Origin of the sequence: Pseudomonas sp. LF-5, assembly GCF_037626295.1 — a bacterium.
Lineage (GTDB): Bacteria > Pseudomonadota > Gammaproteobacteria > Pseudomonadales > Pseudomonadaceae > Aquipseudomonas > Aquipseudomonas monsensis.
In genome coordinates, this window is the sequence record NZ_JARKMT010000001.1 from 965,730 (window position 1) to 1,022,724 (window position 56,995).

Sequence of the window (56,995 nt, forward strand, 5' to 3'; positions counted from 1 at the left end):
GGCATGTGGCCGAGGATCTGGTGCAAGCGACGTGCGTGCGGGCACTGGAGCGCTCGGCTCAGTACGTGGCCGGCACGCGCATGGATCGCTGGCTGCTGAGCATTCTGCATTCGATCTGGCTCAATGAAGTGCGCGCCCGTCGCGTGCGTCAAGGCGCGGGCCAGGTCGATGCCGACGGTCAACTGGCATTCGACGGTGAGTACGCCGCGCAGACCCACGTGATGGCGGCGCAAGTGATTCGTCGTGTCGACGCGTTGCCCGAAACCCAACGCGAGACGGTGTACCTGGCCTATGTCGAAGGCCTGTCCTACCGCGAAATCGCCGAAATTCTGCAGGTGCCGATCGGCACGGTGATGAGCCGACTGGCCACCGCCCGCCTGAAACTCGCCGAATACCCGCCCTTGCAAGCGGTGCCGAAATCCACCGAAGGAGACCGCTGATGAACACACCTTCGGATGAGCAACTGGTCGCTTACCTGGACGACGAACTCGACCGCGACCATCGCCAGCAACTCGACAACGCCATCGCCGAAGACCCATTGCTCAGTCTGCGTGTGCAGTGGCTCCAGCGCAGTAACCTGCCCTACAAAAAAGCCTATGACGAACTGGCGCAACAAGCGCCGCTGGATCGTCTGCAAGCCCGACTGGATGCCATTCCTGCGCCGGAGCGTCCGGGCTTGAGCCGGCGTTGGTTTATCGGTGGCGCCGCGGCGGCGCTGGTGGCCGGCGGCGTGCTGGCTGACCGGTTGTTTCTCGGTTGGCATGCCGCGCAATCAAACAACTGGCGCGCGTTGGTGGGCGATTACATGGCGCTGTATGTGCGGCAGACGCTCGATCATCTAGCGACGGATGACGCCACTCAACGGGTGCAATTGCGCGAGGTCGATGCGCGTCTTGGCCTGAACCTGTCACCCGCTGCGTTGAAGCTGCCGGCGGCCGAATTCAAACGGGCGCAAATGCTTGAGTATGACGGCGTGCCCATCGCGCAGATCGTTTACCTCGACGCGAAACATGGCCCGCTGGCCCTGTGTGTGACCCGTTCGAACAGCGGCAGTCAGCCGTTGGCGCATGAGCGTCGGCATGAAATGAATGTGGTGTATTGGACCGAGCGTGAGCATGCGTGGATGTTGATCGGGCGTAATCCAGCTGACGAGTTGGAACAACGCGCCATGTTGTTACGCTCGCACGCCTTGCAGGCGTAAATCCCTTGTGGGAGCGGGCTTGCCCGCGAAGGCGGCAGGTCAGTCGATAAAGATGTCGACCTTGCCGGCCGCTGCGCGGGCAATCGCGCGGCCTCAGGCGGCGGTGGGCAGCCACAGTCTGAAGCGCGCACCGCCCAGTGGCGAACCTTCAACCGTCAAGGTACCGCCCTGCGCTTCCAGCGCCCGGCGGCTGATCGCCAGGCCCAGGCCAAACCCGCCGGTAGCCCGATCACGGCTGCGATCCAGGCGATAGAATGGCTCGAAAATTCTTTCGCGCTCATCGTCGGGAATGCCGATGCCGTCGTCATCCACCCAGATCTCACACCCTTCGGCATTGACCTGCACGCCAACCTGAATGCGCTTCTCGCAGTACCGCATGGCATTGCGCAGCAGGTTCTGAATGGCCCGGGCAGTCAGGCGCGGATCCAGCGCGAAACGTTCCAGTTGCCCGTGCAACAACACGTCGATGACGATTTCCGGCGACTCCAGTTCTTCGTCGACACTGCCCAGAATGCTGTCGATGAACTCGTCCAGCGACACGTCGACCTGCTCCGGCAACTGCGCAGGGTTCTGCAAGCGGCTGTAGGAGAGCAATTCGAGCACCAGCTCATCGAGCTCGCGAATGTGCGCAACCAGGCCCTGCAAGCGCTCGCGACTGGTCGCCGGCAAGTCATCCGACAGCGCCAGCGCCAGGCCGAAATCCAGACGGGTCAGCGGCGTGCGCAGTTCGTGGGACACCGCGTTGAGCAAGTCGCGCTGCTGGTTGAGCAGGTTTTCGATGTCGCCGGCCATGGTGTCGAACACATTGGCGAGGCTGCCGATGTTGGAGCTCGGAGCGATTTTCGTGCGCTCGCTCAGATGGCCCTTACCGAAGCGTTCGGCGGTGCCTTTGAGACGTTCCAGATCACGCCAGTGCGGGCGCAGCCACATCAACAGGCAAGCCAGCAAGGTCGCGCCAATCAAGACGTTGATGCTCCAGTACAACAGATTGACGTCCATCGGGTCGGGCGGCACGACCATTTGCACGGCGGTGGTGTCATCCAGCGGCGCGACGGCCAGCGTGCGCCAGCCCCAATCGCCAATGCGCACCACGTTTTCGCCGCGACGCAGGCGCTGCTGTTCGATGGAGGTAAACCCGGCGTCGTCGATCCGGGCCAGGACGATGTGCAACGGCTGGAAGTCCTTGTCCATCGACGCCGCCAGCGCCGACCACTGATCGTGTGGCACCGCGTGAAACTGTCGGGTGATCAGCGATTGCAGCCCGCGCGAATAGTCGAGGTTGTAGGTGACGAAGCGCTCGCGGAAGGCCATGACCACCAGATCCGGCACCAGATAGATCGCGGCGCTGTAGGAGACGATTGTCACCAGATACAGGCGAAACAGGATGCGAAACATCAGCTCAGCATTCCCATTCGGAACGGCTGAACAGGTAGCCCTTGCCCCACACGGTCTTGATCTTGCGCGCTTCGCCGGCGTGATCGTCGAACTTGCGCCGCAGTTTGGAAATCGCCACGTCGACCGAACGGTCAGTGCCGTTGAATTCGATCCCGCGCAGACGTTGCAGGATCTGGTCGCGACTCAGCACCTCACCGGCATGCCGCGCCAGCACCACCAGCAAATTGTATTCGCCACTCGACAGCTCGACCGGCTGATCGCGCCAGGTCACGGTGCGCTCGGACAGGTCGATGCACAGATTGCCCATCAGAATGCGGTCGTTGGCAGTCAGCGGTTCGCCAAGGCTGCTGCGGCGCAGCAGGGTGCGCACCCGCGCCAGCAACACCCGGGGTTCGCATGGCTTGGTGACGTAATCGTCGGCGCCCATTTCCAGGCCCAGCACTTGATCGTGACTGTCATCGCGGGCGGTGAGCATGAGGATCGGCAGCGTCGCCGAATCGGCACGCAACAGGCGGCAGACTTGCAGGCCGTCGAGGCCCGGCAGCATCAGGTCGAGAATCACCAGATCCGGCGGGTTGACCCGCGCCCGCTCGCGCACATGGTCGCCACGGCCGATCACGCTGACGGAGTAGCCGTTGCGCTCCAGGTAGCTGGAAATCAGTTCGGCGAGGGCGGTGTCGTCTTCGACCAGGAGGATGTTGGGCATGGGGTGTTCCAGAAAAGTGCTGTGGCGACCGGAAGGGCCACTTCACGGGCAATCCCGCTCCCACAGTGTTATCGGGGTGCTCACAAAATCTGTGTCCACAACCAATCCCTTTGGGAACGCGCTTGTCCGCGATGGCGATTCAACTGTCGCAATAAATTTCAAGGCGTAAAGGATATACGCCCTCACCCGTCCCTGAGCAAAACCCTTACACAATTTCACACAGCGCCTACAAAGCTTCACCGCTAACCTCGGCGTCTGCCCGTAGGATGCGGACTTCAATATTGGGGGTTGTACATGTCGAAAAATCTGCTGGCCGGGCTCGGCCTGATCGCAATGGCGCTGACGCTGAGCGCCTGTGATTCATCCTCGAACGCCGAAGAACAGGCGCCGCCAGCGACCGTGCGCATCGAAACCATTGCAGCGCACCCCCTGTCGATCAGCAGCGAACTCAGCGGGCGGATTGCCGCGCCACGGATTGCCGAAGTGCGCGCCCGGGTCCCCGGTGTGGTGCTGCAACGCACATTCCGCGAAGGCAGCGATGTGAAAAAGGGCGATGTGCTGTTCCGTATCGACCCGGCCCCCTTCAAGGCTGACCTCGACAGCGCCGAAGCCGCACTGCGCAAGGCCGAGGCCAATGCATTCCAGGCGAAATTGCAGGAGCAGCGTTACGCCCAGTTGATCGACGACAAAGCCATCAGCGGTCAGGACTACGACAATGCCCGCGCCAATGCCCGGCAAACTGCCGCCGATGTTGCGGCCAACAAGGCCGCAGTGGAACGCGCAAAGCTGAACCTCGGCTATGCCACCGTCACCGCGCCGATTTCCGGGCGGGTCGGTCGGGCGCTGGTTACCGAAGGCGCGCTGGTCGGGCAGAACGAAACAACGCCCCTGGCGCTGATTCAGCAACTGAACCCGATTCATGCCGACGTTACCCAGTCGACTCGCGAGCTCAATGAACTGCGCCGGGCCTTCCGCTCCGGTCAGTTGCAGCAGGTCGGTCAGGACCAAGTCAAAGCCACATTGATTCAGGACGACGGCAGCCTGTATCCGTTGCCCGGCAAACTGTTGTTCGCCGACATCACGGTCGACCCGGGCACCGGTCAGATCATCCTGCGCAGCGAGTTCCCCAATCCGGACCTTGATCTGCTGCCCGGCAGTTTCGTCCGTGTGCGCCTGGAACAGGCAACGATCCAGCAGGGCATCACCGTGCCGCAACGTGCGGTGCAGCGTGACAGCGCCGGGATCGCGCAAGTGCTGACCGTCGACGAGCAAATGCGCGTGGCCCAGCAACCGGTGCAACTGGGTGCAGTGCAGAACGATCGCTGGATCGTCACCGGCGGCCTGAAGCCCGGTGACCACATTGTCATCGAAGGCCTGCAGCACGCCCGCCCCGGCGAAAAAGTGCAGATCGACGACACCCCTCTTCCACTTGCCCAGACCTCTGGTCAGTAAGCAGGACGCTTTTATATGCCGCAGTTCTTTATCGACCGCCCGGTATTCGCCTGGGTGGTCGCCCTGTTCATCCTGTTGGCCGGTGCGCTGGCCATTCCGCAATTGCCGGTGGCGCAATACCCCGACGTCGCGCCGCCACAGATCGAAATCTACGCCGTGTACCCGGGCGCTTCGGCGCAGACCGTCGACGAGAGCGTGGTCAGCCTGATCGAAGAGGAACTCAACGGTGCCGATCACCTGTTGTATTTCGAATCGCAGAGCAGCCTCGGCAGCGCAACGATCAAAGCCACCTTCCAGCCGGGCACCAACCCTGAACTGGCGCAGGTCGATGTGCAGAACCGCCTCAAGGTGGTGGAGTCGCGCCTGCCGCAAGCGGTGAACCAGCAGGGCTTGCAGGTGGAAAAAGTTTCCGCCGGTTTTCTGCTGCTGATTACCCTGACCTCCAGCGACGGCAAACTCGATGACGTGGCGCTCAGTGATTATCTGGCGCGCAACGTGATGAACGAGATCAAGCGTCTGGACGGCGTCGGCAAGGCCCAGTTGTATGGCGCCGAGCGGGCGATGCGTATCTGGATCGATCCGCAGAAACTCATCGGTTTCAACCTGACCCCGGCTGACGTCAACGCCGCCATCGTCGCGCAGAACGCACAAGTCTCGGCGGGCAGCATCGGCGACTTGCCCAATCCGTCCACTCAGGAAATCACCGCCACTATCCTGGTCAAAGGCCAGCTGTCGACGCCGGAAGAATTTGCCGACATCGTGCTCAAGGCCAACCCGGACGGCTCTACGGTGCGAGTCGGTGACGTCGCGCGAGTCGAGATCGGCAGTCAGGAATACCAGTTCGGTACGCGCCTCAATGGCAAGCCGTCCACGGCGGTGGGCGTGCAGCTGTCGCCGGGGGCCAACGCGCTGAACACCGCGACACTGGTGCGGGCGAAGATGGACGAGCTGTCGCGCTACTTCCCGGCCGGGGTCGAATACAAGATCCCGTACGACACCTCGCCGTTCGTCAAAGTCTCGATCACCAAAGTGGTTTACACCCTCGGCGAAGCGATGCTGCTGGTGTTTGCGGTGATGTTCCTGTTCCTGCAGAACATTCGCTACACGCTGATCCCGACGCTGGTGGTACCGGTTGCGCTGATGGGCACGTTCGCGACCATGCTGGCGCTGGGCTTCTCGATCAACGTGCTGACGATGTTCGGCATGGTCCTGGCCATCGGCATTCTCGTCGACGACGCCATCGTGGTGGTGGAGAACGTCGAACGGATCATGGCCACCGAAGGCCTGTCGCCCAAGGAAGCCACGCGCAAGGCGATGACACAGATTACCGGCGCGATCATCGGCATCACCCTGGTGCTGGTGGCCGTGTTTATTCCGATGGCGTTCATGCAGGGCTCGGTCGGGGTCATTTACCAGCAGTTCTCGCTGTCGATGGCCACGTCAATTCTGTTCTCGGCGTTCCTCGCGCTGACGCTGACACCGGCACTGTGCGCGACACTGCTCAAGCCCATCGCCAAAGGTGAGCATCACGAGAAAGCCGGATTCTTCGGCTGGTTCAACCGTCGCTTCGAACGCCTGACTGACCGCTATCAAAGCTGGGTTGGTTATGCGTTGAAGCGCAGCGGGCGCTTTCTGCTGATCTATGTCGTGCTGCTGGTGGGACTGGGCCTGTGCTTCATGCGTCTACCCTCCTCGTTCCTGCCGGTGGAAGATCAGGGTTACACCATCACCGACATTCAACTGCCACCGGGTGCGAGCAAGAACCGCACGGTGCAGGTGGTCGAACAGATCGAGGCGCACAACGCCGGGGAACCGGGCGTAGGTGACAGCACGGTGATTCTCGGCTTCAGCTTCTCCGGTAGCGGGCAGAACGCCGCACTGGCGTTCACCACCCTCAAGGACTGGTCGGAGCGTGGCCACGATGATTCGGCGGCCTCGATTGCCGATCGCGCCAACATCGCGCTGAGCCAGATCAAGGACGCCGTCGCGTTCGCTGTTCTTCCGCCACCGGTGGATGGTCTGGGTACATCGAGCGGTTTCGAGTTCCGCCTGCAGGATCGCGCCGGCCTTGGCCACGCAACGTTGATGCAGGCGCGCACTGAATTGCTCGCGGCCGCCGAGAAAAGTCCGGTGCTGATGAACGTGCGCGAGAGCGCACTGGCCGAAGCGCCGCAAGTCCAGCTGGAAGTGGATCGCCGGCAGGCCAATGCGTTGGGTGTGTCGTTCGCCGACATCGGCAACGTACTGTCGACGGCGGTGGGTTCCTCCTACGTCAATGACTTCCCCAACCAGGGCAGGATGCAACGGGTTGTGGTGCAGGCTGAAGGTGACCGCCGCAGCCAGGTCGACGACTTGCTGAAAATGCACGTGCGCAACAACGACGGCAAGATGGTGCCGCTGTCGGCGTTCGTGCAAGCGAAATGGACCCAGGGGCCTGCGCAGTTGACCCGTTACAACGGCTATCCGGCGATTGCGATTTCCGGCGAACCGGCCCCGGGGCACAGCACCGGTGAAGCCATGGCGGAAATCGAACGGCTGGTGGCCCAAGGGCCGAAAGGTCTGGGGCAGGAATGGACGGGATTGTCGTTGCAGGAGCGGTTATCCGGCAGTCAGGCGCCGATCCTGTTGGGGCTGTCGTTGCTGATCGTGTTCCTGTGCCTGGCGGCGTTGTATGAGAGCTGGTCGATTCCGACTTCGGTGTTGCTGGTGGTGCCGCTGGGTGTGCTCGGTGCTGTGCTGGCGGTGACCTTTCGCGGGATGCCCAACGATGTGTTCTTCAAGGTCGGGCTGATCACCATCATCGGTCTGTCGGCGAAAAACGCGATCCTGATCATTGAGTTCGCCAAGAGCCTTTATGACGAAGGTCACGACCTGATCGATGCAACGTTGCAGGCGGCTCGCTTGCGCCTGCGGCCGATTGTGATGACCTCGCTGGCATTCATCCTCGGCGTGGTGCCGCTGGCCATCGCCACCGGCGCCAGCTCGGCGAGCCAGCAAGCGATCGGCACCGGAGTGATCGGCGGGATGATCACCGCGACGCTGGCGGTGATCTTTGTGCCGGTGTTCTTCGTCGTTGTCATGAAGCTCGTGCAACGCTTTACCAAGCCCCACTGATCTTAATTGTGGGAGCGAGCTTGCTCGCGAAAGCGTCGTTACATTCAACGTTGATGTTGGATGACCGGACGCCTTCGCGACCAAGCTCGCTCCCACAGGGATCTTCATAAACTCGAGCCGGTGGTCATATCCTCCATCGCTGGGCTAAGGTGTCTGAACCACCCTGGCCCATCGAGTCCCCATGCGCTTCCTCGCCCGCACCCACCCTCGCCTGTCTGCCGCGGCCCTGTTCGGCCTCGCCACCGGTCTGCTGGCCCCCGCCGACTCCATCGTCAGCAAAATCCTCATTGGCTGGAACGCCGGCGTCTGGACTTACCTGATCCTGATGTTCTGGCTGACCGTGCGTGCCAAGGCCCCGGACGTCAAACGCATCGCCGACGTCGAAGACGAAAACGCCGGACTGGTGCTGTTGGTGGTGTGCATCGCCGCACTGGCGAGCCTTGCCACCATCACCTTCGAACTGGCGGGCAGCAAGGATCTGGAAACCAACCGCAAGCTCCTGCATTACGCCTTCACCGCCGTGACGGTGATCGGCTCATGGCTGCTGATCGGTGTGATCTTCTGCGTGCATTACGCGCGGTTGTATTACACCTGGGACGGCAAGGAGCCCGCCCTGCGTTTCGCCGAAGGGCTGACCACGCCCAACTATTGGGACTTCCTGTACTTCTCGTTCACCATTGGCGTGGCCGTGCAGACCGCGGATGTCGGGGTGGCATCGCGGGAGATGCGCAAGATCGTGCTGGCACAATCGCTGATCGGGTTTGTGTTCAATACGGCGATACTGGGATTCTCCATCAACATCGCCGCAGGACTGTTTGGCTGAACAACCTTCCAAAAAAATGCCCCGACACTGTCAGGGCATTTTCATTTCATCGAACCGATCAGAAGAAGTAGCTGACTCGCAGGCTACCACTCCAGTCCTGGCTCACGGTTGTGCCTTTGCTGCCGCCTACCTGACCGGAAACCTGCCAGGTACGCTGCGCCGGTGTCCACTTAAGACCGGCGCCATACTCCACAGAGCTGCTGGCACGATCATCATCGAAGCTGTCGTCGTTGATTTTGACCCGGTTGGCTTTGACAAACTCATGGTTAAACGCGGTCGACAGACTTGGCTCCAGCAGACTCCCGTTATCCAGCGTGATGACACGCCCGCCACGGGCACCGACTTTGCCCTGAACAGATCGCATGGTGTCGGCTTTGACTTGCAGGCCGTTGTCGAGCCTGTATTCCTCGCTTTGCGCAACGCCCGTCGAGATCTGCACCACCGGCTCGACAAAATAATCATCCTTGAGGCGAATATGTTTGCCGATTGCTGCAGAACCGCTCAGCCCCAGAGTTTTGTAGTCACCCTTGGTCCGGGTGCCGTCGCTCATGGTCACTTTGGCTTTGTTATCGAACTGATTGACTTTGGCCATGAGATTGACGAACACACCGCTGTCGACATCGAACGTGCTGCCGTAAACACCCGCGTTCACGCTGTCGACAATGGCGCTGGAGCCGTATTTCAGATCGATGTCCGTTCGACTCGTGCCGACAAATCCACCGAGCACCCATGCGCGCCCTGCAATATCGACGACCGTATCGGCGCCACCGGTGATACCGGTCTGGTTCTGGGTGTAACCGTCGCCATAAGCGTTGTCGACGTTGTACTGGTTACCGTAAGTGCGGACCCAGACGCTGTTGCTCAGTTTCACCGAACTGTCATCCATGGCACGTAACGAGGCCTCTGGGCGGATATTGAGACTGCGGTCACCCAACTGATCACTGAGCATGGCGGCCTCGGCATTCAGGACACTGCGAGCACTGCCCGCCAAGGCCAGAGCGGTGTTACTTGAAGTACTCACGGTTTCCTTGTCCGGGTTCAGGTACAGACCCTGACCTTCTTTGGCCAACCGGTACACGAACGTACCCGCGTCCACGGTTTCACGTCCTCCCAGCGAAAAACTCGCATCGCCTGCGGCGATATTGCCGACCTTCACGGCCTCGGCCGTGACAGGCGTTGTGCCGGTAGCAGCGATTAGCAGTTGATGCTGCCCACTGGCATTGCCGGTGACATTCAGGAAGTCCGTGTTGCCATTGCCCAGATCCGTGCCCATCACAAACGTACCGCGACCGGAGAGATTGCCGACATTCAATTGCTGGAACTGCTCGTTCGTGCCCATTTGCACGACACCGTCGCTCATGCCCAGTTGCTGCACGGTGCTGTCGCCGGTCATCACCCACCGCGCAGCATTGTTGATGGTCAGGTTGCCCGAGTTGTTGATCTGACCGGTGAGCAGCGAACCATTGTCCAGCAATACACTCCCGTTGGTAGCCGTGATGACGTCGCCAGTGAGGTTGCTGCCGTTGTTCAATACAAGGCTTGAGACGTTTTCGACGTTGCCCTTGATTGCCGAACGATTGTCCAGCTCTATACGGCCATTGGTGTCCGCCAACACATTGCCGGTCATTTGACTGCCATTGTTCAGCGACAGACCGACTATGTTTTCAACGTTGCCATTGAGAACGGCGTTATTGTTCAGGCTGACCTTTGAGGCTGTACCTGCAACGGACAGGACATCGCCATTGAGCGTGCTGCGGGAGTCCAGATTGACCTGGGTCACGTTCTGTAAATCACCTTCCAGCGCGGCGCCGTTCTGCATCAGTAGAGAAACCGAGCTGCCCGTATCGGCCACTACGTTGCCACTCAACTGGCTTGCATCAACGGTGAGATTTGCGGTGGAACGGTTGGTTGCTTGCAACAGGTTACCGTTGCCACCGATCAGCTCGCTGGTGCCAGAAACATTGATACTTGCAACTGTACCGGCGGCACCCGAAGAGCCAAGTACAATGGCTGATCCTGTTCCCCCCGACACGCGGGTGCTGTTCAACGTTACAGAGTTGGCATTGACACCGGTTAAATCCGTGTTGATTTGCAGGCCGTTCTTCTCCCCGGCCAGAACGCTGCCGTTGGCCGAAAGCGTTGCCCCACCAAGCCTCACACCATAACTGTCCGAACCGGTGCCTCGAACGGTGGAGTTCTCGACGTTCAATACGGCAAAACCCACTGCATCCGCACCATTCAGGCCGATGATCGTACTTCCGCCCTTGACCGTCGCGCTCGAAGACGCCGGGGTAGTGATATTGCGCCCCAGGAGAAGACCGAAACTATTGGTACTGACGATGGCGCTGTTGTCGATGATGGCGCTGCTGTCGATCAGTTGTATCGCCCCCCTGCCAGCCGAGCTGTTTACAGACGCTCCAGAGAGGTTTACCACTGAAGTATTGGCATCGATTCGGGCGCTTTGACCACCATTGAAAACGACGTTGGCATTTGATGACGAGATGGTCAGTGCCTGGGCATTATCAACAGTCAGTGTGCCCCCTTGGGACACCGCCCAAGCCTCCGGTACGGATGGGTTCGTGACGACTGCGCTCTCTCCTGGATTGAGCGTTCGACTGAAGGCCTCGCTGGAGGATAGAAATGCCACAGCAACCACTAATTTCTGGAACGTCACAGAGGACGTAGACTTAAAACAAAGGAACATGGGAAACCCCTTAAACTGCGCAACTACTGACATTGCTTTTTGGCAGTACTGAAAGCTCCCACCAAAAAAATGTTCCACACCTTAATAAGAAAGTCGAGACTTTTATGTAGGAAAAGTCCGTAACGAAAGAGGAATCATCCTTGTCGGCTGTAGCATCCTTACCGTGCCCTTACTGTTAATGCGGATAATCGCGAAAGAAACGTCCATGTTTCTCTCGCAACACCGATCAGCTAATACAGCAATTAAGGAGCAGGCGCAGCCGGAGCAGGTGTCAAATCGCAATAGTTAAAACTGTTACTGATATTGTCGATCCGTTTGATGACTGGTACAGACGATTGCTGTCCATTGATATCGGTCGTGTACCAATATTTGCCATAGGCTATTGCGCCCCTGACAGGTTGCGCCGATTTGAAAATCGCAGGACTGGCCACTGGCGCGACATCAGGAATACCCGCGGCTTTGATGACATAGTCTCTAGAGTCCTCAGTATCATCAATCAGAGTATTACCTAACGGGTCCGAGTAAGCCGCGAAATGGGCTGTAATCGTTTTACCTGGGGGTAAAAGCGGGTCTTTTGGAATCTGCAAACCTAGAACCATACTACTGGTTGGACTGATCATACCGTAACATTCAATGTAATCACGCACTGCCGGATTGCGGATCCGGATTGTAGGTAAAGGTAAAGGTATGGCCGCACCGGCAACTGCCACCGGTTGGTTACGGGAATTAATTACGTTTTTATCAACACCCGCTTTTTGAATAGTCCAGTAAGCATTTACCGACCCAATGGGCAATCTGGATATAATATCTGCGGAAATATCAACTTCGAATTCATCCACATCTACAAACGGATTGAACTCATCTATAAGCTGACCATTAATATAACACTTCGCCACCTCGGCCGAAGTGATAGGAGGCTGACCTAGCGCAAGGGTAACTTTAAATTTACCCGGACTGTTTCTGTCACCAGGTCGCAAGTCGTTAGGCGTATTCGAAGCACCTGTGACTACAGGCAACACCATGTCTTTGTTTGTAAGGTCCGGTAGATCCGGATTTGTTGGTCCCGCATGGTCGAATGCCAACGTGATGAGTTGAACCGGAGATTCAGCGTTTGGAATACCAGTTCGAACGATCTCATACCAGATATTGGCCATTTTAGGCTCAACGGCATCGTTAAATATTGTGGAGAGATCTGTGTATGTCAGATTAAACGTTAAATTGGTATTAGCCACCCACGGCTGGGCGGTAAGACTTACAGAGTTAGTTGCATCAGTGGCATCTTCAAGGGTAATGAAAATATTATCTCCCGGCTCTGCGTTAGTGATGAATGCGCTTTCAACGATAGCGGTTATACCGCCAGCAAAATCGTCCAGATAAAGTGCCGTGGTATAGTTCGGATCGGTTTTCGGTACCAGAGGACCTTTTGTTGAAACTGGAGGTTGTGCCAATGCCAGTGTCAGCACGTCACTTGCGGCAGACTCCCGACTGTCGTTGCCAGGTAAATCTGTCCATTGATACTGAATTTTGACGCGGCCATTTGGAAATTGACGTAACACGGTGTTGGCGATAGTAAATGCGCCGTTGACCGGCACTGCAGCATTCCACACCTCAACCCGCTGAGTGCCAGAAATCAACCAGGCGCGCAGATTATCGTCCAGCCGACGTAGCGGATAACCTACGTTCACGGTGAAATTCAGGTTGGCGTTAGCCGGGGCCGCCAACCAGGCTTCGTTAATTGTGCGTTGTGCATCCGAGGGTGTATTAACGAATGCGGGGGTTGGCGTTGGTACGGCGAGCGTGACAACGGTATTCCCATTCGAGTCTGATCTTTTTGAACCAAACGGTGCAGTCTGGTCGATAACAAACTCCAGTACATTAGAGGGCTCATTAACACCACCTGCCTCTTTGTAAAGTTGAAACATGATTTCATAAGTGGTCGGCTCTGCCGGTGTTGGGCGCTCTGGAAACAAGCTAGCTGGCAACCGAATTGGTATAGTCCCTACCGGCCGGGAAGAAACGTCGCCCAGTAAAATTTTTTCATCCCACAATGTCAGTGCCTGGCCCTTTACACCGTATTCCAGTTCCAGTTCATCCTTGTCGAACTCTTCTGCAGTGCGGGTAAAGTTTATCGTCACAAATCCGGTATCTAGCACGCTTTTAGCGATCAAACCATCTGCAAGTGTATCTATCGCAATATCAGCCAATGGATCAATATTCTTGACACCGTTGGAGTCAGGTCTTGGAGTCCTTGGTACGATTTTTATAGCCATTTTTCCATCTCCTTGTGTATTCAGGCCGAAAGGGCCGCTTTCGCCAGGTGTTACCCTGTCTATTTTCACCAAACCTTTTTGTGACTCACCGACCAGTCGCCCACCTTTGAACAACTGCCAGTAGGTAATGGCCGAATTATCATTAATAAGCAGCCGGACATTAGGCTCAAACGGAACGACATGTAGCCAATGTCCAGTCATGTGCTTTTGCTCCAACTCTATTTCCCAAACACCGTAAGTGCCCTGCACTGGTGGACCGCTTCCATTCAAACTTGGATGCCCTTGCCAATGTACTTTGGCTGTATCACCAACTTTCGCAGGGCCATTAGCTGTAGGTACCAAAACAGTCGCTCCCGAGGACAACGGCGGTACTGTCTTGTTACTCAAATAACCCCAAATCGTTGCATGGGGAAACGTCGGCTCATTCAGAACAAGAAGGGGCGTGTGATCTATCGTCAGTTTTCTTTCAGGTGATGGATCAGAAATGCCCCCGCTCGCCTTCCAAACCTGGTAGGACAAAAACGCAACGCCATCAGTTGCCAGGGCTGCGGGCGTCAAAGCGACATACAGGTAAGTTGATTGTGGTGGACTATAGAAATCCTCGTGGAGCCTTGTAACAGTGCCACCCTGATTCAGATCAACCCAAAGCTCGTCCATTGGCTGCGGGTCGGGCCAGTAAGGAATAATGATTCGAGTACCATTAAGTAAAATGTTGCGCGGCACATATCCGTCGAGATCACTATCATCAATACCCTCCACCGATAGCGGGCTCGCTAGAATCCCTATACTTCGTGCAGTCGCCTTCTTCGCCGTCATAATGTACTCGCCAGATCACTTGAATTACGCGCAAGGTTGGTCTTGCTTATGGGGGAATTAAGCGCCGAGATACGGGACTTGCCTACTGTCAGATCTGACAGGTAAAGATACCATTCGTCGGTTTTAAGCGGGCCATTGCCCATCGCCAAGTCAAATGGTCCTTGACGAAGACAGGCCGATTGATGTTTCCTGAAACCGGTTTCAGAAACTTACGCTGTAGCATCCAACAATAAGAAATCCACGCCATGACCGACTTCTCCACCGCCCAACGCAGCCGCGTGACCATGCTCGACGTCGCCGAACGCGCCGGGGTCTCCAAGGCCAGCGTCTCGCGCTTCATCGGCGATGACCGCGCCCTGCTCTCCGATGCCATTGCCCTGCGCATCGAGCAGGCCATCAGCGAACTCGGCTACCGCCCCAACCAAATGGCTCGCGGCCTGAAACGTGGGCGCACGCGCCTGATCGGCATGCTGGTCGCCGATATCCGTAACCCTTATTCGATTGCCGTGATGCACGGGGTGGAAACCGCTTGCCGGGCGCACGGCTATAGCCTGGTGGTGTGCAACACCGACCGCGATGACGAACAGGAACGCCAGCACCTGGCGCTGTTGCGCTCGTACAACATCGAAGGGCTGATCGTGAACACGCTGGGCCATCACCGTGACGAGTTGCATGAACTGCGTCGTGAGATGCCGCTGGTGCTGGTGGATCGCAAGGTCGACGGGCTGGACAGCGACATGGTCGGGCTGAATAACCCGCAAGCCGTGGAGATGGCGATCAGGCATTTGGAGCAGCGTGGATATCGGAATCTGGTACTGGTGACTGAACCGTATGACGGCACCAGTTCGCGGATCGAGCGGGTCAGCAGTTTTCAGGCACAGATCGCGCTGCACTCGAACCTGGCCGGGGCGGTGCTGGAAACCGGCGATGACCTGAGCACGCAACTTCAAACCTTTTTAAACACTCCCGGCGACGGCCCGAAAGCATTGTTTTGCGCCAATGGTGTGGCGGCGCTTGCTGCCACAACGGCATTGCGGGAGATGGGTGTGCGGTTGTTTGAGGATGTCGGGCTGATTGCCCTGGATGATCTGGATTGGTATCCGTTGGTGGGCAGCGGGATTACCGCGCTGGCTCAGCCGACGCAGGAGATCGGCGCGCGGGCGTTTGAGTGTCTGCTCAAGCGCTTGCGTGGGGATGATGAGGTGGCGCGGGTGGTGGATTTTGCGCCGGTGCTGGTTGAGCGTGGGTCGACCCGTGAGGTTGCTAGTGTTTGAGCTGACGCTATCGCTGGCAAGCCAGCTCCCACAGTGTTCGAGTCGTACACAAAGGCTTGGTACATCTCTAAACCTGTGGGAGCTGGCTTGCCAGCGATGAGGCCCAGAAGGACACCACAGAAACACCTGATATTTTTTTGAACAAAAATGAAACCGGTTTCAGAGGTCAATAACAATGAATAAACCCGCCGTTTCCATCAGTCTGTCTAGCTACGGTGCCGAGCTCGTGCGCCAGCGCGGGCAGGATTTTTTCATCGACGTGCTCGCCGCCGCCGGTGCCGATCGCATCGAATGGCGCGAAGAATTACTGACCCGCGAAGTGCCCGCGCAACTGAGCGCCGCCACTCAAGCGCAGGGCCTGCAAAGTATTTATTCCTCGCCCACTGAGCTGTGGCTCGCCGGCCAGTCGCGGCCCAATCCTGAGCTGATCAACGCGCTGCAAAACGCCGAAGCGTTCGGCTCGAAATGGCTGAAAGTCTCCCTCGGCTACTTCACAGACACCAACGATCTGCAAGCCCTGGCCGAACGCTTGAAGCTCAGCCCGGTGCAGTTGCTGGTCGAGAACGACCAGACCTTGCACGGCGGGCGCATCGAACCGTTTCAGCGTTTCTTCGCCGCCGTCGAGCAGCACAACTTGCCGATCAAAATGACCTTCGACATCGGCAACTGGCAGTGGCAGGACCAGTCCGCCGCGAATGCTGCGCGCCTGTTGGGCCGGCACGTCGGTTACGTGCATTGCAAAGCCGTTGCCCGCCGCCCGGACGGCAAACTGGTGGCGGTGCCGCCGACGGTCAGTGACCTGCATCTGTGGGAACAACTGTTGCGGCACATGGCCCAAGGCGTTATGCGCGCCGCCGAATACCCGTTGCAGGGAGACAACCTGGTGGCGTTGACCCGTGAACACGTCGCCGCCCTCGCCCACCTCGGCCAGTCCCGCCTGGAGCCTGCTCATGTCTGAGATCGATATTCTGTCGTTTGGCGAAACCATGGCGATGCTGGTCGCTGAGCAAACCGGTGAACTGGCAACCGTCGAACACTTTCACAAGCGCATCGCTGGCGCGGACAGCAACGTGGCCATCGGGTTGTCGCGGCTGGGCTTCAACGTCGCCTGGTTGAGTCGGGTCGGCAACGATTCCCTCGGCCGTTTTGTCGTCGAGACTCTGATCAGGGAAGGTCTGGATTGCAGCCATGTCGATGTCGATGTCGATAACCAGCATCCGACCGGTTTCCAGTTCAAGTCCCGTAACGATGATGGCAGCGATCCGCAGGTCGAGTATTTCCGCCGGGGATCGGCGGCCAGTCGCCTGTCGCCGCAATCCATCACCGACCGCTTGCTGAGCGCCCGCCATCTGCACGCCACCGGCATCCCGCCGGCGCTATCGGCCTCGACACGGGAGATGTCCTTTGAACTGATGACACGCATGCGCAATGCCGGGCGCAGCGTGTCGTTCGATCCCAATCTGCGTCCGAGCCTGTGGGCCAGCGAGCGCGAGATGATCGGCGAGATCAACCGCCTCGCCGCCCTCGCCCATTGGGTGCTGCCGGGTTTGAGTGAAGGTCGTTTGCTCACTGGTTTCGAAGACCCGGCGGACATTGCTGCGTTTTATCTCGATCAAGGTGCCGAAGCGGTGGCGATCAAGCTTGGGCCGCAAGGCGCTTATTACCGCACGCATCTGGCATCGGGGTTTGTCGCCGGTGTGCCGGTGGCGCATGTCGTCGACACGGTCGGTGCCGGTGACGGTTTTGCGGTGGGGATGATCAGTGCCCTGCTTGAGCACCAGAGTTTTGCCGAGGCGGTGCAGCGTGCGAACTGGATTGGCAGTCGGGCGGTGCAGAGTCGCGGGGATATGGAGGGCCTTCCAACCCGGGCTGAACTCTTCAGCGAATTTGAGGCCGCCATCGCTGGCAAGCCAGCTCCCACAAGGGTTGGTGGTGGCAATGCAATCTTTGACATACCCGAGATCCCTGTGGGAGCTGGCTTGCCAGCGATGAGGCCCTGACAGGCAACCGATTCATTGAACCTGCTGCGACAAAAACAACAAGCTCAGGAGCAAGACCCATGAAAACCGCAACCCTCGCCGCCCGCCGCTGGTGGTACATCATGCCGATTGTGTTCATCACCTACAGCCTGGCGTATCTGGATCGCGCCAACTACGGCTTCGCCGCCGCATCGGGCATGGCCGAAGACCTGATGATCACACCGGGCCTGTCATCGCTGCTCGGGGCGCTGTTCTTCCTCGGTTACTTTTTCTTCCAGGTGCCGGGTGCGATCTACGCGCAAAAACACAGCGTGAAGAAACTGATTTTCGTCAGCCTGATCCTTTGGGGCGGCCTCGCCACCCTGACCGGCGTGGTCTCCAACGCCTATTGGCTGATCGTCATCCGCTTCATGCTCGGCGTGGTCGAAGCGGCCGTGATGCCGGCGATGCTGGTGTACCTGTGCCACTGGTTCACCCGCGCCGAACGCTCTCGGGCCAACACGTTTCTGATCCTCGGCAACCCGGTGACGATGCTGTGGATGTCGGTGGTTTCGGGCTATCTGGTGCAGCATTTCAGCTGGCGCTGGATGTTCATCATCGAAGGCCTGCCGGCGGTGCTCTGGGCGTTTATCTGGTGGCGCCTGGCCGATGATCGCCCGGCCCAGGCCAAGTGGCTCAACGACCAGGAAAAACACGATCTGGAGAGTGCGCTGGCGGCTGAACAGGTCGGGATCAAAGCGGTGAAGAATTACGCCGAGGCATTCCGCTCGCCGAAGGTGATCGTCCTTGCGCTGCAGTTTTTCTGCTGGAGCATCGGCGTTTACGGCTTTGTGCTGTGGCTGCCGTCGATCCTCAAGGCCGGTGCGCAAATGGACATGATCGAAGCCGGTTGGCTGTCGGCGCTGCCGTACCTGGCGGCGGTGATCGGCATGCTCGTGGTGTCGTGGGGTTCGGACAAGTTGCAGAAGCGCAAACGCTTCGTCTGGCCGCCGCTGCTGATCGCGTCCATTGCGTTCTACGGCTCTTACGCACTGGGCGCTGAGCATTTCTGGTGGTCGTACACGCTGCTGGTGATTGCCGGCGCCTGCATGTACGCGCCGTACGGACCGTTTTTCGCCATCGTTCCGGAGATTCTGCCGGCCAACGTGGCGGGTGGTGCGATGGCGTTGATCAACAGCATGGGCGCGCTCGGTTCGTTCGGCGGTTCGTATCTGGTCGGCTACCTCAATAGCTCAACCGGTTCGCCCGGTGCGTCTTACCTGCTGATGAGCGGCGCGCTGATGTTATCGGTGGTGCTGACGATTTTTCTCAAGCCCGGCGCAAGCGATCGCGTCGTGGCCAAAGCCGCTGCCACGCGTCCCGTGCCGGCTCATTCCTGAAGAGATGCTTGCCATGAAAAAACACGTTGTGTTGTACAAGAAACTCTCGCCAGTGCTGATGGCGCGACTGCACGAACGGTTCGACGTGACGCTGATCGACAGCCTCGACAGCGACGGCCTGATGAAACTGCGCGACGCCCTGCCCGGCGCCCACGGTTTGCTTGGCGCCAGTCTGAAGCTGGATGCGGCACTACTCGATCTGGCACCGAAGCTGGAGGCGATTGCCAGCGTCTCGGTGGGCGTCGACAACTACGACATCGACTACCTGACGCGGCGCAAGATCCTGCTCAGCAACACGCCTGATGTGCTCACCGAAACCACCGCCGACACCGGTTTCGCGCTGATCCTCGCTGCTGCCCGGCGCGTAGTGGAACTGGCAAACATGGTGCGCAGCGGCCAGTGGCATCGCAATATCGGCCCGGCGCATTTCGGCACCGATGTGCATGGCAAGACCCTGGGCATCATCGGCATGGGCCGCATCGGTGAAGCGTTGGCCCAGCGTGGGCATTTCGGTTTTGGCATGCCGGTGATCTATCACAGCCAGTCGCGCAAACCGGCAGTCGAGGCGCGGTTTGATGCGCAATATCGCAGCCTTGAAGAGCTGCTCCAGCAGGCCGACTTCATTTGCCTGACCTTGCCGCTGACCGCGCAGACCGAAGGCTTGATTGGTGCTGAGGAGTTTGCGCTGATGCGTCCGCAAAGCATCTTCATTAACATTTCGCGGGGCAAAGTGGTGGATGAGGCGGCGATGATTGAAGCGCTGCGTCATCAGCGCATTCGTGCGGCGGGATTGGATGTGTTCGAGCGTGAGCCGTTGCAGCATGACTCGCCGTTGTTGCAACTGAATAATGTGGTGGCGACGCCGCACATGGGCTCGGCAACGCATGAGACGCGCGAAGCGATGGCGCGCTGTGCGGTGGAGAATCTGCTGGCGGCACTGGCTGGGGAAAAACCTGCGAATCTGGTGAATCCATCGGCTTGGCAGGGCTGAATTAATCGGTGGCTGTCATGCCGCCTTCGCGAGCAAGCTCGCTCCCACATTTGAAACGCATTCCCCTGTGGGAGCGAGCTTGCTCGCGAAGAGGCCGGTACAGGCAACACAAAACCATCAGGCACTGCGCGCCTGTAACAGCTGCGCCGCACACAGTGTAATCCGCGAGCAGGCGTCCGCCAGTTTGACCCGATCCACCACCAGCCCGATGCGAATATGCCCCGCTGCACTGGGCCCAAACGCCTCACCAGCCAGCACCGACACGCCGTAATTTTCCAGCAAGCGCTCGGCAAACGCTTGAGCGCCTAACCCGGTCTGGCGCACATCGACCATCACGAACATGCCGCCATCCGGGCGGATCGGTTGCAAACCCGGGCAGCCCTGCAGCCGCTCGCAGACCAGATCCCGGCGCAAGCGATACTCCTCGCGCATCTGCGCCACTTCCGGCAGGTCCGTTTCCAGCGCAACCTGCGCGGCTTTCTGCACGAATTCCGGCAAACCGAACAGCATGCTCAACGACAGATTCACCAAGTGTTCGGCCAACGCTTTTGGCCCGATCGACCAACCGATCCGCCACCCGGTCATGGCGTGGGATTTCGACAGGCTGTTGATGGTCGCCGTGCGCTCCGCCATACCCGGCAGACTCGCCGGGCTGATGTGCTCGCCTTCGTAGAGCAAATCGCTGTAGACCTCATCGCTGATCAGCCATAAGTCATGACGAATGCACAGCGCCGCCAGTTCCTGCCAGATCAGCAGTGACAGGCTCGCGCCGCAGGGGTTGTTGGGACTGTTGAGCAGCATCGCCCGGGTCTTGCCGGTGATGCGTGCAGCGACATCGGCGGGGTCAACGCGAAAGCCATTTTCCGGACGCACCGGCACCGGCACCACGGTCGCCCCGCAGGCGCCGAACACGCCTTCGTAGGTGACGTACATCGGCTCGGCGACAATCACCTCGTCCCCCGGATCCAGCAGGCATTGCGCCACTGAATACACCGCGCATTGCGCCCCCGGCAGCACGATCACGTGGTCGGCATCGACCGCCTGACCGCAGCGTCGCTGATGCCGCCGGGCAATCAGTTTGCGCAAGGCCAAGCGGCCGCGCACTTCCGCATAATGCGTATCGCCGGCCAGCAGACTGTCGATGGCACCGTGGACGATCGGCAGCGGTGTATCGAAATCCGGATCGCCCACACTCAGCAGCAGGACATCGACGCCCTCAGCGCGCAACTCCAGCGCTCGGTCGTGAATCTGCCAGGCCGCTGCGCCCTCCCCGGCGATTCGTTGAGTCAAGGCTGAATAGCGCATGCACGTCTCCTGTTTGCGCAATCTCCAGCCTTCACCCTATCTCAAATCACAAAACGCGCCACCATGGCGTTCAAATCCACCGCCAGACGCGACAGCTCATGGGTGGCGGCGCTGGTCTGGTTGGCCCCGGCAGCCGATTGCGTAGCCAGATCGCGGATATTGACCAGATTCCGGTCAACTTCGCGGGACACTTGCGCCTGTTCTTCGGAGGCGCTGGCGATCACCAGGTTGCGCTCGTTGATCTGATGAATCGACTGGGTGATCTGCTCAAGGGCGACGCCGGCGGCGCGGGCCATTTCCAGGGTGGTCTGGGTGCGCTGGTTGCTCTGCTGCATCGACGAAACCGCTTCACCGGTGCCGTTCTGGATGCCGGCGACCATTTTTTCGATTTCCTGAGTCGATTGCGCGGTGCGATGGGCCAGTGCGCGCACTTCGTCAGCCACCACCGCAAAACCACGACCCGCCTCACCGGCACGCGCCGCTTCGATAGCTGCGTTGAGCGCCAGCAGGTTGGTCTGTTCGGCGATGGCGCGGATCACGTCGAGCACTTTGCCGATGTCCCGACCCTGCGCCGCCAGGCCTTCGATCATTTGCGCGGTGCTCTGCACGTCGTGGGTCATGGTCTGAATCGCGTCGACGGTTTTCACCACTTGATCGCGGCCTTCACGGGCGGCCTGGGTCGACTGGTTCGAGGCCTCGGAGGTTGAGACGGCGTTACGTGCAACCTCTTCCACGGCGGCGGTCATCTCGTTGACGGCAGTGGCGGCCTGTTCGATTTCGTTGTTCTGCTGTTGCAGGCCACGGGAGGCTTCTTCGGTGACCGCGCTGAGCTCTTCGGCTGCGGCGCCCAGTTGGGTGGCGGAGCCGGCAATCTGCTCGATGGTCTTGCGCAGGTTGGTCTGCATCGTGGCCAGAGCCTGCAGCAGTTGCGTGGCTTCGTCCTTGCCGTCGATTTCGATGGCTTTGCTCAAATTGCCATCGGCAATGGTTTGCGCCACCAGCACCGCCCGGTTCAACGGCGTAACGATGCTGCGCGTCAGCAGCAATGCCAGCAATACCGTCGCCAACGCAGCAATCACCGCGACAATGATGATGCCGGTAATGGCGCTGTCGTAATACTCACCTGCCTGAGTGGAGGCGACTTTGGCACCCGCTGCGTTGATCGCGATCAGCTTGTTGAGCTGCTCGCCCATCCGGTCGGTGCCTTCCTTGATCTTTGTGTTAATCAGGGTACGCATCTCCTCGACCTTGTCCTGACGCGACAAGTCCATCATCTGGTTTTGCGCTTGCAGGTAATTGTCGAGCGTCGTCGCGAACGCCTGGTACAGGGCACGCTCCTCGGCTTCCGCAGGCAATGCCGCGTAGCTGGCCTGAGCACTGCGTACCTTATCCACCAACACGCCAATCCGCGTCTGCGCCTCTTGCAGGCCGGCCGGCTCGCGGTTGACCAGAATGCGGAACGACAGAATCCGCAGGCGCAACACGTTTTCCGTCACCACGCCAAGGTAGGTGACGCTGGGCAGTTGATTGGTATCCATGTCGATGGAGGCCTGGCGAATGATCGACATGCGATTGACGGCGAACACGCCAAGGACAATCACCAGCAAGGCGATAAAGGCAAAACCGAGGAAGGCACGGGGCGCGATTTTCAGATTACGCAAAGACATGGTTGGACTCTCGGATAGAGGTAGCTGCGAGCGTCCTTGCCGTCATCACCAGTCCTTGGAGCGGGACCGGTCTGGCGTCACGGTTCAAGGGAATCTGTGTGCGCCTGATCTCTGTATCGGCCAGGCTTTAGGAAGGTTTCATGTAAAACGGAACTATTTTTCAAGGTGTTACAGCGATGAAACACCGTGAGCGTTTGAGCAAAGTCGGTGGTGAGGGAGCTTGCTCCGGCTCGGCTGTGCAGCAGTCTTGGAATCATCGAACACGGTGGATCCGAAGGATTGACACCAAGAGGGTTGGGGCTGCTTCGCAGCCCGGCGCGGGCAAGCTCCCTCGCCACAGGTTAATCAATGCTGATCGGGCTGATTCTTGGCCATCTGCCAGACACGGGCGATGTCGGCCGCACGTTCACGCAGCAATCGCGGCGCTTCGGCGCAGGCCTGCTCAAGGGGCATCGGCCCGCTGGTAACGGCGAATGCGGCATCAATGCCGTGGCCGTAGAGTTCCTGATAGCCCTCGCCAAGAGTGCCGGCAATGACGATCACCGGAACCTGCTGCTGTTTGGCAATCCGCGCCACGCCAAACGGGGTTTTGCCGCGCAGGGTCTGCGCATCGAAACGGCCTTCGCCGGTGATCACCAGATCCGCGCCTTTCACCGCTTCGGCGAGGCCCACCAGTTCGGCGACCACTTCCACGCCGGCCCGAAATTGCGCGCCCAAAAACGCCTTGGCAGCAAATCCCAGACCACCGGCTGCACCGCTGCCCGGTTCATCTCGCACGTCTTTGCCCAAGGCGTGTGCACAGTGTTCGGCAAAATGGCCCAGCGCTTGATCCAGTTGCTGAACTTGGGCAGGCGATGCACCTTTTTGCGGGCCGAAAATCGCTGAAGCACCGTGCGGACCGCAGAGTGGATTGTTGACGTCTGCGGCGATGTCGAAGCGCACGTGGGCCAGACGCGGGTCCAGGTCACTCAGTTCCAGACGCGCCAATTGCGCCAGTGCCAGACCGCCCGGCACCAGCGACTGACCTTGCGCATCCAGCAGTTTCACCCCCAGCGCCTGCATCGCGCCGGCGCCGCCGTCGTTGGTCGCGCTGCCGCCAATCGCCAGAATCACTCGTTGCGCGCCAGCATCCAGCGCCGCACGGATCAACTCACCAGTGCCGAAGGTGCTGCTGATGCAGGCGTCACGTTGCCCCGGCGGCACCAATTGCAAACCGCTGGCCTCGGCCATCTCGATGATCGCGGTGTGGTTGTGCGGCAACCAGCCCCACGCCGCGTCCACCGGCACGCCCAGCGGGCCACGTACGCGGCTGCGGCGCCGTTCGCCTTCGCACGCGGCGAGAATCGAGTCGACCGTGCCTTCACCGCCATCGGCCATCGGGCATTTGACCAGCGTGGCTTGTGGCCAGACTTGCGCCAGGCCCAAAGCAATGGCCTCGGCGACGCCCTGGGCACTCAGGCTGTCCTTGAACGAATCGGGGGCGATGACGATCTTCATGCGAATTCTCCAGTTCCAATGCTCCTCATGCTGCCAGTCAGCCCGCACATTGACGCCTGTCCGCTGCACAAGCGCTGTGGGCGTTTATTGTTCATTTTCACAAAGGCCCTGGAATCGAGGCTGAATGTTCCTGCCCTATCGCTGGCAAGCCAGCTCCCACAGGGAACTTCAGTGACCATGAATTTTGTAACCACCGCAGAGACTGTGGGAGCTGGCTTGCCAGCGATGGCGGCAGCAAGAACAACTCATGCCGCAGGATCAGTCTGGGGCAGGAGTTGCACGCCGAGATACAACGCCAGCATCCCGTCCAGCCTTAACGGATCAACCCCACTCAACTCGGCAATCCGCTCCATCCGGTAACGCAAACTGTTGCGATGAATCCCCAGCGCATCCGCACACGCCTGGCTTTGCCCGTCGTGCTCGCACCAACTGCGCAACGTCGCCAGCAACTGGCCGTTGCCGTCCTTGGCGATGACCTTGCGCAACGGCTTGAGCAATTCATCCAGCGCATCGTCATTGCGATGCCGCCACAGCATCACCGGCAGCCGATAACGATTGAGCGTCAGCAAACGCGAGTGCGGCAGCACCTCTCGTCCATACGCCAGAAGATCGCCGACCCGCCGATAGCAACGGCGCAACCCGACCAGCCCATCCGCCTGCCCGCCCACGGCGATGCGCAAAATATTCCAGCCCAGGCCGTCGAGCTTTTCCAGCAAGCGGTCAGATTCGACGTTGTGGCTCGCCGGTCGACACCACAACAGCGACGACTTTGCCGAACTCACGCACCAGCTATCGGGATAACGTGAGGTCAGCCAGGCACTCAGGGCCTCGACGGTCTGCCCCGGGCCGTGCTCCATACCCAATTCGAACAGATACGGCACCCGGGTCAATTGCGGTTTGAGACCGAGTTGCTGCGCCTCGTCGATCAGGCGTGGCGAATCCCCCGCCTCGCTGAGCAACAGCGCCAGCAAGTCATCGCAACGCTGACGGCGCCATTGCTGTTCGGCCTGTTGATTGCGCTGGCCAACGAGCATTTCCGCGGTCATGCGCACCAGTTCGGCGTAAGTGCGCAACTGCTCCGGCTCGCCGGTGATGCCGAGCACGCCGATCAAGCGCTGATCGAGCAACAGCGGCAAATTGATGCCCGGCTGCACGCCTTTCAAATGCACGGCGGTCTGCGCGTCAATCTCTACCACCCGACCGTTGGCCAGCACCAATTGCGCACCTTCGTGACGGGTGTTGATCCGCTCCGGCTCGCCACTGCCAAGGATCAAGCCCTGGCTGTCCATGACGTTGACGTTGTAGGGCAAAATGGCCATGGCACGGTCGACGATGTCTTGGGCGAGGTCGTGATCGAGTTCGAACATAAGCGCTGGAATCCTTGAAAACAGGCACGGACAGGTTGTTCACCCGCACAGGGTCTGGCGGCAAACCCTGTGCTCAGGCACAAAGACAATCCGGCCACCGGTGGCCGAGACTCTCAGGGCGATCAACGTTACCCTTTGCATCGCCAAAAATCATAATAAAGAGAGAGCCGCTATGTCGCACAGCGCCGCAGCTACCCAGACCATCGCAGACGATAAAAACGCCGTCTACAAACGCATCACCCTGCGTTTGATCCCCTTCATCTTCATCTGCTACCTGTTCAACTACCTCGACCGGGTCAACGTTGGATTTGCCAAACTGCAGATGCTCGATGCCCTGAAATTCAGTGAAACCGTCTACGGCCTCGGTGCCGGGATTTTCTTCATCGGCTACGTGCTGTGCGGCGTGCCAAGCAACCTGGCCCTGACCCGATTCGGTCCGCGGCGCTGGATTGCCTTGATGATGATTACCTGGGGCACGTTGTCGACCTGCCTGCTGTTCGTCACCACGCCGACCGAGTTTTACACCCTGCGCCTGTTCACCGGTGCGGCCGAAGCCGGGTTCTTCCCAGGCGTCGTGCTGTACCTCTCGCAGTGGTTCCCGACCTTCCGCCGGGGGCGGATCATGGCGCTGTTCATGTCGGCAATTCCAGTGTCCGGCCTGCTCGGCAGCCCGTTCTCTGGCTGGATTCTCAATCACTTCGCGGCGGGCCAGGGCGGTCTGGCCGGCTGGCAGTGGATGTTCCTGCTGCAAGGCATCCCGACGGTGATCCTCGGCGCCCTCGCCTATTTCCTGTTGAGCGACAGCTTCGCCAACGCCAAATGGCTGAGCCCGCACGAGCGTGCAGTGCTGGAGGCCGATCAGGCCGAAGACCTCGCGAACAAACCGAAAACCACCTCCGATTCATTAATCGCGGTGTTCAAGAACCCGGCGATCTGGGCCTTCGGCCTGATCTATTTCTGCATCCAGAGTGGCGTGTACGCGATCAACTTCTGGCTGCCGTCGATCATCAAGAACCTCGGCTTCAGCGACAACCTGGTGATCGGCTGGCTGAGCGCGATTCCGTACCTGCTGGCAGCGGTGTTCATGCTGGCGGTCGGGCGATCGGCGGACTTGCGCAAAGAGCGTCGCTGGCATTTGGTGGTGCCGATGCTGATGGGCGCGATCGGTCTGGTGATCGCGGTTAATTTCGCCGCCAACCCGGCGATTGCGATTCTCGGCCTGACCATTGCGACCATGGGCGCGCTGACCGGCCTGCCGATGTTCTGGCCAGTACCGACGGCGATGTTGAGTGCCGGTGCTGCCGCCGGAGGCCTGGCGTTGATCAACTCCATGGGACAAATGGCCGGATTTCTCAGCCCTTATCTGGTGGGTTGGGTCAAGGACACCACCGGCTCCACCGATGCGGCGTTGTACCTGCTGGCGGCGGTGATTGTCGGCGGCAGTCTGCTGGCGTTGCGCATGACCCGCACATTGCGCGCCTGATCACGTTGTAAAACGCAAAAGATCGCAGCCTGCGATCTTTTGCACTCAAGCCAACGCATCCAATTCGATCACCGCGCCACCCGGCATCTGCACAAAAATCTGCCAGATCCCGTCCTCCGGCACCTGCGCCACCTGATACGGCAAACCGCTGTCGCGCACCCGTTGCAGCACGGCTTCTGCCGGCTCATCCGTGCGAAAGGCAATGTGGCTCAACGCCGTATCGTCGAACGTCGGCTGCTCGATCACGTGCACCACGGCGTGCGCATCCTGATACAGCCATCGCCCGGGAAACGGAAACGGTGGTCGGCGCCCCGGCGTCAGGCCGAGCAAGCTGGCGAAACTGTCCTGCAAGCTCTGGCCATCGGCGGTGTTGAAGGCCAGGTGATCGAATGTCCAGGTCATGCTCATCTCCTGCGGTTGTTGATTGATTGCAGTATCACGGCTTGCCAATCACGGAAAAATCCCGTTAAAACGCAAAGATCTTTAAAGGATTTTTAGCAATGAGCTCGATTCTCGATCTGGAGATTTTCGTCCGCGTGGCCGATTCCGGCAGTATTTCTGCCGCTGCACGGGCGCTGGAACTGACCCCGGCCGCTGCCAGCATTGCCCTGAAACGCCTGGAAACCCGGCTCGGTATCCGTTTGCTCGCACGCTCCACCCGCAGCATGCGCCTGACCGAGGAAGGCCGGCGTTATCTGGACAGTGTGCGCCTGGCCCTGGCGACACTGGCCGACGGCGAACAAGCGCTGAAACAATCAGGTGAAGGCCTGAACGGCGTGTTGCAACTGGCGGCACCCTCGGACTTCGGCCGCAACGTGTTACTGCCGTGGCTGGACGATTTCAAGCGCGCACACCCGAATATCCGCCTGCAATTGCTGCTCAACGACCGCCACGCCGATCTGTTTCGCGAAACCGTGGACATCGCGCTGCGCTTCGGCGTGCTGAGCGACTCGACGCTGGTGGCGTTGCCGATTTTGCCGACGCATCGCCGCGTTGCCTGCGCCAGCCCCGATTATCTGGCCCGTCATGGCACACCACAGCACCCGACGGAACTGGGCGATCACAGTGCCCTGCTCTACCTGCGCAACGGCCGCCCCTACAACAGTTGGCGTTTCAACCGTGACGATGAAGCCGTCGAAGTCGAAGTCCACGGCGACTACCTCAGCGACGACGGTGAAGTCGCCCGGCGCTGGGCGCTGGCCGGGCATGGCATCGCCTACAAGGCCTGGCTGGATGTCGCCGAAGACGCGCGCGCCGGACGCCTGCGCACGTTATTCGACGACTGGCACGGCGAAAGCGTGCCATTCAATCTGCTCTGTCCACACCGGGTTCAGGTGTCCGAGCGGGTCAAGGTCTTGCAGGCATTTTTGCGCGAGCGATGTGCGGCATTGAGTCGATAATTCACTTTGCCCCGTCACACGCATCTGGTATTTGATGAACGCTTTCCCACCGACAGAAAGGATTTCGGCATGAGCTATCGCACACTGGGTCACTCGGGCTTGCAGGTGTCTACCCTCACCCTCGGCACGATGATGTTCGGCGAGCAGACCAGCCACGAAGAGTCGTTGCGCATCATCGACAAGGCCTGGGATCAGGGCATCAATTTCATCGACACCGCTGACGTCTACACCAATGGCCGTTCGGAAGAGATCGTCGGCGAAGCGATTGCCGGCAACCGGCATGAGTGGGTGTTGGCGACCAAAGTCGGCTTTGGTCCGGTGGACGGCGTGCCGAACCGCAGCGGCCTGAGCCGCAAACATATCTTCAATGGTCTGGATGCCAGCCTGACACGACTGGGCACCGACTACCTCGACATCTATTACCTGCACCGCGAAGACCACAACACGCCGCTGGACGTGACGATCTCGGCCATCGGCGACCTGATCCGTCAGGGCAAGATCCGTTACTGGGGGCTGTCCAACTATCGCGGCTGGCGGATTGCCGAGGTGATTCGCGTCGCCGACCAACTGGGTGTCGACCGCCCGGTCATCAGCCAGCCGCTGTACAACATCGTCAACCGCCAGGCCGAAACCGAGCAGATCACCGCCGCGCAAACCTATGGCCTCGGTGTGGTGCCTTATAGCCCGCTGGCCCGTGGCGTGCTCAGCGGCAAGTACGCGCCCGATGCAGCCCCGGATATCAACAGCCGCGCCGGGCGTCAGGACAAACGCATTCTGGAAACCGAATGGCGGGTCGAGTCGCTGCGCATTGCCCAGCAGATTCAGCAATACACCGAGGGGCGTGGGGTGGGCATCGTCGAATTCGCCATTGCCTGGGTGCTCAATAACAGCGCGGTGGCCTCGGCGATTGTCGGCCCGCGCACAGAAGCCCAGTGGGACGCCTACACCAAGGCGCAAGCGGTGAAGATCACGGCGGAAGATGAGGCGTTTATCGACTCGCTGGTGACGCCGGGGCATGCCTCGACACCAGGGTTCAATGATGTGAGCCATTTCGTGTCGGGCCGTAAACCGCATTCGGCTTGAGATCCTCGCCCTCTGTAGCCCTCTCCCTCTGGGAGAGGGCACCGATTGGCAGATATTGAGGCTACGCTTTGGCGTGGGACCTGCGTGGTGAATCCATGATCGACTCGGTCTTTCGCGTCGCGCACTATCGCAAGACATCCCGATTCAGGCCCCTCTCCCTCTGGGAGAGGGTCACGGTGAGGGGCTTCTGAGGTCGTGTGTGAAATATTGATCGCTCGGCCAATATTCAGCACGAAAACCACGTATCCTTCGCGCCCCGTTTGATCACCCACCCGCGAGGACAGTTTGTCTAAAGGTATCGCTCTATCGGTTTCAGCCTCGGTGCTGTTTGCCGTCATGTATTACTACACCTCGCTGCTCACCCCATTGAGCGGCGTAGAAATCTTTGGCTGGCGGATGCTGCTGACCGTGCCGTGCATGACCGTGTTCATGCTGGTCTCCGGCGAATGGCGACGAGTACTGGAACTGATCCGCCTGATGGTCGCGAAGCCGAAACTGATTGGCGGGCTGATTGTTTCGGCCGCCCTGCTGGGCGTGCAACTGTGGCTGTTCATGTGGGCGCCGCTCAATGGATACAGCCTGGATGTGTCGCTGGGCTACTTCCTGCTGCCACTGGCGATGGTGCTGACCGGGCGCATAGCCTACGGCGAAAGCCTGTCGTACCTGCAGAAAGTAGCGGTGTTTTTCGCCAGCCTCGGCGTGTTGAACGAGTTGTATCAGGTCGGCGGCTTTTCCTGGGCGACTCTGGTGGTCGTGGTCGGCTATCCGCTGTATTTCGTGCTACGCAAATACCTGAAAACCGACAACCTTGGCGGACTGTGGGTCGACATGACGCTGATGCTGCCCGTGGCGTGGTGGTTTGTGCAGGGTGGCGAGCAAGGTTTGGGCGTGTTCGACCAATACCCGGGGCTGATGTGGCTGATTCCGCTGCTCGGCCTGATCAGTGCGTCAGCGCTGGTGGTGTACATCATCGCCAGTCGCTTGTTGCCGTTCAGCCTGTTCGGTTTGCTCAGTTATGTCGAGCCGGTGCTGTTGCTCGGTGTCGCGCTGTTGTTGGGTGAAAGCATCAAGGCCGGTGAATGGCTGACCTACATTCCGATCTGGCTCGCCGTTGTGGTGCTGGTGTTTGAAGGCTTCAAACACCTGATGCGGCAGCGCCGTCCTTAATCGCACGACAAAACAAATGTGGGAGCCAGCCTGCTGGCGATTGCAATCTGTCAGTCAACATCAACGTTGAATCTGAAGACGCTATCGCCAGCAGGCGGGCTCCCACAGTTTTTAGCGGTGTTACGGATTATTCGGTAGCGAGCACACCGCGACGCACCTGATCCCGCTCGATCGACTCGAACAGCGCCTTGAAGTTGCCCTCACCGAAACCATCGTCGCCTTTACGCTGGATGAATTCGAAGAACACCGGGCCCATCAGGGTTTCCGAGAAGATCTGCAGCAGCAAGCGCTTGTCGCCCTGCTCAGAAGCACCATCGAGCAGAATACCGCGCGATTGCAGTTGATCGACCGGCTCGCCGTGGTTCGGCAGACGGCCTTCGAGCATTTCGTAGTAGGTGTCCGGCGGCGCGGTCATGAAGCGCATGCCGATCTTCTTCAGCGCGTCCCAGGTCTTGATCAGGTCGTCGGTGAGGAACGCGACGTGCTGAATGCCCTCGCCGTTGAACTGCATCAGGAACTCTTCGATCTGCCCGGCACCCTTGGACGATTCCTCGTTGAGCGGGATACGGATCATGCCGTCCGGTGCGGTCATCGCTTTCGAAGTCAGGCCGGTGTATTCGCCCTTGATGTCGAAGTAGCGGATCTCGCGGAAGTTGAACAGCTTCTCGTAGAAGTTGGCCCAGTAAGCCATGCGGCCGCGATACACGTTGTGGGTCAGGTGGTCGATGATTTTCAGGCCGGCGCCGACCGGATTGCGGTCCACACCTTCGATGAACACGAAGTCGATGTCATAGATCGAGCTGCCCTCGCCGAAACGGTCGATCAGGTACAGCGGCGCGCCGCCAATGCCTTTGATCGCCGGCAGGTTCAGTTCCATCGGACCGGTTTCGATGTGGATCGGCTGGGCGCCGAGTTCCAGTGCACGGCTATAGGCTTTCTGCGAATCCTTGACGCGGAACGCCATGCCGCAAACGGACGGGCCGTGTTCGGCGGCGAAGTAGGAAGCGACGCTGTGCGGTTCGTTGTTGAGGATCAGGTTGATCGCGCCCTGACGGTACAGGTGCACGTTCTTGGAACGGTGGGTCGCGACTTTGGTGAAGCCCATGATCTCGAAGATCGGCTCCAGGGTGCCAGGGGTCGGCGATGCGAACTCGATGAACTCGAAGCCCATCAGGCCCATTGGGTTTTCGTATAAATCGGTCATGGTGACGCCTCATCATTCTTATCAATTAACCAGGGTTATTTGTCAGTAATGCTGAGACCGCCGGGAGGTGCACAGGAGATGCCTCGCACGCTGCGGGCGAGGAAGTCACCGTAGATCAGTTGAAACCCGAATATCTTCATTGTCGACCCAAGGCTCTTGCGGGCGAGGCTTCTGCTGCCAGAAGACGATTATTATTGTATGCGTAAACCGATTCTACACAGCGTAAATAGGGTTGTCTGCCCTCCCTATAAAATCCGCCTTTTTGCGCCCGGTGCAAGCGGTTTGTTGCACAGGTAAATGCCCGCCAGAATCAGCACTGCGCCCACGTACATTGGCGGCGTCAGTTGCTCGCCGAGCAGCAGCGCCCCCAGTATTACCGCCGTCAGCGGGTTCAGAGCAATGAACACGCCGGAGCGAGTCGCGCCGATCTTGCGGATGCCGTCGTAATAACCGATGTAGGCCAGCGCCGAACCAAACACCCCCAGATAGATCAGGCTAAGCCACTGTGGCGTACCGAGATCGCTCAACGCCGTCCAGCTCAACTCTCCACGCACGGCGGCCAACGTCCACAACATGAACGTGCCGATCAGGATCGAATACGTCACGGTCTGCAGCGGTCCGAGGCTTTGATTGAGGCGGCGCGAGAACAGCGAATACACGCCCCAGCCCACGACACAGCCGAAAATCAGCAGATCGCCCTTCCACGCATCGGGCGTCGCCATCAGTAACGCCGGGTTACGGCTGACGATCACCACGCCGGCACCGGCAATGCAGATCGCAATACCCAACACCTTCGATCGCCCCAGCCGCTCCTTGAATAAGAGCCAGGAAGCGACGCCGATGACCGCCGGATTCAACGCAACGATCAATGACGCCCGCGACGCGTTGATGTACTGCAGGCCATAAAAGAAGCACAGGTTGTAAAAGAAAATCCCGAACAACCCCAGGAGCGTCAGTTGCAACCATTGCGCAGGAGTCGGCCGCGCCAGAGGAACACGCGCCAGGCAGAGGAATCCCAGCAGTGCAGCGCTGGCCAACAGGAACCGCAGACTTGCGGCGAATATCGGGCTGAGCCCGCCCGCCAGAAAACGCCCGGCGACAAACGTGCCGCCCCAAACCATCGTGACCGCCGCCAACGTCAGGTAGACCGGTATTTCAGAAGATTGCGAATGAGTCTGCGCGAGATTGGCCATGACACTTCCAAAGCAAAACCAGGAGATGGCGTATCATTCACCTCATTCCTGATCATCGTAAAATGAGTAATCACTCATGACCCTCACACAACTGGAGATTTTCTCGCTGGTGGCCGAGCTGCGCGGTTTCACCCTCGCCGCGCATCGTTTGGGGATTTCCCAGTCTGCGGTGTCCCACGCGATCAAATCCCTGGAGCAGGAACTCGGTGTTGAGCTGCTGCGCCGGCATCAATCGCAGGTGGAACTCAGCGACATCGGCGAGCATCTGTTGCTGCGGGCACGGGCGATGCTCGGGCTGGCCAATACGCTGCGTCAGGAGGCCGCCGATGCCCGCGGCATGAAGCGCGGCACATTGCGCATCGGTTCATTCGGGCCGACGTCTTCGATCAAGTTGCTGCCGGAAATCCTCCGCCACTATCGACAGGCGCATCCGGGTATCGAGGTGCACATTGATGAAGGGCCCGACCGGCAAGTGATTCAATGGCTCGAAGAGCGGCGCATCGACCTCGGCTTTGTGGTGCTGCCGCAAGAGCGCTTCGATACCTTCGCCTTGATCGAAGATCAAATGGTCGCCCTGCTGCCTGGTGATCATCCGTTGGGCAAGCGCTCGGCGCTGAGCCTGAAAGCGCTGTGTGACGATCCGTTTGTGCTGACGGAGGCCGGTTCTTCGGAACTGGTTTCGCGGCTGTTCAACGCGGCGCGACTGCAGCCGAATATTCGCTACCGTTGCTCGCAGTTGCTCAGCACCCTCGACACGGTCAGCCGTGGTGACGCGATCACCGTCGTCGCCGAAAGCTCCTTGCCGGATACGCCTGAGCCTGGCTACGTGAAGATCGCGCTGTCGCCCAGGGTTCAGCGCCAGGTGGGGCTCGCCGTACTTGACCAACGCCAGGCTTCACCGGCAGCGCTGGCGTTTATCGAACTGGCCACGCATCTACATCCTCGATGAGCGGCACAAGCGTCACCGGCCATCTATCATCCCTTCTGGCTGACGTGTTTTTCAGCGTCGCGCCCCTGCCCGGCCAGCGTTCGAGAGCCCTACTTTTTCGCGACAGGATGCGCCCATGCCTTTAACCGTCAGACCCCGCCGCAAACGCAGCATCCGTATTATCGTGACGCTGCTCAGCGGTTTGCTCCCCGTCGTGCTGGGCAGTGCGATTCTTTACATCCAGGCTGAACGCACCTTGCAGCAGAGCGCCCTGCAAACGGCCGAGGAAGCACTGCGCCAGTTCGAACTGATGCTCGACAACACCGCGCAAGCTGCCCGGGAATTACTGCCACTGGCCGGCAAAACCTGCGAAGAGGTCAAGCTCGCCCTGCGCGAACAGGTCACCCGCCGCCCGTTCGTACGCTCGACCAACCTGGTGTGGGACGACAATCTCTATTGCAGCTCGTTGTTCGGCGATTTCAAGGAAGCCGTCAATGCCGGTGATTACACTCAGGGCAAGCTGTGGTTGATGAACGGCAATCCGGTAACGCCCAACACCGCGTTGCTGGTGTATCGCCTCAGTGACGGACGCGGTGGTGCGCTGACGACACTGGATGGTTATCACCTGAGCAACATCTTGCGTTTGATTGGCCGGGACACACTGTTGCTCCTGCAAGTGGGTAACAACTGGCTGTCCGCCGACGGCACCGTGCATCAAGGCCGGTTGCCGACGCTCCCGGTGGCGCAAAGCAAGCTGGATTCTTCGCATTATGCGTTCAGTGTCGCTGCCGGTTTTGCCCAAGGCGAAACCTGGCGGTACATGGCCGATGAATACCCGCCATTGTTCAGTCTGTTGATGTTTTTTGGTGTGGTGTCGGCGGCGATCGGGCATGTCCTGCAAAAACGCTCGACGTCGCCGAGCCATGAAATGCTCCGCGCGCTGGAGGCTGGCGAATTCATTCCCTATTTTCAGCCCGTGGTGCATGGCGACAGCAAAAGGTGGTCAGGCGCTGAGGTGCTGATGCGCTGGAACCACCCGAAAGAGGGGCTGGTCCGTCCGGACCTGTTCATTCCGTTCGCCGAGCACTCCGGCCTGATCGTGCCAATGACCCGCGCCCTGATGCAGCAAACCGCCACCCTCCTCGGGCCTCTGTCGGCGACATTCGTCACCCCCTTCCACCTCGGCATCAACATCACCGCCAGCCACTGTCAGGATCTTGCACTGGTGGACGATTGCCGCAAACTGCTGGCGGCATTCACGCCGGGCAGTATCAATCTGGTGCTGGAGTTGACCGAGCGCCAGCTGATCGAGCCGACCGACATCACTCGACAGTTGTTCGCGCAGCTGCATGAGCTGGGTGTAATGATTGCCATCGACGATTTCGGCACCGGGCATTCCAGCCTCGGTTACCTGCGCAAGTTCAATGTCGATTTCCTGAAGATCGACCAGAGTTTCGTCGCCATGATCGGTGTTGACGCACTGTCCCGGCACATTCTGGACACCATTATCGAACTCTCGGCCAAGCTGGACTTGGGTATTGTTGCCGAAGGTGTCGAAACCCAGGCACAGGCCGATTATCTGACCGCCCATAACGTCAACTTCCTGCAAGGTTATCTGTTCGGCAAGCCGATGGCTGCGGCAGACTTCATCAGTGCATTAAGTCACCATTAACTAAATGAAATCTTGCAGAGCGCATCACCACGACGCACCAAATTGATACAAAAGACTGTGATTGTTACATGAGGAAAAAGTCAGGATTTACTCTTGGCTCATTAACTACTACAATTTTTCATGCCTGTTGCAAGACTGGCAGGTGAGCCAATTATCACCGAGTCGCTTCAAGGCTCTTGGCTTATAGCTTTGTTTGCGGTTGGTATCAGCCAAACACACTATTGGAGTAAAGATATTGTCCAGACTCGCTGAATTTCGTGCAGCTGAAAAGGCCCTTCAGGAACAGCTCAAGCAGCTGGAATCGCTGAAGAACGATGCCGGGCTCAAGAAAGAAATCGAATTCGAAGAAAAGCTCCAGGGGCTGATGAAAACCTATGGCAAAGGCCTGAAAGACATCATCGCCATCCTCGATCCGAATCCGGCAAAATCCGGTCTGCAAGTGTCTGCGGCCCCTAAAACCCGCCGCGCTCGCGTGGTCAAGGTTTATCAGAACCCGCACACTGGCGAACTGATCGAAACCAAAGGTGGCAACCACCGTGGCCTGAAAGCCTGGAAGGAACAATACGGTGCAGCTACCGTTGATTCCTGGTTGCGCGGTTAATCGCGCTTCAACAAAAAGCCCCGCATCGTGCGGGGCTTTTTTATTGACAATATCTAACAAATGAAATGAATTTCATCGAGCAAGTTGTGATTTTCGTGTAACACCCGTGAGCCAGAACGCAAAAAAATTTGCTGCGCAATGTTGCTACCGAGACTGGCGTACAAACTTTGTGCTTAATCCGTTCGGGTATCTAATCGAGCCCGCCACTAGAACAGACGCTTAAAGTTTCAAGCTGTTTCGCACCGCGACTATTTCGTCTGCGCTGTCCTTATAAACCTGCGCCTGCCCCGCGTAGGAAAGAACATAAGCCTTATCAGCATCGAGCGCCGCCACCAGTGTTTGCGACAACACATGTCGACCGTTTTCGGTGACCGTGCAAGTCGTTTCCAGCGCCGATAAAGAGCCAAGCATCGCGGCGTGCACCTTGTTGCAGACACTTTGGTAGCCGCTTTGGAAAAAGTCCTTTTGAATCGACTTGCGCATCTCCAGCAATACCCCCTGCAGATTCACCTGATGCCCCGCTTCCACCTGCGTCATGGTCAACTCCATCACCATCACCTGATTGCCATCGGCATCGTTTTTCACCGCCCGCTGACGAGAAACCTGAGGGGCGCTGTCCGGTAGCGCTTCGACTTCCCAGCCTGCTGGCCAGGTGACACTCGGCTCGTCCGCCTGCGCGCAAACCGCCTGCAGCGAGAACACAGAAAAAACAAACAGGGTTTTGAACAGTCGGATCATTGCCGGGCGCACTCGCAGATTGAGCGGCAAAGTCTGAGCCCCGCCCGCGCGCAGGGCAAGCCTGCCCTTTCATTTGGCGATGCCGCAAGGCATGCGTATCATTGCGCCCATCACTCGCCCATAGTTATTGGAGGGCCCATGAGCCTGCACGAACTGAACACTTTCCCCGGCGTTACCGCCACGCCAGACAGCGCAACCCGCAACTTCGTGTTCAACCACACCATGCTGCGTGTGAAAGACATCACGAAGTCCCTGGATTTTTACACCCGCGTGCTGGGTTTCTCGCTGGTCGAAAAGCGTGACTTCCCGGAAGCCGAGTTCAGCCTGTACTTCCTCGCACTGGTCGACAAGGCGCAGATCCCGGCCGACGCCGCTGCGCGCACCGAGTGGATGAAGTCGATTCCGGGGATTCTGGAACTGACCCACAACCACGGCACCGAAAACGATGCTGACTTCGCCTATCACAACGGCAATACCGACCCGCGCGGTTTTGGCCACATCTGCATCTCGGTGCCGGACATCGTGGCCGCGTGCGCGCGCTTCGAAGAACTGGGCTGCGACTTCCAGAAGCGCCTGACCGATGGCCGCATGAAGAGCCTGGCGTTCATCAAGGACCCGGACGGCTACTGGGTCGAGATCATTCAGCCTGCGCCGCTGTAAAGCTGAAAAATCCCTCACCCTAACCCTCTCCCGGAGGGAGAGGGAACTGATTGGGGGATATTGGAGAGTTACGCCGACTTGAAAGACTGGCGCTGAATCCATAATCGACTGGATCTTTCAGGTCGATGGACAATCTCAGGTACCTCGGTCGGCTCCCTCTCCTGGAGGGAGAGGGAACTGATTGGGGGATATTGGAGAATTACGCCGACTTGAAAGATTGGCGCTGAATCCATAATCGACTGGATCGTTCAGGTCGACGGACAACGCCAGACACCTCGGTCAGCTCCCTCTCCTTCGGGAGAGGGCTGGGGTGAGGGGCAAGATTTCACGCCCAATAAAAAACCCGTGATCTCTCACGGGTTTTTTCATTTATGGCCTGGCAGTTACGCCGGAGCCGAAGTACGGATCAAGTGATCGAAGGCACTCAACGAAGCCTTCGCGCCCTCGCCCACCGCAATCACGATCTGCTTGTACGGCACAGTCGTTACGTCGCCGGCAGCGAAGATGCCCGGGATCGACGTCTCACCACGGTTGTCGACAATGATCTCGCCACGTGGCGACAGCTCGATGGTGCCTTTGAGCCAGTCAGTATTGGGTAACAGACCGATCTGGACAAAGATCCCTTCCAGCTCGACGGTACGCAGTTCATCGCTGTTGCGATCCTTGTAACGCAGACCGTTGACCTTCTCGCCATTACCGGTGACTTCAGTGGTTTGTGCGCTGGTGATCACGGTGACGTTCGGCAGACTGTGCAGCTTGCGTTGCAGCACAGCGTCGGCCCGCAGTTTTACATCAAACTCCAGCAAGGTGACGTGGGCCACGATACCGGCCAGGTCGATCGCCGCTTCGACGCCGGAGTTACCGCCACCAATCACCGCAACACGCTTGCCTTTGAACAGCGGGCCATCGCAGTGCGGGCAGTACGCCACGCCTTTGTTGCGGTACTCCTGCTCACCCGGCACGTTCATTTCGCGCCAGCGTGCACCGGTCGCCAGAATCACACTCTTGGCTTTGAGCGTCGCGCCACTGGCGAAGTGAACTTCATGCAGCTCGCCGTTCTTGCCGGGAATCAGCTTGTCGGCGCGTTGCAGGTTCATGATGTCGACGTCGTATTGCTTGACGTGTTCTTCCAGCGCAGTCGCCAGTTTCGGGCCTTCGGTTTCCTGTACGGAAATGAAGTTCTCGATGGCCATCGTGTCCAGCACCTGGCCGCCAAAGCGCTCGGCTGCGACACCGGTGCGGATGCCTTTACGCGCAGCGTAGATCGCCGCCGAGGCACCGGCTGGGCCACCGCCGACCACCAGCACGTCAAAGGCTTCTTTGGCGCTGATTTTCTCGGCCTGACGCTCGATGGCGCCGGTGTCGAGCTTGGCGAGGATTTCTTCCAGGCCCATGCGGCCCTGACCGAAGTTCTCACCATTGAGGTAGATGCTCGGCACCGCCATGATCTTGCGATCATTGACTTCGTCCTGGAACAGCGCGCCGTCGATGGCGACGTGGCGAATGTTCGGGTTGAGCACGGCCATCAGGTTCAGTGCCTGGACCACGTCCGGGCAGTTCTGGCAGGACAGCGAGAAATAGGTCTCAAAGCTGAACTCGCCTTTGAGCGAGCGGATCTGCTCGATCACTTCAACGCTGGCTTTCGATGGGTGACCACCGACTTGCAGCAGGGCCAGCACCAGGGAAGTAAATTCGTGGCCCATCGGGATACCGGCGAACCGCAGACTGATGTCGGCGCCCGGACGGTTGATCGAGAACGATGGCTTGCGGGCATCATCACCGTTGTCGATCAGGGTAATCTGGCTCGACAGACTGACAACGTCTTTGAGCAGGTCATGCATTTCCCGGGATTTCGCACCGTCGTCGAGGGAAGCAACGATCTCGATCGGCTGGGTGACCCGTTCCAGGTACGATTTCAACTGGGCTTTAAGATTGGCGTCCAACATACGGGCGATCTCCTGTGTCTTTATTCGAGGCGAAAAAAAGCCCGAGCGAATCTCGCCCGGGCTTTTTTATTGGGCGGTGCAGCTTACTGAAGTAGGTGCGGAGTTCCGCCCTGTGTTGCGTGTCTCACAGACTTAGATCTTGCCGACCAGGTCCAGGGACGGAGCCAGAGTGGCCTCGCCTTCTTTCCACTTGGCTGGGCAAACTTCGCCAGGGTGAGCAGCAACGTATTGAGCAGCCTTGATCTTGCGCAGCAGCTCGGAAGCGTCACGGCCAACGCCGCCATCGTTCAGTTCAACGATTTTGATCTGGCCTTCAGGGTTGATCACGAAGGTGCCACGGTCAGCCAGGCCAGCTTCTTCGATCAGCACGTCGAAGTTGCGGGAGATGGCGTGGGTCGGGTCGCCGATCATGGTGTATTCGATTTTGCCGATGGCTGGCGAAGTGTTGTGCCAGGCAGCGTGGGCAAAATGGGTGTCGGTGGAAACGCTGTAGATCTCTACGCCCAGTTTCTGGAAGGCAGCGTAGTTGTCAGCCAAGTCTTCCAGCTCGGTCGGGCAAACGAAGGTGAAGTCGGCTGGGTAGAAGAATACAACCGACCACTTGCCTTTCAGGTCAGCGTCCGAGACTTGAACGAAGTCGCCGTTTTTGAACGCGGTAGCTTTGAACGGTTTTACTTGGCTGTTGATGATAGGCATTGATGACTCTCCGTCAGGGTTGTGAAGTTGATGGGGTGAATCCTACCCACTCACTCGACGGATGGCTCATTGGCAAACCTGATGCTGCTGATTTGTTTTCGCTATTAGCTGACTGTATTAATAGAAGAAAACGATATCTACGACGAAGCCGGCTTTTCCGTAATCCGAGCCATCCCCTGGAATGGGCTTGCTTCAACATAGCGCATCGCGGACTTCATATCCTTCCAGCCGACGTAACTCATCAACGACTTCAAGTCCCAGCCGCTTTGATGGGCCCACGTGGCAAAGCCTCGACGCAGCGAATGGCTGGTGTAGTTTTCTGCCGCAATACCGGCACGCTCCAGCGCCTGACGCAGCAGCGGAATGATGCTGTTGGCGTGCAAGCCCTCGTCGCTCAGGTTGCCCCAGCGGTCAATGCTGCGGAAAACCGGGCCACGTACCAGAGCGGCTTCGGTCAGCCAGTCGATATAGGCCTGAACCGGACACAGTTTCAGCAGTGCCGGCGCTTGATACGTCTGTCCAAGGTTTTCCCGATCACCCTTGCTGCGCGGCAGATACAAGGTGATGCCAGTGCCGGCGTTGGCCTGCACATGCTCGATCTGCAAGCGGCATAGCTCATCACTGCGAAAGCCGCGCCAGAAGCCGAGCAGAATCAGCGCCCGATCGCGGTAAGCCTTGAGCAGCGCTGGACGATCCTGTTGCTGCTTCGCCGTCAGCGCCTCTTGCTCCAGCCAGGCGACGACGCGTTCCAGATCGCGCAATTGCAAGGGTTCGGCTTGCTTTTCCTGCGCCGGATGCAATGCCCGAATACCCTTGAACACCTTGCGCACCACCGGCGCTTTGGTCGGATCGGCAAACCCCTGACTGTTGTGCCACTGCGCCAGCGCCGACAGACGCAGCTTGAGCGTGTTGATCGACAGCACGCCTGCATGTTCGACGAGATAACGCGCCACGCTGTCTGCCGTGGCTGGCAGGAAACCTCCCCACGTCACTTCGAAATGCTCGATGGCCGCGCGATAGCTGCGTCGGGTGTTGTCGCGGGTAGCGGCTTGCAGATAGCGATCCATATCGCTCATGGGCAGTTTCTCGCAGGCGTACTGATTCAAGGATCAAAAAACGGATTTAATCACCTGACACTGGGTAATACCAGTATATCCCGTGTCTTTAATATCAAAGGTTTAACTTTATTTTTTGAATGGTACACTGCGTACTTTAGTGGCATGTACCACAGTACGTAACCGTAGGAGTTCTCATGGCCCGTGGCGGCATTACCAAAGCGCTGGTTCAGATTGCGCGCACCGCGATTCTGGCCCGCGGCGAACACCCAAGCATTGATGCAGTACGCATCGAAATGGGTAATACCGGCTCGAAAACCACGATCCATCGCTACCTGAAGGAACTGGATGACGGCGCCCAGCCAATCGAAGCCTCGGCCGAACCGATTGATGACGAGCTGACCGCACTGGTCTCGCGCCTCGCTCAACGCCTGAAAGAACAGGCGCAAGAGCCGATCGAGCAGGCACGCGAGCAGTTCGAAGCGCAACGCGAAGCCCTGGAGTCGGAACTGAAGCAAACCCGCCAGGCCCTGGAAAAGCTCGAGCACGAGCACGACATTCAAGGCGCCGCGCTGGAGCGTGAGTCCGAAGCACTGAGCAACACCCGCTCCATGTTGCAAACCGAACAAACCCGTAATGCCGGTCTGAATCAGGCACTGGCCGATTTCGAATTGCGCCTGCAGGACAAGGACGAGCAGATCCGCTCGCTTGAAGAAAAGCACCTGCACGCCCGCGACGCACTGGAGCACTACCGCAACGCCACCAAAGAGCAGCGCGAGCAGGAACAAAGTCGCCACGAAGCGCAAGTGCAGCAGATTCAGGCCGAACTACGTCAGGCACAGCAAAGTGCGCTGGTCCGCCAGGATGAAATCACTCAACTGCATCGCGACAACGAACGCCTGCTCACGGAAAATCGTGGCACTCAACGCGAATTGAATTTGTTGCAGGATCAGCTCAAGCAGAGCAATCAGCGCCAGGATCAATTGCTTGAGCAAGCGACCCGCGTCGACAGCGAACGCACCCTCCTCCAGGAACGTTTGCGCGTAGCGACGCTGGAAAGCCAGACACTCAAACAGAGCGTCGAGGAGCAGGCACTGCTCAACCAGTCACTGGAAAAGGAATTGAGTAAAGTGCAGGCAAGCCTGGAAGAAAGCCAACGTCTGGCAGCCACCGTTGCGGCAGCGCCAGACCCGGCCAAACCGAAAAACGCTTAAGCGCCGACCGGCGTACGCATTGTGACGAACTCTTCGGCGGCCGTCGGGTGAACCCCGATCGTGTCGTCGAAGTCGCGCTTGGTGGCACCAGCCTTCAATGCAATCGCCAGCCCCTGCACGATCTCTCCGGCGTCAGGGCCGACCATATGGCAACCGAGGACTTTATCGGTTTTGCCGTCGACCACCAGCTTCATCAGTGTCTTCTCCTGACACTCGGTCAGCGTCAACTTCATCGGACGGAAACGGCTTTCGTAAATGACCACGTCGTGACCCGCCTCGCGCGCCTCTTCTTCGGTCAAGCCGACTGTGCCGATGTTCGGCAGGCTGAACACGGCCGTCGGGATCATCTTGTAATCGACCGGGCGGTATTGCTCAGGCTTGAACAGACGTCGCGCCACCGCCATGCCCTCAGCCAATGCCACCGGGGTCAACTGTACACGACCAATCACATCGCCCAGCGCCAGGATTGACGGCTCGCTGGTCTGGTATTGCTCGTCGACCTCAATGAAGCCTTTGTCGTTGAGCTGCACATCGGTGTTTTCCAGGCCCAGGTTATCCAGCATCGGACGCCGGCCAGTGGCGTAGAACACGCAGTCCGCCTCCAGCACTCGACCATCCTTGAGGGTAGCTTTCAAGCTGCCATCGGCCTGCTTGTCAATGCGCGCGATGTCGGCATTGAACTGCAGATCCATGCCGCGCTTGGTCAGCTCCTCCTGCAGATGCTTGCGCACCGAACCGTCGAAGCCGCGCAGGAACAGATCACCGCGATACAGCAAGGTGGTGTTCGCCCCAAGTCCGTGGAAGATCCCGGCAAACTCGACCGCGATGTAACCGCCACCGACCACCAGCACGCGTTTCGGAAGCTCCTTGAGGAAGAATGCCTGGTTGGAGCTGATGGCGTGCTCATGCCCCGGAATCTGTGGAATCTGCGGCCAGCCGCCGGTGGCGATCAGAATGTTTTTCGCAGTGAAACGCTCACCGTTGACCTCGACCTCATGCGGGCCGACGATCTTCGCGTGCGCTTCATGCAGGGTCACGCCACTGTTCACCAGCAGATTGCGGTAAATGCCATTGAGGCGGTTGATCTCGCGATCCTTGTTGGCAATCAGCGTCGCCCAATCGAAACTCGCTTCGCCCAGGCTCCAGCCGAACCCGGACGACTGCTCGAAGTCTTCGGCGAAATGCGCGCCGTACACCAAGAGTTTTTTCGGCACGCAGCCGACGTTGACACAGGTGCCGCCCAGATAACGGCTCTCGGCCACCGCCACTTTTGCACCGAAACCGGCAGCAAAACGGGCAGCCCGCACACCGCCGGAACCGGCACCAATCACATAAAGGTCAAAATCGTAGGCCATTTCTATCTCCTCGGCAGGCGATCAGCATACCCGCAGCCACCCGTTGGGCAAGTCCTGGCAAGTAAATGGGGGCGGAAAATGAAAAAAGCCACTCGAAGGTGGCTTTTTTCTTACAAACGAAGCAGGCGTACTCAGTAAGCCTTGCCAGTCTTGTAGAAGTTCTCGAAGCAGAAGTTGGTCGCCTCGATGTAGCCTTCAGCGCCACCGCAGTCGAAACGCTTGCCTTTGAACTTATAGGCCATCACGCAACCGTTCTGCGCCTGCTTCATCAGGGCGTCGGTGATCTGGATTTCGCCACCCTTGCCTGGCTCGGTCTGCTCGATCAGGTCAAAGATGTCCGGCGTCAGGATGTAACGACCGATGATTGCCAGGTTCGACGGTGCGTCTTCCGGCTTTGGCTTCTCGACCATGCTGTGAACGCGGTAGATATCGTCGCGGATCATCTCGCCGGCGATCACGCCGTACTTGCTGGTTTCCTGCGGATCGACTTCCTGAATGGCGATGATCGAGCAGCGGAACTGCTTGTACAGCTTGACCATCTGGGTCAGCACGCCGTCGCCTTCGAGGTTGACGCACAGGTCGTCCGCCAACACCACAGCGAACGGTTCGTCACCGATCAGCGGGCGACCGGTCAGGATCGCGTGGCCCAGACCTTTCATTTCGGTCTGACGGGTGTAGGAGAACGAGCACTCATCCAGCAGTTTGCGGATGCCGACCAGGTATTTCTCTTTGTCGGTGCCTTTGATCTGGTTTTCCAACTCGTAGCTGATGTCGAAGTGGTCTTCCAGAGCGCGCTTGCCACGACCCGTAACAATGGAGATTTCCGTCAGGCCAGCGTCCAGAGCTTCTTCAACGCCGTACTGGATCAGTGGCTTGTTTACCACCGGCAGCATTTCTTTAGGCATGGCTTTAGTCGCTGGCAGGAAGCGAGTACCGTAACCGGCTGCTGGGAACAAGCATTTCTTGATCATATAAGTCCTTGAAAGGGCTGTGTGTACGAGTTTCGGCGCAGTCTAATCAGGCGGCGTGCACCTTACAATGCCCCGCACTGGCTAACCGATGCCAACATAGAGAAATATTCTCGCCGATAGTTCCATCGGCAACTTCGGACCGCGAAATCAGCGTAGCTCAAAGTCACCGATAAACCGCTCCACCATACGCTCATCGTCACCCAATGCGAGCATTTGCCGGTATCATGGCGGCTTTGAACCAGCGAACGAGACAGATAGATGGCCGCAGCAAAAATCATCAATGGGTACACGGTCGACAAGGGCAAAGATGGCCAATGGCACATCACTGCCGCCAATGGCGAAGATGTGTCCGGGCCGTTACCTACTGAAGCCATGGCGATCGAAGTCGCGTCGGTACTCGATTACACGCCGCCCGCGCCGAAGCGACGCGGCAAGAGCGAGGACTGAGCCCTCGCAGCGAATGCCGAGCCCTGCCATTGCGCAGGGCTTTTTTCTGTTCGAACGCAAACAAGTGGCCAATCGCTATAACCTTTTCACGCCGGCGCTGTCAGAGCGTCTAGTCCCCCTCGCCGAAGATCACACTCATGAATATGAACAAATGGCTGCCCCTCGTTGCGGTATTGGCATTAAGCGGCTGCGCCACCTCTGAAACCACATACCTGAACAATGGCGAACAGGGCCTGAGCATCGATTGCTCCGGCGAAGCCAACTCCTGGGCCACCTGCTACGAAAAGGCTGACGCGTCCTGCGCCGGGACCGGTTACCGCATCGTCGGTACCGACGGCACGCCAGCGTCGAAGGAAAGCGACAAGACGCTCGGCGTCGATGTCGGCAACTACAAGAACCGCAGCGTGGTGGTGGTCTGCAAATAAACCCTACATGTGTATTTCAGCGAACTTGATCCCGAGTCCCCGCACGACTTCGATCAGGTCGTCGAGTCGGCTGAACGACTCGACCTCATCGTTCTCGTCCACCAGAAAGTAACTGCGCCCGGCGCTCTTCTTGAAAAACACGATCCACTCCCCCGGATTCGCCGGGTTCTGAATCACATGGGTGGCAGAGATAAGGCCCTCTACGTGGCGCTCCCGTACTTGCTCTCGCTTCATCGCGACTCCAGAAATGAAAATGCCGTCACAGCATGACTGTGACGGCATCGATGCTGATGACAGACAGTCTATCAGCCGGAAATGCACGCATTGGCAGCGTTGCGCACATCCCGAGGGCGAATGGGAACGTTGGACATACGCTCATGCAGCTTGATACTGCTGCCGCCGGAGCGGTCTTCGATATCAAACACAGCGGCCGGACCCGAGGACAATTTGCCCGGAACGATCACCCGAACCCCGTCCTTGTGCGGTTGCGTTTGCAGCGCGCCGCGGCTGTCAGCCAGCTTGTCGGACAGGCACTGCGCATATTCCTGGGGTTTCTTGCCAGAGATCACGCTCATGGTCGGCAGCGTTTCGTTTATTTCAGAAACGCTCGCACAACCACTCACCAACAGAACCAATGGCAGACACACCACACCCCACTTCATATAAAACCTCCATTAAAGACCGTCCGACAGCACAAATGCCGTTTTTATCCGAGGCCTTCTGCATTTAACCCGCATCCAATCGCGAATATCTGTTCAAAATTGTCAAAGCGACGCCCGACGGCCGGATAATAACCCGTGCGGGCTGATAAACTGCGCTCATCGACAAGCTATCGTTTTGATTTAGTAGAAAAAGCCCTTCTGGAGGCGCCCATGAAATTTATTCACCAGCGCGAGCACCTCAACGAAGACGACATCGTCGTCATCCAATGCTCGCAAATGTGCAACATCCGTCTGATGAACGACGCCAACTTCCGCAGCTTCAAGAACGGCGGCCGCCACACCTATCACGGTGGCGCTTTCGACACGTTCCCGGCCCGTATCACCGCGCCGAGCACCGGGTTCTGGAACATCACCATCGACACCGTCAACCGCCGGGCGATCAGCGTGACCCGCAAACCGACGCTGACCCATTCGATCAAAATCATTCGCCGCTCCAGCTCCAAACTCAGCTGAGACGCTCCGCCCATTCAGAAAGGTAGGCATGACCGTGGCTCAAACGACCAAATACGTCATCAAGTACAAACTCAACGGCGAACGCCGCTTCGAGTTCGCACAACTGCAGAACGGCACAGCGGAAGAGGCCAAGGCAGCCCTGGACGCTATCCACGGCCAGAGCGACGATGTGATCACTGACATCGCCGTGAGCAAAGCGCTGTAATACGGCGCCGGGAATTCGACCGCAAGCGGCGGAGTGCTCTGCCGCCCGCACCTGACCAGACTGACGGCTTCGACCTTGGGTCAAGGAGTCAGTATGTCGATGTCACCCACCCGTTTAGCCGAACTCGACTGGGCCGGTCTTGAACAGCAACTGGACCGCGACGGATGCGCCATCATCCGCTCACTGCTGTCGGCCGCAAGCTGTGAGCACCTGAGCGCGCTCTATCCGCAGACCGGGCCGTTCCGCTCCCAGGTCATCATGGCTCGCCATGGTTTCGGTCGCGGCGAATACAAGTACTTCCGTTATCCGCTGCCCGCGCCCATACAACGCCTGCGCACGGCGCTGTATCCGTGCCTGGTGCCGTTGGCGAATCGCTGGTACGCGCGAATGAACCTGCCGGAACGTTTTCCGCCAGGTCACGACGAATTTCTTCAGCACTGCCATGCCGCCGGCCAGTTGCGCCCTACTCCGCTCTTATTGCAGTACGGTGCGCAGGACTACAACTGCCTGCACCAGGATGTGTACGGTGAGTGGGTGTTTCCGTTGCAAGTGGCGATTCTGCTGTCAGAACCCGGCGAGGATTTTACCGGTGGCGAATTCGTCCTCACCGAACAACGCCCGCGCATGCAGTCGCGTCCGCTGGTGCTGGATCTGAAAAAAGGCGATGCCGTGATCTTTGCCGTCAATCAACGCCCGGTCAAAGGCGTGCGCGGCGATTACCGGGTGACCCTGCGTCATGGCGTGAGTCGCCTGCACAGTGGAAAAAGGCATACCCTAGGCATCATCTTTCACGACGCCACGTGACGACCATGTCATCCCGTACATTCGATCTGTTCGCAGACCACGAGCCCGAACAACAGCCACGAGCCGAGCAGATCGGCGAACAATCATGGGTGTTGCGCGGTTTCGCCTTGCCGGTGGTCGACCACCTGCTGCCGGCGCTGGACGCCATTCTCGTCGCCGCTCCCTTGCGTCACATGGTCACGCCGGGCGGCTTCAGCATGTCAGTCGGCACCAGCAGTTGCGGTGCGTGGGGCTGGATCACCGATCGCAGCGGCTATCGTTACTCGCCCGTCGACCCGCTCAGCGGTTTACCCTGGCCGCCGATGCCGAAATCGTTCGCCATGCTGGCGCACTCGGCCGCCGAACGCGGCGGATTCTCTGACTTCAACGCCGATTCCTGCCTGATCAACCGCTATATCCCCGGTGCCAAGATGTCGTTACATCAGGATAAAGACGAAAAGGACTACGCCGCACCGATCGTTTCCCTGTCCCTCGGGTTGCCGGCGATGTTTCTGTTCGGCGGTTTTTCCCGCAGCGACAAAACTCAGCGTATTCCACTGCTGCACGGTGACATGGTGGTCTGGGGTGGCGTCGACCGCTTGCGGTATCACGGCGTATTGCCGATCAGGCACGGTCAGCATCCGCGCCTTGGCGAACAGCGGATCAACCTGACGTTTCGGGTCGCCCGATAAGCAGAAAATTCGACCGCAAGGCCCGGAGTGTCGTGCGCGCCGAGGCTGGTTAACCTGAGTCAAACAGGTCAACGGATTACTCACCATGAAAATGCTTTCGACCCCGCTCAACATCCAGGACGATCCACGCTGGGCCGCTGTGGTCGCTCGCGATCCACGAGCGGACGGGCAGTTTGTCTATGCGGTAAAAACCACCGGCATCTACTGCCGCCCCAGCAGCCTGGCACGGCTGCCGAAACCGCAGAACGTCGAGTTCTTCGACAATGCGCAACAGGCTGAAGCGGCAGGCTACCGGCCGAGCAAACGGGCCAGCAAGGATCACAGCGATGTCGCAGCGCAACACGCTGTGACCGTGGCGAAAGCCTGTCGACAGATCGAAACGGCAGAAAACCCGCCGCGGCTCAATGAGCTCGCGCAGACGGCAGGCTTGAGCCCGTTTCATTTTCATCGGGTGTTCAAGGCTGCCACCGGCCTGACGCCCAAAGGTTACGCCGCCGCCCACCGTTCGCGCAGGGTCCGCGAACGGCTGGCAGACGGCGACTCCGTGACGGACGCGCTCTATGACGCCGGTTTCAACTCCAACAGCCGCTTCTACGAAGCCGCCGATCATCTGTTAGGCATGAAGCCCGGCGACTACCGTGCAGCCGGCCAGAACAACGACATTCGTTTCGCGGTGGGCCAATGCTCGCTCGGCGCGATCCTGGTCGCGCAAAGCGAACGCGGGGTTTGCGCGATTCTGCTGGGCGACGACCCGCATCAACTGGTGTGCGATCTGCAGGATCAATTCAAGAAAGCCAACCTGATCGGCGCCGACCGTGGATTTGAACAACTGATCGCCAAGGTCGTGGGCTTTATCGAAGCGCCGGCCATTGGCCTGGACTTGCCGCTGGACGTGCGCGGGACGGCGTTTCAAGAGCGCGTCTGGCAAGCGTTGCGCGAGATTCCGCCCGGCAGCACGGCCAGCTACGCCGACATTGCCCAACGCATCGGCGCGCCGACATCCATGCGCGCCGTGGCTCAGGCCTGCGGGGCCAACCGTCTGGCGGTAGCGATCCCCTGCCACCGCGTGGTGCGCAGCGATGGCAATCTGTCAGGTTATCGCTGGGGCGTGGAGCGCAAGCGCCAGTTGCTGGAGCGCGAGACGCAGTCTTAGCGAACGCCGATATGGATCGACACGGATTCGGGGCCGGTATAGGCCTCGAAGTCCGTGGCGTAGCGACGCTGGATTTGCGGATTGTCACTAAAGAACGTCCACACTTTGCCCCAGGTAGAGATCACCGCGTCGGGCATTTGACCGTGCGCCTCGAACACCAGATAGTCGCCCGCTTCGATCTCGACCGATTCGTACCCGCCCGCAGGCTTGTCGACAGCCACGCCCGCGGTCACGTCGAACGCCCCGGAGGCGTCCGATTCGTAGGCCGAATACACGCCATACACGGGCGATCCGGCTTGCTGGTCGGGAATGCTTTCAGCCAGTGCGCTGGCGAAAAACTGCCCCCACATCGGGCCGATCTTCGCCGACTCGGTGCTGTGCTCTGCTGCATTGTCCGTGCGTACACGCAAGCCCGAGACCGTGAAGGCGTCGATCTGCTGCCGTTTCAAGTCCATCGAAAACCTCACTCCCTGATTGGTTGAAGCACGGTCCGCAAGCGCCGCGATGGCGTTAACTCTGTCAGCGATTGACGTCAACGACAACCCTGCCGCGCAACTGTCCAGCGAGCAATGTCGGCGCCGCATCGACCGCTTCGCTCAGGCTGATTTCATGGCTGATCAGCGACAGCAACGCGAAGTCCAGATCCTTCGCCAGACGATCCCAGGCTTCCAGGCGGCGCGCCTTGGGCTGAGTCACGCTATTGATGCCGGCCAGCGTCACGCCGCGCAGGATGAAGGGCGCTACCGACGCCGGAAAATCCATACCTTGCGCCAAGCCGCAGGCAGCGACCGTTCCTTCGGCACGGGTGCTGGCGCAGGCGTTGGCCAGGGTGTGGCTGCCAACCGAATCAATGACGCCCGCCCAACGCTCCTTGGCCAGCGGTTTGCCGGGTTCGGACAAGGTTGCGCGCTCAATGATCTCGCTAGCGCCCAGCTGTTTCAGGTACTCATGCTCGGAGACCCGACCGGTGGATGCCACCACCTGGTAGCCGAGTTTGCTGAGCAGAGCGATGGCAAAACTGCCCACGCCGCCATTGGCGCCCGTCACCAGAATCTCGCCCTGATCGGGCGTGACGCCATTGCGCTCCAGCGCGAGGATGCACAGCATCGCCGTGTAGCCAGCGGTGCCAATGGCCATCGCCTGTGCCGGGGTAAAAGCCTTGGGCAACGGAATCAGCCAGTCACCCTGCAACCGGGCTTTTTGCGCAAGACCGCCCCAATGACTTTCACCGACGCCCCAGCCGTTGAGCAGCACTGCATCGCCGACCTCGTAATCGGCGTGAGCACTGGCCTCAACCGTACCGGCCAGATCGATTCCCGGCACCATCGGAAATTTGCGCACCACCGGACTGCTGCCGGTAATCGCCAGGCCATCCTTGAAGTTGAGTGTGCTGTAGGCGACACGTACGGTGACATCGCCTTCGGGTAACTGGTCCTCGTTGATCGCTTGCACGCTGGCGCGATAGCCGCGGTCGTCTTTGTCGATCAGAATGGCTTTGAACATGGCGACCTCTCGCGAACAGGGTTAAGGATTGCGTGCCTTGAAATACCACATCCCAATACATTGCCACACTCGACTTTCTGCTTGTCCGCAAATCGACCGGGTATTTGCATCGCGGGCGACTATGCTTTTTCGACGGTTGTGCTTTCGCGATGATTCCTTTGGAAATCGCCCTGTCGATGGAGCTGACAATGCCTTATCCGCGCTCGTTTCTTGTGATGTTGATGCTTTGGCTGCTGACCTTCGGCAATGCTTTGGCAGCCCCCGCGACAACAACCGCTGACGCAGCGCCGGACGCGCCGACATGGCCGCAAGTCATCACCAGCGGCAAGGCGAAACTGACCGTGTACCAGCCGCAACTCGACAGCTGGGATGGCTATACCCTCAATGCCCGCGCGGCGGTCGAAGCCACAGGTGGCGACGGCAAGTCCACCTACGGCATCGTCCAGTTCAGCGCGCATACACTGGTCGACAAAGCGACCCGCTGGGTGGCGCTCGATCAGTACAAGCTGATCAAGGCCGACTTCCCGGCCGATGCCAGCCAGGCCGACATCTGGGTCGCGGCATTGCAAAAGGACGCCGAAAACCGCAAGAAGACCATTTCGCTGGATCAGCTCGAAGCCGCCGTAGGCGTGCTGTCGGCCGAGCAGAAAGCCGACAGCGCACCACTGGAAAATACGCCGCCAGCCATCGTCACGTCCGACGTCCCCGCCCTGCTTGTCTATATTGATGGCGAGGCCGCCTATCGAGCGGTGGACGGCACTGCGCTGCAACGGGTGATCAACACTCGGCCGCTGCTGCTGAAAGATGCCCAGGGCAAACATTACCTGCATGTGTTCGATGGCTGGATGGTTGCCGACCAGTTGAGCGGCGAGTACACGCGCCTGGCCGCGCCACCTGCCGATCTGGAAAAAGCCCGACTGGCGGCGATCAAGAGCCGGCAGGTCGATCTGTTGACGGGACAAAGTGATCCCAAAGACAAGGTGCCGACTCTGGCCAAACCGCCGCAGCCGAAGATCTTCATCGCCACCACGCCCACCGAACTGCTGGTGACCGACGGCGCGCCACAATGGCTGCCCATCCAAGGTACAAGCCTGCTTTATGTGAGCAACACCACCGGGCATATCTTCAAGGAAATCGGTGACCAGAACAGTTACGTGCTGATCTCCGGGCGCTGGTTTCGCGCCAGCGACATGAAGGGGCCGTGGACATTTACCCCGGCCGACAAATTGCCCGCCGACTTCGCCAACATCCCCGACGACAGCCCGAAAGAGAACGTCAAGGCCTCCGTCGCCGGCACGCCACAGGCCAAGGAAGCGGCGATTGCCGCGACCATTCCCCAGACCTCGGCGATCAAGAAAAACGCGGTGCACATGACAGCGCCGCAGTTCGATGGCGAGCCGCAACTCAAAGCCATCAACAGCACACCGCTGCAGTATGTGGTCAACAGTGCGACACCGATCATTCGCGTCGACAACGGCAGCTGGTTTGCGGTGGAGAACGGAATCTGGTTCACCTCGACGTCCTTGAACGGGCCGTGGACCGTGGCCAGCTCGGTACCGGCGGTGATCTATTCGATCCCGCCGAGTTCGCCCATGCACTACCTCACCTACGTCAAGGTCTATGAGTCCAGCGGCGATACCGTGGTGGTCGGTTACACGCCGGGGTATCAGGGATCGAATCTGGACCCGGCGACCGGCGTCGTGGTTTATGGCACCGGTTATCCGTACACGCCGTGGGTCGGCAGTGTCTGGTACGGGCCGCCGGTGACTTACGGTTTCGGCGTCGCCATTCGCTACACACCCTGGACCGGCTGGACGTTCGGCTTCGGTTTTGGGTGGAGCTGGGGTGGCAGCACCGTGGCAATGGGCTGGGGCTGGGGCGCCTATCCGTGGTGGGGCAATTACGGCTGGGGTTACGCCTGGGGCCCGCACCTGTATCCAGCGCCGCTGGCCTGGGGTGGCGCCGCCTACGGTTATCGTGGCGGCGCGGTAGCCTGGGGGCCCGGCGGCTGGGCCGGAACTACGGGCAACATTTACCATCAGTGGGGCGATCGAGCGACCGTCAGCCGCTACGGTGCGGGCTACAACGCCTGGACCGGCAATCGCTGGGCGGGTCAGGTAGGTGCTTCGTATAACTCACGCACCGGCGTCGCAGCGGCGGGTCAACGGGGCGCGGTGCACAACGTCTATAACGGCAACTATGCAGCCGGACGCAGCGGCGTGGCGACCGGGCCGAACGGCGGCGCCATTGCCGGCGAACGGGTCACTGTCGGCAATGCGCGCAACGGCACGCAAGTCACCGCCAACCGTGGTGCGGTGTACAACCCCAATTCCGGCAACACCACCCAATATGGCGCGGTTCGCGGACGCGACAGTGGTGTGGCCCATGTCGGCGACAACGTTTATGCGGGGCATGACGGTAACGTCTACAAGAAAACCGAGAATGGCTGGCAGTCGATGGTGGGCGGCGGTACACGGCCGACGCCGGTAAACAACAATGCACAACTGCAGAACCTCAATCGCGAATCCGCTGCGCGCAATGTCGGCAACCAGCGCACCAACAACTTTCATAACTCCTCGCAAAACATGAATCGTTCGTTTGGCGGCGGCGGATTACACCGACGCTGAAAAACTGCACGGCATATTCAGTATTTCGAACTGGCTGTGTAGACGGCTTTGCTGTTAAAAAACGACCCTGCCGTCCCTGCCCGTTTTGTCGTTCGGAGAACCGCTGTCATGAGCCAATGGCCAGATAACCGCCTGCTTGACCTTCTCGGTATTGAAGTACCGATCATTCAGGGCCCGATGGCCGGTGCCACGAATTCGTCCATGGTGATCGCCGTGTGTAATGCCGGGGGGCTGGGTTCGATGCCGGCGGCGATGCTCAGCATCGAGCAGTTGCGTGACGAGCTGAAAACCATTCGTGCAAACACTGACAAACCTTTCAACGTGAACTTCTTCTGCCATCAGCCACCGGCGCCGGATGAACAACGCGCCCGCGACTGGAAGAACCTGCTGGAACCTTACTACCGCGAACTGGGCGTGGATTTCGACGCACCGACGCCGGTGTCCAATCGCGCGCCCTTCGATGCCGCAGCCTGCGAAGTACTGGAGGAGTTTCGACCGTCGGTGGTGAGCTTCCACTTTGGCCTGCCGGAAAAATCCCTGCTGGATCGGGTCAAGGCCACCGGAGCGAAAATTCTCTCCTCGGCCACCACCGTCGAGGAAGCCGTGTGGCTGGAGCAGAACGGTTGCGATGCGATCATTGCCATGGGTTACGAAGCTGGCGGCCATCGCGGGATGTTTCTGAGTGAGGACTTGAGCAGTCAGGTTGGCACATTTGCCCTGGTACCGCAGGTGGTCGATGCGGTGAACATTCCAGTGATCGCTGCGGGCGCCATTGCCGACGCTCGCGGTGTCGCGGCAGCGCTCATGCTCGGCGCGTCGGCGGCGCAGGTGGGTACTGCGTACCTGTTCACCCCGGAAGCGAAAGTCAGCGCTGCTCATCACCAGGCGCTGCGCACGGCCAAGGAAAGCGAAACCGCGATCACCAATATTTTCACCGGCCGCCCGGCCCGGGGCATTCTGAACCGTGCCATGCGCGAGCTGGGCCCGATGTCGCCGATGGCTCCCGCATTTCCGCTGGCGGGGGGTGCGTTGATGCCGTTGCGGGCGAAGCATGAGGCTGAGTTCGCCAACCTCTGGGCGGGTCAGGCCTTTACGTTGGGCAGAGACGTCAGCAGTGCCGAACTGACGCGACAGTTGGCCGACGGTGCTTTGGCAAAACTGCAACAGCGTTGAGTCCGGACCGCGTGAGGAATCGAAGCCCTCACACTGGTTTCAAGCAACACTTTCCGTTTGCCGGCGTTTCGCTATATATTTCGCTATATAGCGATCTCACCCCTCGCATCGGCGCAGTCCACTTCCAACAATAGCTGCCCTGTGCCCACGCCAACCACGGAGCTGTTACATGACCATTTGTGCCTCCCGTTTTGCCCCTTCCTGCCTGGTTTCCCTGCTCGCGGTGTTCGCCATTGGCACTGTCCAGGCTGATGAAGTGCAAGTGGCTGTAGCTGCCAACTTCACCGCGCCGATCCAGGCGATTGCCGCCGATTTCGAAAAAGACACCGGGCACAAACTGGTCGCCGCTTACGGCGCCACTGGCCAGTTCTATACCCAGATCAAAAACGGCGCGCCGTTCGAAGTATTCCTCTCGGCGGACGACACCACTGCGGAAAAACTCGAAAAAGAAGGCGATAGCGTCAAGGGCTCGCGATTCACCTACGCCATCGGCACCCTGGCGCTGTGGTCGGCCAAAGAAGGCTACGTCGATGCCAAAGGCGATGTGCTGAAGAAAAACGAGTACCAGCATCTGTCCATCGCCAACCCGAAAGCCGCACCTTACGGGCTCGCCGCCACGCAGGTGCTGGAGAAGCTGAAACTGACCGAGGCCACCAAAGCCAAGATCGTTGAAGGCCAGAACATCACCCAGGCGTATCAATTCGTCTCCACCGGCAACGCCGAACTGGGCTTCGTAGCTCTCTCGCAGATCTACAAGGACGGTAAAGTCAGCAGCGGCTCGGCCTGGATCGTTCCGGCCAGCCTGCACGACCCGATCAAACAGGACGCGGTCATCCTCAACAAAGGCAAGGACAGCGCCGCCGCCAAAGCCTTGGTTGAATACCTCAAGGGCCCAAAAGCCGCTGCGGTGATCAAGTCTTACGGTTATCAACTCTAAATGGCACTGACGAGTGCCGATTTTGCGGCGATCTGGCTGACCCTGAAACTGGCGTCCCTGACCACCGTGATTCTGTTGCTGGTCGGCACACCAATCGCCCTGTGGCTGTCGCGTACCCGCTCGTGGTTGCGCGGCCCGATCGGGGCGATTGTCGCCCTGCCCCTCGTGCTGCCGCCGACCGTCATCGGTTTCTATCTGTTGCTGATGATGGGGCCGCACGGCTTTCTCGGCCAATTCACCCAATGGCTGGGGCTCGGCACGCTGACCTTCAGTTTTACCGGGCTGGTGATCGGCTCGGTGATCTACTCCATGCCGTTTGTGGTGCAACCGCTACAGAACGCCTTTTCGGCGATCGGCACCCGTCCTCTGGAAGTGGCCGCGACTTTGCGCGCCAATCCTTGGGACACTTTTTTCAGCGTGATGCTGCCCCTGGCGCGCCCGGGTTTTATCACGGCAGCGATCCTCGGATTCGCCCATACCGTCGGTGAATTCGGTGTGGTGCTGATGATTGGCGGCAACATTCCCGACAAGACCCGCGTGGTGTCCGTGCAGATTTACGACCACGTCGA

51 protein-coding genes (2 of these 51 only partly in view) are annotated in these 56,995 nt (G+C 59.3%); 30 read left to right on the forward strand and 21 right to left on the reverse strand.

The window, feature by feature from the left end:
- Positions 1–440 carry the 3' portion of a sigma-70 family RNA polymerase sigma factor gene (locus PseuLF5_RS04360; RefSeq protein ID WP_445262412.1) on the forward strand. Its footprint begins 43 nt before the window's first position, so 440 of the gene's 483 nt are visible here — the last part of the coding sequence; the start codon falls outside the window, past its left edge; the stop codon is at positions 438–440.
- Complete coding sequence (locus PseuLF5_RS04365) at positions 440–1,201, forward strand: anti-sigma factor family protein (protein ID WP_340133014.1); 762 nt, start codon at positions 440–442, stop codon at positions 1,199–1,201. Before PseuLF5_RS04360 ends, PseuLF5_RS04365 begins: the two co-directional genes overlap by 1 nt.
- 93 nt (positions 1,202–1,294) lie before the next feature.
- On the opposite strand, the gene PseuLF5_RS04370 is transcribed toward PseuLF5_RS04365, so the two are convergent.
- Entirely contained in the window at positions 1,295–2,596 is a 1,302-nt protein-coding gene (locus PseuLF5_RS04370) for an ATP-binding protein (protein WP_340133015.1), read from the reverse strand.
- 4 nt (positions 2,597–2,600) lie between these two features.
- Positions 2,601–3,302 (reverse strand): response regulator transcription factor, encoded by a 702-nt coding sequence (locus PseuLF5_RS04375; RefSeq protein ID WP_007912171.1) that lies wholly within the window; start codon positions 3,300–3,302, stop codon positions 2,601–2,603.
- Positions 3,303–3,596: 294 nt separating this feature from the next.
- Between PseuLF5_RS04375 and PseuLF5_RS04380 the strand changes: the two genes are divergently transcribed.
- The 3 genes from PseuLF5_RS04380 to PseuLF5_RS04390 all read left to right on the forward strand — a co-directional run bounded on the left by PseuLF5_RS04380 (position 3,597) and on the right by PseuLF5_RS04390 (position 8,691).
- Positions 3,597–4,754 carry an efflux RND transporter periplasmic adaptor subunit gene (locus PseuLF5_RS04380; protein ID WP_340133016.1) on the forward strand — a complete coding sequence of 386 codons (1,158 nt, stop codon included), beginning with the start codon at positions 3,597–3,599 and terminating at the stop codon, positions 4,752–4,754.
- Positions 4,755–4,769: 15 nt separating this feature from the next.
- The gene (locus tag PseuLF5_RS04385) at positions 4,770–7,868 is read left to right on the forward strand and encodes an efflux RND transporter permease subunit (RefSeq protein ID WP_340133017.1); all 3,099 of its coding nucleotides are present in this window, start codon (positions 4,770–4,772) and stop codon (positions 7,866–7,868) included.
- A 181-nt stretch (positions 7,869–8,049) separates the two neighbouring features.
- Complete coding sequence (locus PseuLF5_RS04390) at positions 8,050–8,691, forward strand: DUF1345 domain-containing protein (protein ID WP_128614390.1); 642 nt, start codon at positions 8,050–8,052, stop codon at positions 8,689–8,691.
- 58 nt (positions 8,692–8,749) lie between these two features.
- On the opposite strand, the gene PseuLF5_RS04395 is transcribed toward PseuLF5_RS04390, so the two are convergent.
- The gene (locus PseuLF5_RS04395) at positions 8,750–11,395 is read right to left on the reverse strand and encodes an autotransporter outer membrane beta-barrel domain-containing protein (protein ID WP_340133018.1); all 2,646 of its coding nucleotides are present in this window, start codon (positions 11,393–11,395) and stop codon (positions 8,750–8,752) included.
- A gap of 242 nt (positions 11,396–11,637) precedes the next feature.
- On the reverse strand, positions 11,638–14,424 hold the full coding sequence (locus PseuLF5_RS04400; RefSeq protein ID WP_340133019.1) for a hypothetical protein: 2,787 nt from the start codon (positions 14,422–14,424) through the stop codon (positions 11,638–11,640).
- Positions 14,425–14,726: 302 nt separating this feature from the next.
- Here PseuLF5_RS04400 and PseuLF5_RS04405 point away from each other — a divergent pair, with 302 nt between their 5' ends.
- The 5 genes from PseuLF5_RS04405 to PseuLF5_RS04425 all read left to right on the forward strand — a co-directional run bounded on the left by PseuLF5_RS04405 (position 14,727) and on the right by PseuLF5_RS04425 (position 20,104).
- Positions 14,727–15,755, forward strand: coding sequence for a LacI family DNA-binding transcriptional regulator (locus PseuLF5_RS04405; RefSeq protein ID WP_340133020.1), 1,029 nt, complete (start codon positions 14,727–14,729; stop codon positions 15,753–15,755).
- A gap of 175 nt (positions 15,756–15,930) precedes the next feature.
- On the forward strand, positions 15,931–16,713 hold the full coding sequence (locus PseuLF5_RS04410; RefSeq protein ID WP_340133021.1) for a sugar phosphate isomerase/epimerase family protein: 783 nt from the start codon (positions 15,931–15,933) through the stop codon (positions 16,711–16,713).
- Positions 16,706–17,755, forward strand: a complete 1,050-nt coding sequence (locus PseuLF5_RS04415; protein ID WP_340133022.1) for a sugar kinase — start codon at positions 16,706–16,708, stop codon at positions 17,753–17,755. Before PseuLF5_RS04410 ends, PseuLF5_RS04415 begins: the two co-directional genes overlap by 8 nt.
- Positions 17,756–17,814: 59 nt before the next feature.
- Positions 17,815–19,113, forward strand: coding sequence for an MFS transporter (locus tag PseuLF5_RS04420; RefSeq protein ID WP_340133023.1), 1,299 nt, complete (start codon positions 17,815–17,817; stop codon positions 19,111–19,113).
- Positions 19,114–19,126: 13 nt separating this feature from the next.
- Positions 19,127–20,104: a 2-hydroxyacid dehydrogenase gene (locus PseuLF5_RS04425; RefSeq protein ID WP_267794924.1), complete on the forward strand. Its 978-nt coding sequence runs from the start codon at positions 19,127–19,129 to the stop codon at positions 20,102–20,104.
- Positions 20,105–20,221: 117 nt separating this feature from the next.
- On the opposite strand, the gene PseuLF5_RS04430 is transcribed toward PseuLF5_RS04425, so the two are convergent.
- The 4 genes from PseuLF5_RS04430 to PseuLF5_RS04445 all read right to left on the reverse strand — a co-directional run bounded on the left by PseuLF5_RS04430 (position 20,222) and on the right by PseuLF5_RS04445 (position 25,940).
- A complete protein-coding gene (locus PseuLF5_RS04430) occupies positions 20,222–21,409 on the reverse strand; it encodes a pyridoxal phosphate-dependent aminotransferase (protein ID WP_123468424.1) in 1,188 nt (395 codons plus the stop codon).
- A gap of 41 nt (positions 21,410–21,450) precedes the next feature.
- Positions 21,451–23,076, reverse strand: coding sequence for a methyl-accepting chemotaxis protein (locus PseuLF5_RS04435; protein ID WP_340133024.1), 1,626 nt, complete (start codon positions 23,074–23,076; stop codon positions 21,451–21,453).
- 345 nt (positions 23,077–23,421) lie between these two features.
- Complete coding sequence (locus PseuLF5_RS04440) at positions 23,422–24,573, reverse strand: glycerate kinase (RefSeq protein WP_128616145.1); 1,152 nt, start codon at positions 24,571–24,573, stop codon at positions 23,422–23,424.
- 245 nt (positions 24,574–24,818) lie between these two features.
- A complete protein-coding gene (locus PseuLF5_RS04445; protein ID WP_267794932.1) occupies positions 24,819–25,940 on the reverse strand; it encodes a sugar diacid recognition domain-containing protein in 1,122 nt (373 codons plus the stop codon).
- Positions 25,941–26,112: 172 nt separating this feature from the next.
- On the opposite strand from PseuLF5_RS04445, the gene PseuLF5_RS04450 reads away from it, so the two are divergent.
- Positions 26,113–27,423 carry an MFS transporter gene (locus PseuLF5_RS04450; RefSeq protein WP_123468416.1) on the forward strand — a complete coding sequence of 437 codons (1,311 nt, stop codon included), beginning with the start codon at positions 26,113–26,115 and terminating at the stop codon, positions 27,421–27,423.
- A 45-nt stretch (positions 27,424–27,468) separates the two neighbouring features.
- Here PseuLF5_RS04450 and PseuLF5_RS04455 read toward each other — a convergent pair whose 3' ends face one another.
- Positions 27,469–27,825 carry a hypothetical protein gene (locus tag PseuLF5_RS04455; protein ID WP_340133025.1) on the reverse strand — a complete coding sequence of 119 codons (357 nt, stop codon included), beginning with the start codon at positions 27,823–27,825 and terminating at the stop codon, positions 27,469–27,471.
- A 98-nt stretch (positions 27,826–27,923) separates the two neighbouring features.
- On the opposite strand from PseuLF5_RS04455, the gene PseuLF5_RS04460 reads away from it, so the two are divergent.
- From PseuLF5_RS04460 to rarD, 3 genes are all read left to right on the forward strand, one after another.
- Entirely contained in the window at positions 27,924–28,823 is a 900-nt protein-coding gene (locus PseuLF5_RS04460) for a LysR family transcriptional regulator (protein ID WP_340133026.1), read from the forward strand.
- Between the two features lie 69 nt (positions 28,824–28,892).
- Positions 28,893–29,906, forward strand: a complete 1,014-nt coding sequence (locus PseuLF5_RS04465; RefSeq protein ID WP_123468410.1) for an aldo/keto reductase — start codon at positions 28,893–28,895, stop codon at positions 29,904–29,906.
- A 285-nt stretch (positions 29,907–30,191) separates the two neighbouring features.
- A complete protein-coding gene (gene rarD / locus PseuLF5_RS04470) occupies positions 30,192–31,073 on the forward strand; it encodes an EamA family transporter RarD (RefSeq protein WP_267794937.1) in 882 nt (293 codons plus the stop codon).
- Positions 31,074–31,200: 127 nt separating this feature from the next.
- Here rarD and hppD read toward each other — a convergent pair whose 3' ends face one another.
- Together hppD and PseuLF5_RS04480 are read right to left on the reverse strand one after the other, a co-directional pair.
- On the reverse strand, positions 31,201–32,277 hold the full coding sequence (gene hppD, locus PseuLF5_RS04475) for a 4-hydroxyphenylpyruvate dioxygenase (RefSeq protein WP_123468406.1): 1,077 nt from the start codon (positions 32,275–32,277) through the stop codon (positions 31,201–31,203).
- Between the two features lie 245 nt (positions 32,278–32,522).
- Complete coding sequence (locus PseuLF5_RS04480) at positions 32,523–33,470, reverse strand: DMT family transporter (RefSeq protein WP_340133027.1); 948 nt, start codon at positions 33,468–33,470, stop codon at positions 32,523–32,525.
- Positions 33,471–33,546: 76 nt separating this feature from the next.
- Between PseuLF5_RS04480 and PseuLF5_RS04485 the strand changes: the two genes are divergently transcribed.
- The 3 genes from PseuLF5_RS04485 to PseuLF5_RS04495 all read left to right on the forward strand — a co-directional run bounded on the left by PseuLF5_RS04485 (position 33,547) and on the right by PseuLF5_RS04495 (position 36,671).
- Complete coding sequence (locus PseuLF5_RS04485; RefSeq protein ID WP_340133028.1) at positions 33,547–34,419, forward strand: LysR family transcriptional regulator; 873 nt, start codon at positions 33,547–33,549, stop codon at positions 34,417–34,419.
- 115 nt (positions 34,420–34,534) lie between these two features.
- Positions 34,535–36,070: an EAL domain-containing protein gene (locus PseuLF5_RS04490; RefSeq protein ID WP_340133029.1), complete on the forward strand. Its 1,536-nt coding sequence runs from the start codon at positions 34,535–34,537 to the stop codon at positions 36,068–36,070.
- A gap of 235 nt (positions 36,071–36,305) precedes the next feature.
- Positions 36,306–36,671 carry a histone-like nucleoid-structuring protein, MvaT/MvaU family gene (locus tag PseuLF5_RS04495; RefSeq protein WP_123468398.1) on the forward strand — a complete coding sequence of 122 codons (366 nt, stop codon included), beginning with the start codon at positions 36,306–36,308 and terminating at the stop codon, positions 36,669–36,671.
- 219 nt (positions 36,672–36,890) lie between these two features.
- Here the strand turns inward: PseuLF5_RS04495 and PseuLF5_RS04500 are convergent, their stop codons facing one another.
- Positions 36,891–37,409: a DUF4946 domain-containing protein gene (locus tag PseuLF5_RS04500; RefSeq protein ID WP_322374990.1), complete on the reverse strand. Its 519-nt coding sequence runs from the start codon at positions 37,407–37,409 to the stop codon at positions 36,891–36,893.
- A 138-nt stretch (positions 37,410–37,547) separates the two neighbouring features.
- Here PseuLF5_RS04500 and gloA point away from each other — a divergent pair, with 138 nt between their 5' ends.
- Positions 37,548–38,069 carry a lactoylglutathione lyase gene (gloA, locus tag PseuLF5_RS04505; protein WP_007963339.1) on the forward strand — a complete coding sequence of 174 codons (522 nt, stop codon included), beginning with the start codon at positions 37,548–37,550 and terminating at the stop codon, positions 38,067–38,069.
- 383 nt (positions 38,070–38,452) lie between these two features.
- Here the strand turns inward: gloA and ahpF are convergent, their stop codons facing one another.
- The 3 genes from ahpF to PseuLF5_RS04520 all read right to left on the reverse strand — a co-directional run bounded on the left by ahpF (position 38,453) and on the right by PseuLF5_RS04520 (position 41,787).
- The gene (gene ahpF / locus PseuLF5_RS04510) at positions 38,453–40,015 is read right to left on the reverse strand and encodes an alkyl hydroperoxide reductase subunit F (RefSeq protein ID WP_123468394.1); all 1,563 of its coding nucleotides are present in this window, start codon (positions 40,013–40,015) and stop codon (positions 38,453–38,455) included.
- A gap of 132 nt (positions 40,016–40,147) precedes the next feature.
- Positions 40,148–40,711, reverse strand: coding sequence for an alkyl hydroperoxide reductase subunit C (gene ahpC / locus PseuLF5_RS04515; protein ID WP_034154256.1), 564 nt, complete (start codon positions 40,709–40,711; stop codon positions 40,148–40,150).
- 137 nt (positions 40,712–40,848) lie between these two features.
- Complete coding sequence (locus PseuLF5_RS04520; protein WP_340133030.1) at positions 40,849–41,787, reverse strand: site-specific integrase; 939 nt, start codon at positions 41,785–41,787, stop codon at positions 40,849–40,851.
- A gap of 176 nt (positions 41,788–41,963) precedes the next feature.
- On the opposite strand from PseuLF5_RS04520, the gene PseuLF5_RS04525 reads away from it, so the two are divergent.
- Positions 41,964–42,980: a DNA-binding protein gene (locus tag PseuLF5_RS04525; RefSeq protein WP_123468390.1), complete on the forward strand. Its 1,017-nt coding sequence runs from the start codon at positions 41,964–41,966 to the stop codon at positions 42,978–42,980.
- Here PseuLF5_RS04525 and gorA read toward each other — a convergent pair.
- Positions 42,977–44,335, reverse strand: a complete 1,359-nt coding sequence (gene gorA / locus PseuLF5_RS04530) for a glutathione-disulfide reductase (protein WP_340133031.1) — start codon at positions 44,333–44,335, stop codon at positions 42,977–42,979. The genes PseuLF5_RS04525 and gorA overlap by 4 nt on opposite strands.
- Positions 44,336–44,466: 131 nt before the next feature.
- Positions 44,467–45,306, reverse strand: a complete 840-nt coding sequence (galU, locus tag PseuLF5_RS04535) for a UTP--glucose-1-phosphate uridylyltransferase GalU (protein ID WP_007912230.1) — start codon at positions 45,304–45,306, stop codon at positions 44,467–44,469.
- A gap of 258 nt (positions 45,307–45,564) precedes the next feature.
- Between galU and PseuLF5_RS04540 the strand changes: the two genes are divergently transcribed.
- Positions 45,565–45,753 carry a hypothetical protein gene (locus PseuLF5_RS04540; protein WP_267794972.1) on the forward strand — a complete coding sequence of 63 codons (189 nt, stop codon included), beginning with the start codon at positions 45,565–45,567 and terminating at the stop codon, positions 45,751–45,753.
- A gap of 143 nt (positions 45,754–45,896) precedes the next feature.
- Positions 45,897–46,178, forward strand: a complete 282-nt coding sequence (locus PseuLF5_RS04545) for a hypothetical protein (protein WP_177490493.1) — start codon at positions 45,897–45,899, stop codon at positions 46,176–46,178.
- Positions 46,179–46,181: 3 nt separating this feature from the next.
- Here PseuLF5_RS04545 and PseuLF5_RS04550 read toward each other — a convergent pair whose 3' ends face one another.
- Positions 46,182–46,412, reverse strand: a complete 231-nt coding sequence (locus PseuLF5_RS04550) for a hypothetical protein (RefSeq protein WP_095187256.1) — start codon at positions 46,410–46,412, stop codon at positions 46,182–46,184.
- Between the two features lie 71 nt (positions 46,413–46,483).
- Positions 46,484–46,840 carry a hypothetical protein gene (locus PseuLF5_RS04555; RefSeq protein WP_222833012.1) on the reverse strand — a complete coding sequence of 119 codons (357 nt, stop codon included), beginning with the start codon at positions 46,838–46,840 and terminating at the stop codon, positions 46,484–46,486.
- Positions 46,841–47,050: 210 nt separating this feature from the next.
- On the opposite strand from PseuLF5_RS04555, the gene PseuLF5_RS04560 reads away from it, so the two are divergent.
- From PseuLF5_RS04560 to ada, 5 genes are all read left to right on the forward strand, one after another.
- Positions 47,051–47,353 carry a DUF1883 domain-containing protein gene (locus tag PseuLF5_RS04560; RefSeq protein WP_057400164.1) on the forward strand — a complete coding sequence of 101 codons (303 nt, stop codon included), beginning with the start codon at positions 47,051–47,053 and terminating at the stop codon, positions 47,351–47,353.
- Between the two features lie 28 nt (positions 47,354–47,381).
- On the forward strand, positions 47,382–47,558 hold the full coding sequence (locus PseuLF5_RS04565; RefSeq protein ID WP_177490491.1) for a hypothetical protein: 177 nt from the start codon (positions 47,382–47,384) through the stop codon (positions 47,556–47,558).
- Between the two features lie 93 nt (positions 47,559–47,651).
- Positions 47,652–48,362, forward strand: a complete 711-nt coding sequence (locus tag PseuLF5_RS04570) for a 2OG-Fe(II) oxygenase (RefSeq protein ID WP_222833013.1) — start codon at positions 47,652–47,654, stop codon at positions 48,360–48,362.
- A gap of 5 nt (positions 48,363–48,367) precedes the next feature.
- Positions 48,368–49,033, forward strand: a complete 666-nt coding sequence (alkB, locus tag PseuLF5_RS04575) for a DNA oxidative demethylase AlkB (RefSeq protein WP_123468375.1) — start codon at positions 48,368–48,370, stop codon at positions 49,031–49,033.
- Positions 49,034–49,118: 85 nt separating this feature from the next.
- Entirely contained in the window at positions 49,119–50,186 is a 1,068-nt protein-coding gene (gene ada / locus PseuLF5_RS04580) for a bifunctional DNA-binding transcriptional regulator/O6-methylguanine-DNA methyltransferase Ada (protein ID WP_340133032.1), read from the forward strand.
- On the opposite strand, the gene PseuLF5_RS04585 is transcribed toward ada, so the two are convergent.
- Entirely contained in the window at positions 50,183–50,641 is a 459-nt protein-coding gene (locus tag PseuLF5_RS04585) for a GyrI-like domain-containing protein (RefSeq protein ID WP_340133033.1), read from the reverse strand. The genes ada and PseuLF5_RS04585 overlap by 4 nt on opposite strands.
- Before the next feature lie 64 nt (positions 50,642–50,705).
- On the reverse strand, positions 50,706–51,689 hold the full coding sequence (acuI, locus tag PseuLF5_RS04590; RefSeq protein WP_340133034.1) for an acrylyl-CoA reductase (NADPH): 984 nt from the start codon (positions 51,687–51,689) through the stop codon (positions 50,706–50,708).
- 188 nt (positions 51,690–51,877) lie between these two features.
- Here acuI and PseuLF5_RS04595 point away from each other — a divergent pair, with 188 nt between their 5' ends.
- The 4 genes from PseuLF5_RS04595 to modB all read left to right on the forward strand — a co-directional run.
- Positions 51,878–54,316, forward strand: a complete 2,439-nt coding sequence (locus tag PseuLF5_RS04595; RefSeq protein ID WP_340133035.1) for an autotransporter — start codon at positions 51,878–51,880, stop codon at positions 54,314–54,316.
- 108 nt (positions 54,317–54,424) lie between these two features.
- A complete protein-coding gene (locus tag PseuLF5_RS04600; RefSeq protein WP_267794994.1) occupies positions 54,425–55,489 on the forward strand; it encodes an NAD(P)H-dependent flavin oxidoreductase in 1,065 nt (354 codons plus the stop codon).
- 169 nt (positions 55,490–55,658) lie between these two features.
- Complete coding sequence (gene modA, locus PseuLF5_RS04605; RefSeq protein ID WP_267794997.1) at positions 55,659–56,426, forward strand: molybdate ABC transporter substrate-binding protein; 768 nt, start codon at positions 55,659–55,661, stop codon at positions 56,424–56,426.
- Positions 56,427–56,995 carry the 5' portion of a molybdate ABC transporter permease subunit gene (gene modB, locus PseuLF5_RS04610; protein WP_186745899.1) on the forward strand. Its footprint extends 112 nt past the window's final position, so only the first 569 of its 681 coding nucleotides appear in the window; the start codon lies at positions 56,427–56,429; its stop codon lies off the right edge, out of view. It abuts the gene before it with no gap.

What these genes read in the sequence shown, in the direction of transcription:
- PseuLF5_RS04365 (WP_340133014.1), top strand. Translation starts at nt 440, where the DNA reads ATGAACACACCTTCGGATGAGCAACTGGTCGCTTACCTGGACGACGAA.
- PseuLF5_RS04370 (WP_340133015.1), bottom strand. Translation starts at nt 2,596, where the DNA reads ATGTTTCGCATCCTGTTTCGCCTGTATCTGGTGACAATCGTCTCCTAC.
- PseuLF5_RS04375 (WP_007912171.1), bottom strand. Translation starts at nt 3,302, where the DNA reads ATGCCCAACATCCTCCTGGTCGAAGACGACACCGCCCTCGCCGAACTG.
- PseuLF5_RS04380 (WP_340133016.1), top strand. Translation starts at nt 3,597, where the DNA reads ATGTCGAAAAATCTGCTGGCCGGGCTCGGCCTGATCGCAATGGCGCTG.
- PseuLF5_RS04385 (WP_340133017.1), top strand. Translation starts at nt 4,770, where the DNA reads ATGCCGCAGTTCTTTATCGACCGCCCGGTATTCGCCTGGGTGGTCGCC.
- PseuLF5_RS04390 (WP_128614390.1), top strand. Translation starts at nt 8,050, where the DNA reads ATGCGCTTCCTCGCCCGCACCCACCCTCGCCTGTCTGCCGCGGCCCTG.
- PseuLF5_RS04395 (WP_340133018.1), bottom strand. Translation starts at nt 11,395, where the DNA reads ATGTTCCTTTGTTTTAAGTCTACGTCCTCTGTGACGTTCCAGAAATTA.
- PseuLF5_RS04405 (WP_340133020.1), top strand. Translation starts at nt 14,727, where the DNA reads ATGACCGACTTCTCCACCGCCCAACGCAGCCGCGTGACCATGCTCGAC.
- PseuLF5_RS04410 (WP_340133021.1), top strand. Translation starts at nt 15,931, where the DNA reads ATGAATAAACCCGCCGTTTCCATCAGTCTGTCTAGCTACGGTGCCGAG.
- PseuLF5_RS04415 (WP_340133022.1), top strand. Translation starts at nt 16,706, where the DNA reads ATGTCTGAGATCGATATTCTGTCGTTTGGCGAAACCATGGCGATGCTG.
- PseuLF5_RS04420 (WP_340133023.1), top strand. Translation starts at nt 17,815, where the DNA reads ATGAAAACCGCAACCCTCGCCGCCCGCCGCTGGTGGTACATCATGCCG.
- PseuLF5_RS04425 (WP_267794924.1), top strand. Translation starts at nt 19,127, where the DNA reads ATGAAAAAACACGTTGTGTTGTACAAGAAACTCTCGCCAGTGCTGATG.
- PseuLF5_RS04430 (WP_123468424.1), bottom strand. Translation starts at nt 21,409, where the DNA reads ATGCGCTATTCAGCCTTGACTCAACGAATCGCCGGGGAGGGCGCAGCG.
- PseuLF5_RS04435 (WP_340133024.1), bottom strand. Translation starts at nt 23,076, where the DNA reads ATGTCTTTGCGTAATCTGAAAATCGCGCCCCGTGCCTTCCTCGGTTTT.
- PseuLF5_RS04440 (WP_128616145.1), bottom strand. Translation starts at nt 24,573, where the DNA reads ATGAAGATCGTCATCGCCCCCGATTCGTTCAAGGACAGCCTGAGTGCC.
- PseuLF5_RS04445 (WP_267794932.1), bottom strand. Translation starts at nt 25,940, where the DNA reads ATGTTCGAACTCGATCACGACCTCGCCCAAGACATCGTCGACCGTGCC.
- PseuLF5_RS04450 (WP_123468416.1), top strand. Translation starts at nt 26,113, where the DNA reads ATGTCGCACAGCGCCGCAGCTACCCAGACCATCGCAGACGATAAAAAC.
- PseuLF5_RS04455 (WP_340133025.1), bottom strand. Translation starts at nt 27,825, where the DNA reads ATGACCTGGACATTCGATCACCTGGCCTTCAACACCGCCGATGGCCAG.
- PseuLF5_RS04460 (WP_340133026.1), top strand. Translation starts at nt 27,924, where the DNA reads ATGAGCTCGATTCTCGATCTGGAGATTTTCGTCCGCGTGGCCGATTCC.
- PseuLF5_RS04465 (WP_123468410.1), top strand. Translation starts at nt 28,893, where the DNA reads ATGAGCTATCGCACACTGGGTCACTCGGGCTTGCAGGTGTCTACCCTC.
- hppD (WP_123468406.1), bottom strand. Translation starts at nt 32,277, where the DNA reads ATGACCGATTTATACGAAAACCCAATGGGCCTGATGGGCTTCGAGTTC.
- PseuLF5_RS04480 (WP_340133027.1), bottom strand. Translation starts at nt 33,470, where the DNA reads ATGGCCAATCTCGCGCAGACTCATTCGCAATCTTCTGAAATACCGGTC.
- PseuLF5_RS04485 (WP_340133028.1), top strand. Translation starts at nt 33,547, where the DNA reads ATGACCCTCACACAACTGGAGATTTTCTCGCTGGTGGCCGAGCTGCGC.
- PseuLF5_RS04490 (WP_340133029.1), top strand. Translation starts at nt 34,535, where the DNA reads ATGCCTTTAACCGTCAGACCCCGCCGCAAACGCAGCATCCGTATTATC.
- PseuLF5_RS04500 (WP_322374990.1), bottom strand. Translation starts at nt 37,409, where the DNA reads ATGATCCGACTGTTCAAAACCCTGTTTGTTTTTTCTGTGTTCTCGCTG.
- gloA (WP_007963339.1), top strand. Translation starts at nt 37,548, where the DNA reads ATGAGCCTGCACGAACTGAACACTTTCCCCGGCGTTACCGCCACGCCA.
- ahpF (WP_123468394.1), bottom strand. Translation starts at nt 40,015, where the DNA reads ATGTTGGACGCCAATCTTAAAGCCCAGTTGAAATCGTACCTGGAACGG.
- ahpC (WP_034154256.1), bottom strand. Translation starts at nt 40,711, where the DNA reads ATGCCTATCATCAACAGCCAAGTAAAACCGTTCAAAGCTACCGCGTTC.
- PseuLF5_RS04520 (WP_340133030.1), bottom strand. Translation starts at nt 41,787, where the DNA reads ATGAGCGATATGGATCGCTATCTGCAAGCCGCTACCCGCGACAACACC.
- PseuLF5_RS04525 (WP_123468390.1), top strand. Translation starts at nt 41,964, where the DNA reads ATGGCCCGTGGCGGCATTACCAAAGCGCTGGTTCAGATTGCGCGCACC.
- gorA (WP_340133031.1), bottom strand. Translation starts at nt 44,335, where the DNA reads ATGGCCTACGATTTTGACCTTTATGTGATTGGTGCCGGTTCCGGCGGT.
- galU (WP_007912230.1), bottom strand. Translation starts at nt 45,306, where the DNA reads ATGATCAAGAAATGCTTGTTCCCAGCAGCCGGTTACGGTACTCGCTTC.
- PseuLF5_RS04540 (WP_267794972.1), top strand. Translation starts at nt 45,565, where the DNA reads ATGGCCGCAGCAAAAATCATCAATGGGTACACGGTCGACAAGGGCAAA.
- PseuLF5_RS04545 (WP_177490493.1), top strand. Translation starts at nt 45,897, where the DNA reads ATGAACAAATGGCTGCCCCTCGTTGCGGTATTGGCATTAAGCGGCTGC.
- PseuLF5_RS04550 (WP_095187256.1), bottom strand. Translation starts at nt 46,412, where the DNA reads ATGAAGCGAGAGCAAGTACGGGAGCGCCACGTAGAGGGCCTTATCTCT.
- PseuLF5_RS04555 (WP_222833012.1), bottom strand. Translation starts at nt 46,840, where the DNA reads ATGAAGTGGGGTGTGGTGTGTCTGCCATTGGTTCTGTTGGTGAGTGGT.
- PseuLF5_RS04560 (WP_057400164.1), top strand. Translation starts at nt 47,051, where the DNA reads ATGAAATTTATTCACCAGCGCGAGCACCTCAACGAAGACGACATCGTC.
- PseuLF5_RS04565 (WP_177490491.1), top strand. Translation starts at nt 47,382, where the DNA reads ATGACCGTGGCTCAAACGACCAAATACGTCATCAAGTACAAACTCAAC.
- PseuLF5_RS04570 (WP_222833013.1), top strand. Translation starts at nt 47,652, where the DNA reads ATGTCGATGTCACCCACCCGTTTAGCCGAACTCGACTGGGCCGGTCTT.
- alkB (WP_123468375.1), top strand. Translation starts at nt 48,368, where the DNA reads ATGTCATCCCGTACATTCGATCTGTTCGCAGACCACGAGCCCGAACAA.
- ada (WP_340133032.1), top strand. Translation starts at nt 49,119, where the DNA reads ATGAAAATGCTTTCGACCCCGCTCAACATCCAGGACGATCCACGCTGG.
- PseuLF5_RS04585 (WP_340133033.1), bottom strand. Translation starts at nt 50,641, where the DNA reads ATGGACTTGAAACGGCAGCAGATCGACGCCTTCACGGTCTCGGGCTTG.
- acuI (WP_340133034.1), bottom strand. Translation starts at nt 51,689, where the DNA reads ATGTTCAAAGCCATTCTGATCGACAAAGACGACCGCGGCTATCGCGCC.
- PseuLF5_RS04595 (WP_340133035.1), top strand. Translation starts at nt 51,878, where the DNA reads ATGCCTTATCCGCGCTCGTTTCTTGTGATGTTGATGCTTTGGCTGCTG.
- PseuLF5_RS04600 (WP_267794994.1), top strand. Translation starts at nt 54,425, where the DNA reads ATGAGCCAATGGCCAGATAACCGCCTGCTTGACCTTCTCGGTATTGAA.
- modA (WP_267794997.1), top strand. Translation starts at nt 55,659, where the DNA reads ATGACCATTTGTGCCTCCCGTTTTGCCCCTTCCTGCCTGGTTTCCCTG.